The 56838-nt window shown below is 68.7% G+C and carries 49 protein-coding genes and 3 tRNA genes (1 of these 52 only partly in view); 16 read left to right on the plus strand and 36 right to left on the minus strand.

The genetic code is table 11. The annotated features are described in order from the left end of the window. Positions 1-2: 2 nt before the first annotated feature. Together PIQ37_RS00005 and PIQ37_RS00010 are read right to left on the minus strand one after the other, a co-directional pair. A tRNA-Glu gene (locus tag PIQ37_RS00005) sits at positions 3-75 on the minus strand. A 46-nt stretch (positions 76-121) separates the two neighbouring features. After that, positions 122-197 (minus strand) — tRNA-Ala (locus PIQ37_RS00010). Positions 198-630: 433 nt separating this feature from the next. On the opposite strand from PIQ37_RS00010, the gene PIQ37_RS00015 reads away from it, so the two are divergent. The 3 genes from PIQ37_RS00015 to PIQ37_RS00025 all read left to right on the plus strand — a co-directional run bounded on the left by PIQ37_RS00015 (position 631) and on the right by PIQ37_RS00025 (position 5225). Next, positions 631-717 (plus strand) — tRNA-Leu (locus PIQ37_RS00015). A gap of 164 nt (positions 718-881) precedes the next feature. After that, complete coding sequence (locus tag PIQ37_RS00020) at positions 882-1262, plus strand: response regulator (RefSeq protein ID WP_342071890.1); 381 nt, start codon at positions 882-884, stop codon at positions 1260-1262. A gap of 159 nt (positions 1263-1421) precedes the next feature. After that, on the plus strand, positions 1422-5225 hold the full coding sequence (locus PIQ37_RS00025; protein ID WP_342071891.1) for a PAS domain-containing protein: 3804 nt from the start codon (positions 1422-1424) through the stop codon (positions 5223-5225). Positions 5226-5306: 81 nt separating this feature from the next. Here PIQ37_RS00025 and PIQ37_RS00030 read toward each other — a convergent pair whose 3' ends face one another. The 3 genes from PIQ37_RS00030 to PIQ37_RS00040 all read right to left on the minus strand — a co-directional run bounded on the left by PIQ37_RS00030 (position 5307) and on the right by PIQ37_RS00040 (position 9691). Then, the gene (locus tag PIQ37_RS00030) at positions 5307-7670 is read right to left on the minus strand and encodes a Tex family protein (protein ID WP_342071892.1); all 2364 of its coding nucleotides are present in this window, start codon (positions 7668-7670) and stop codon (positions 5307-5309) included. A 95-nt stretch (positions 7671-7765) separates the two neighbouring features. Continuing rightward, entirely contained in the window at positions 7766-9400 is a 1635-nt protein-coding gene (locus PIQ37_RS00035) for a hybrid sensor histidine kinase/response regulator (protein WP_342071893.1), read from the minus strand. A gap of 75 nt (positions 9401-9475) precedes the next feature. Beyond that, positions 9476-9691 (minus strand): hypothetical protein, encoded by a 216-nt coding sequence (locus PIQ37_RS00040; RefSeq protein ID WP_017907884.1) that lies wholly within the window; start codon positions 9689-9691, stop codon positions 9476-9478. Between the two features lie 177 nt (positions 9692-9868). Between PIQ37_RS00040 and PIQ37_RS00045 the strand changes: the two genes are divergently transcribed. Beyond that, complete coding sequence (locus PIQ37_RS00045) at positions 9869-11080, plus strand: NAD(P)/FAD-dependent oxidoreductase (RefSeq protein ID WP_342071894.1); 1212 nt, start codon at positions 9869-9871, stop codon at positions 11078-11080. Between the two features lie 132 nt (positions 11081-11212). Here PIQ37_RS00045 and PIQ37_RS00050 read toward each other — a convergent pair whose 3' ends face one another. Genes PIQ37_RS00050 through PIQ37_RS00075 form a run of 6 tightly spaced genes read right to left on the minus strand, consistent with a single transcriptional unit; the run spans position 11213 to position 15175 of the window. Then, entirely contained in the window at positions 11213-11668 is a 456-nt protein-coding gene (locus PIQ37_RS00050) for a hypothetical protein (protein WP_342071895.1), read from the minus strand. Further along, positions 11665-11865, minus strand: coding sequence for a PspC domain-containing protein (locus PIQ37_RS00055; RefSeq protein ID WP_026144177.1), 201 nt, complete (start codon positions 11863-11865; stop codon positions 11665-11667). Before PIQ37_RS00055 ends, PIQ37_RS00050 begins: the two co-directional genes overlap by 4 nt. A gap of 28 nt (positions 11866-11893) precedes the next feature. Continuing rightward, positions 11894-12301: a DUF5329 family protein gene (locus PIQ37_RS00060; protein ID WP_407136281.1), complete on the minus strand. Its 408-nt coding sequence runs from the start codon at positions 12299-12301 to the stop codon at positions 11894-11896. A 19-nt stretch (positions 12302-12320) separates the two neighbouring features. Next, positions 12321-13397, minus strand: coding sequence for a class III poly(R)-hydroxyalkanoic acid synthase subunit PhaC (locus PIQ37_RS00065; RefSeq protein ID WP_342071896.1), 1077 nt, complete (start codon positions 13395-13397; stop codon positions 12321-12323). Then, positions 13394-14515 (minus strand): class III poly(R)-hydroxyalkanoic acid synthase subunit PhaE, encoded by a 1122-nt coding sequence (phaE, locus tag PIQ37_RS00070; protein ID WP_342071897.1) that lies wholly within the window; start codon positions 14513-14515, stop codon positions 13394-13396. Before phaE ends, PIQ37_RS00065 begins: the two co-directional genes overlap by 4 nt. A gap of 45 nt (positions 14516-14560) precedes the next feature. Further along, positions 14561-15175, minus strand: a complete 615-nt coding sequence (locus tag PIQ37_RS00075; protein ID WP_017909499.1) for a CDP-alcohol phosphatidyltransferase family protein — start codon at positions 15173-15175, stop codon at positions 14561-14563. Between the two features lie 141 nt (positions 15176-15316). Here PIQ37_RS00075 and PIQ37_RS00080 point away from each other — a divergent pair, with 141 nt between their 5' ends. After that, positions 15317-16075 carry a 3-hydroxybutyrate dehydrogenase gene (locus PIQ37_RS00080; protein WP_342071898.1) on the plus strand — a complete coding sequence of 253 codons (759 nt, stop codon included), beginning with the start codon at positions 15317-15319 and terminating at the stop codon, positions 16073-16075. Positions 16076-16606: 531 nt separating this feature from the next. On the opposite strand, the gene PIQ37_RS00085 is transcribed toward PIQ37_RS00080, so the two are convergent. From PIQ37_RS00085 to ppsR, 3 genes are all read right to left on the minus strand, one after another. Continuing rightward, positions 16607-17095 carry an NUDIX hydrolase gene (locus tag PIQ37_RS00085; RefSeq protein ID WP_148828211.1) on the minus strand — a complete coding sequence of 163 codons (489 nt, stop codon included), beginning with the start codon at positions 17093-17095 and terminating at the stop codon, positions 16607-16609. 69 nt (positions 17096-17164) lie between these two features. Beyond that, positions 17165-17671, minus strand: a complete 507-nt coding sequence (locus PIQ37_RS00090; RefSeq protein ID WP_342071899.1) for a DUF1249 domain-containing protein — start codon at positions 17669-17671, stop codon at positions 17165-17167. Positions 17672-17827: 156 nt separating this feature from the next. Then, positions 17828-18649 carry a posphoenolpyruvate synthetase regulatory kinase/phosphorylase PpsR gene (gene ppsR / locus PIQ37_RS00095; RefSeq protein WP_010342958.1) on the minus strand — a complete coding sequence of 274 codons (822 nt, stop codon included), beginning with the start codon at positions 18647-18649 and terminating at the stop codon, positions 17828-17830. Positions 18650-18794: 145 nt separating this feature from the next. Between ppsR and ppsA the strand changes: the two genes are divergently transcribed. Beyond that, a complete protein-coding gene (ppsA, locus tag PIQ37_RS00100) occupies positions 18795-21170 on the plus strand; it encodes a phosphoenolpyruvate synthase (protein ID WP_342071900.1) in 2376 nt (791 codons plus the stop codon). Between the two features lie 5 nt (positions 21171-21175). Continuing rightward, entirely contained in the window at positions 21176-22126 is a 951-nt protein-coding gene (locus tag PIQ37_RS00105) for a mechanosensitive ion channel family protein (protein ID WP_017909494.1), read from the plus strand. A gap of 101 nt (positions 22127-22227) precedes the next feature. Here the strand turns inward: PIQ37_RS00105 and orn are convergent, their stop codons facing one another. The 3 genes from orn to mntR form a co-directional block, all read right to left on the minus strand. Further along, a complete protein-coding gene (orn, locus tag PIQ37_RS00110; protein WP_017909493.1) occupies positions 22228-22800 on the minus strand; it encodes an oligoribonuclease in 573 nt (190 codons plus the stop codon). 100 nt (positions 22801-22900) lie between these two features. Then, positions 22901-23401 carry a tRNA adenosine(34) deaminase TadA gene (gene tadA, locus PIQ37_RS00115; protein WP_342071901.1) on the minus strand — a complete coding sequence of 167 codons (501 nt, stop codon included), beginning with the start codon at positions 23399-23401 and terminating at the stop codon, positions 22901-22903. Next, a complete protein-coding gene (mntR, locus tag PIQ37_RS00120) occupies positions 23398-23862 on the minus strand; it encodes a manganese-binding transcriptional regulator MntR (RefSeq protein ID WP_342071902.1) in 465 nt (154 codons plus the stop codon). Before mntR ends, tadA begins: the two co-directional genes overlap by 4 nt. A 147-nt stretch (positions 23863-24009) precedes the next feature. Between mntR and PIQ37_RS00125 the strand changes: the two genes are divergently transcribed. Beyond that, positions 24010-25359, plus strand: coding sequence for an Nramp family divalent metal transporter (locus PIQ37_RS00125; protein WP_267114051.1), 1350 nt, complete (start codon positions 24010-24012; stop codon positions 25357-25359). 77 nt (positions 25360-25436) lie between these two features. Here PIQ37_RS00125 and PIQ37_RS00130 read toward each other — a convergent pair whose 3' ends face one another. Next, positions 25437-25802: a nuclear transport factor 2 family protein gene (locus PIQ37_RS00130; RefSeq protein ID WP_342071903.1), complete on the minus strand. Its 366-nt coding sequence runs from the start codon at positions 25800-25802 to the stop codon at positions 25437-25439. 413 nt (positions 25803-26215) lie between these two features. Here PIQ37_RS00130 and PIQ37_RS00135 point away from each other — a divergent pair, with 413 nt between their 5' ends. Further along, positions 26216-27733, plus strand: coding sequence for an MASE1 domain-containing protein (locus PIQ37_RS00135; protein WP_342071904.1), 1518 nt, complete (start codon positions 26216-26218; stop codon positions 27731-27733). On the opposite strand, the gene PIQ37_RS00140 is transcribed toward PIQ37_RS00135, so the two are convergent. Next, positions 27717-28136, minus strand: coding sequence for a hypothetical protein (locus PIQ37_RS00140; protein ID WP_043092083.1), 420 nt, complete (start codon positions 28134-28136; stop codon positions 27717-27719). The genes PIQ37_RS00135 and PIQ37_RS00140 overlap by 17 nt on opposite strands. A 306-nt stretch (positions 28137-28442) precedes the next feature. Between PIQ37_RS00140 and PIQ37_RS00145 the strand changes: the two genes are divergently transcribed. Beyond that, positions 28443-28886, plus strand: a complete 444-nt coding sequence (locus PIQ37_RS00145) for an Rrf2 family transcriptional regulator (RefSeq protein ID WP_342071905.1) — start codon at positions 28443-28445, stop codon at positions 28884-28886. A 2-nt stretch (positions 28887-28888) separates the two neighbouring features. After that, positions 28889-29809 carry an NAD(P)/FAD-dependent oxidoreductase gene (locus tag PIQ37_RS00150; RefSeq protein ID WP_342071906.1) on the plus strand — a complete coding sequence of 307 codons (921 nt, stop codon included), beginning with the start codon at positions 28889-28891 and terminating at the stop codon, positions 29807-29809. 150 nt (positions 29810-29959) lie between these two features. Here the strand turns inward: PIQ37_RS00150 and PIQ37_RS00155 are convergent, their stop codons facing one another. Both PIQ37_RS00155 and PIQ37_RS00160 read right to left on the minus strand, forming a co-directional pair. Next, complete coding sequence (locus PIQ37_RS00155; protein ID WP_342071907.1) at positions 29960-32125, minus strand: hybrid sensor histidine kinase/response regulator; 2166 nt, start codon at positions 32123-32125, stop codon at positions 29960-29962. A 496-nt stretch (positions 32126-32621) separates the two neighbouring features. Further along, positions 32622-33512, minus strand: coding sequence for a LysR family transcriptional regulator (locus PIQ37_RS00160; RefSeq protein ID WP_342071908.1), 891 nt, complete (start codon positions 33510-33512; stop codon positions 32622-32624). Between the two features lie 107 nt (positions 33513-33619). Here PIQ37_RS00160 and PIQ37_RS00165 point away from each other — a divergent pair, with 107 nt between their 5' ends. Both PIQ37_RS00165 and PIQ37_RS00170 read left to right on the plus strand, forming a co-directional pair. Further along, the gene (locus tag PIQ37_RS00165; protein WP_342071909.1) at positions 33620-35191 is read left to right on the plus strand and encodes a proton-conducting transporter transmembrane domain-containing protein; all 1572 of its coding nucleotides are present in this window, start codon (positions 33620-33622) and stop codon (positions 35189-35191) included. Positions 35192-35215: 24 nt separating this feature from the next. After that, on the plus strand, positions 35216-37651 hold the full coding sequence (locus tag PIQ37_RS00170; protein WP_342071910.1) for a YbcC family protein: 2436 nt from the start codon (positions 35216-35218) through the stop codon (positions 37649-37651). Positions 37652-37783: 132 nt separating this feature from the next. Here PIQ37_RS00170 and PIQ37_RS00175 read toward each other — a convergent pair whose 3' ends face one another. Next, positions 37784-38566, minus strand: a complete 783-nt coding sequence (locus PIQ37_RS00175) for an SDR family oxidoreductase (RefSeq protein WP_342071911.1) — start codon at positions 38564-38566, stop codon at positions 37784-37786. Beyond that, positions 38563-38889: a nuclear transport factor 2 family protein gene (locus PIQ37_RS00180; RefSeq protein WP_342071912.1), complete on the minus strand. Its 327-nt coding sequence runs from the start codon at positions 38887-38889 to the stop codon at positions 38563-38565. Before PIQ37_RS00180 ends, PIQ37_RS00175 begins: the two co-directional genes overlap by 4 nt. Positions 38890-38987: 98 nt before the next feature. Here PIQ37_RS00180 and PIQ37_RS00185 point away from each other — a divergent pair, with 98 nt between their 5' ends. After that, complete coding sequence (locus tag PIQ37_RS00185) at positions 38988-39914, plus strand: LysR family transcriptional regulator (protein WP_342071913.1); 927 nt, start codon at positions 38988-38990, stop codon at positions 39912-39914. Positions 39915-39951: 37 nt separating this feature from the next. Here PIQ37_RS00185 and guaA read toward each other — a convergent pair whose 3' ends face one another. The 3 genes from guaA to folD all read right to left on the minus strand — a co-directional run bounded on the left by guaA (position 39952) and on the right by folD (position 44218). After that, entirely contained in the window at positions 39952-41517 is a 1566-nt protein-coding gene (gene guaA, locus PIQ37_RS00190; protein ID WP_342071914.1) for a glutamine-hydrolyzing GMP synthase, read from the minus strand. Positions 41518-41644: 127 nt separating this feature from the next. Continuing rightward, positions 41645-43102 (minus strand): IMP dehydrogenase, encoded by a 1458-nt coding sequence (gene guaB, locus PIQ37_RS00195; RefSeq protein ID WP_017917282.1) that lies wholly within the window; start codon positions 43100-43102, stop codon positions 41645-41647. A 204-nt stretch (positions 43103-43306) separates the two neighbouring features. Further along, positions 43307-44218, minus strand: coding sequence for a bifunctional methylenetetrahydrofolate dehydrogenase/methenyltetrahydrofolate cyclohydrolase FolD (folD, locus tag PIQ37_RS00200; protein ID WP_342071915.1), 912 nt, complete (start codon positions 44216-44218; stop codon positions 43307-43309). Between the two features lie 51 nt (positions 44219-44269). On the opposite strand from folD, the gene PIQ37_RS00205 reads away from it, so the two are divergent. Next, the gene (locus PIQ37_RS00205) at positions 44270-44566 is read left to right on the plus strand and encodes a DUF1244 domain-containing protein (protein ID WP_017913743.1); all 297 of its coding nucleotides are present in this window, start codon (positions 44270-44272) and stop codon (positions 44564-44566) included. A 2-nt stretch (positions 44567-44568) separates the two neighbouring features. Then, the gene (locus tag PIQ37_RS00210) at positions 44569-45342 is read left to right on the plus strand and encodes an alpha/beta hydrolase (RefSeq protein ID WP_342071916.1); all 774 of its coding nucleotides are present in this window, start codon (positions 44569-44571) and stop codon (positions 45340-45342) included. A gap of 288 nt (positions 45343-45630) precedes the next feature. Here the strand turns inward: PIQ37_RS00210 and PIQ37_RS00215 are convergent, their stop codons facing one another. From PIQ37_RS00215 to rlmN, 10 genes are all read right to left on the minus strand, one after another. Further along, complete coding sequence (locus PIQ37_RS00215) at positions 45631-47481, minus strand: monovalent cation:proton antiporter-2 (CPA2) family protein (RefSeq protein WP_342071917.1); 1851 nt, start codon at positions 47479-47481, stop codon at positions 45631-45633. A 663-nt stretch (positions 47482-48144) separates the two neighbouring features. Then, the gene (moeB, locus tag PIQ37_RS00220) at positions 48145-49281 is read right to left on the minus strand and encodes a molybdopterin-synthase adenylyltransferase MoeB (RefSeq protein ID WP_342071918.1); all 1137 of its coding nucleotides are present in this window, start codon (positions 49279-49281) and stop codon (positions 48145-48147) included. Between the two features lie 51 nt (positions 49282-49332). Then, positions 49333-50550: a molybdopterin molybdotransferase MoeA gene (locus PIQ37_RS00225; protein WP_342071919.1), complete on the minus strand. Its 1218-nt coding sequence runs from the start codon at positions 50548-50550 to the stop codon at positions 49333-49335. Beyond that, a complete protein-coding gene (gene mobA / locus PIQ37_RS00230; RefSeq protein ID WP_342071920.1) occupies positions 50547-51152 on the minus strand; it encodes a molybdenum cofactor guanylyltransferase in 606 nt (201 codons plus the stop codon). The genes PIQ37_RS00225 and mobA overlap by 4 nt, the downstream gene beginning before the upstream one ends. 7 nt (positions 51153-51159) lie before the next feature. Then, entirely contained in the window at positions 51160-52557 is a 1398-nt protein-coding gene (gene der / locus PIQ37_RS00235; protein WP_342071921.1) for a ribosome biogenesis GTPase Der, read from the minus strand. Between the two features lie 18 nt (positions 52558-52575). Beyond that, positions 52576-53931, minus strand: a complete 1356-nt coding sequence (bamB, locus tag PIQ37_RS00240; protein ID WP_342071922.1) for an outer membrane protein assembly factor BamB — start codon at positions 53929-53931, stop codon at positions 52576-52578. Next, on the minus strand, positions 53931-54569 hold the full coding sequence (locus PIQ37_RS00245) for a YfgM family protein (protein WP_010342903.1): 639 nt from the start codon (positions 54567-54569) through the stop codon (positions 53931-53933). The genes bamB and PIQ37_RS00245 overlap by 1 nt, the downstream gene beginning before the upstream one ends. A gap of 64 nt (positions 54570-54633) precedes the next feature. After that, positions 54634-55506, minus strand: a complete 873-nt coding sequence (locus PIQ37_RS00250) for a helix-turn-helix domain-containing protein (protein WP_342071923.1) — start codon at positions 55504-55506, stop codon at positions 54634-54636. Further along, positions 55503-56294: a type IV pilus biogenesis/stability protein PilW gene (gene pilW, locus PIQ37_RS00255; RefSeq protein ID WP_342072403.1), complete on the minus strand. Its 792-nt coding sequence runs from the start codon at positions 56292-56294 to the stop codon at positions 55503-55505. Before pilW ends, PIQ37_RS00250 begins: the two co-directional genes overlap by 4 nt. Before the next feature lie 13 nt (positions 56295-56307). Further along, a protein-coding gene (gene rlmN, locus PIQ37_RS00260; RefSeq protein WP_087963570.1) for a 23S rRNA (adenine(2503)-C(2))-methyltransferase RlmN crosses the window boundary here: on the minus strand, positions 56308-56838 show its final stretch. Its footprint extends 675 nt past the window's final position; 531 of the gene's 1206 nt are visible here — the last part of the coding sequence; the start codon falls outside the window, past its right edge — the gene reads right to left on this strand; its stop codon occupies positions 56308-56310.

Here is a 56838-nt window from a genome sequence, read left to right on the forward strand (position 1 = left end):
GGCGTCCCCACGGGGATTCGAACCCCGGTCGCCACCGTGAAAGGGTGATGTCCTAGGCCTCTAGACGATGGGGACGCTGTATAACGATGTCGCCTTTGCGGACGGCCTATGTCCGAAAAGTTGGTGGAGCCAGCCGGGATCGAACCGGCGACCTCTTGCATGCCATGCAAGCGCTCTCCCAGCTGAGCTATGGCCCCACGTGCTGCGAGGAGCGGAATATTAACGATCGTGATCGGCACACGCAAGCGTTTTTTTGCGGAATGTTCGCGACGCCGCACACGACCTCGCCACGACCGGAAGCGTCCGCGCGCACGCCTGCATTGCGCGACGTCTACGCCTCACGTCGAACGATGGACGCGAGGCACGAAGCTCATCGCACGCGACGCCAACCCGCCTCCACAGCCATCCTCCACTCATGTCGGCGATTGCCGATATCGGCACAACGGGTGGACTTGCGCGCCACTTGGGCGGTCAGCAGGAACCGAACCCTCCGCCCAACCTGCGGCGCACCTATATATAGACGTACTCGGGAAGCACCATGGCCACTGCCATTCCCACTGCCCCTCCAACGACGGCAAACGCTGATGCGCTGGCGGCGGGACCGAACTGTCGGCTATACTCCGCGGCCGCGCCGAAGTGGCGGAATCGGTAGACGCAGCGGACTCAAAATCCGCCGCCCTTAAAAGCGTGTGGGTTCGAGTCCCACCTTCGGCACCAGGACTGACGGCAGCTTCGGCTGCCGTTTGTTTTTTGCGCGACCGCCGCGGCGCGCGTCGACGTCGATCACAGGTAAACGCTTCATCTTCCTGCGCGCGTTTGTCTAGGCGGTGGCAGTGACGGTCCCGCTATACTTTCCGTTCCCAAACCTTAACGAGCAAGCGATGTCGGCATTGCGGGGCCTGCGTATCCTGGTGGTCGAGAACGACGAGATGAACGCCACGCTGCTGGAGTTGCAGCTCGCCCAGGCCGGTGCCGAGGTGGTCGGCATCGCCGACTCCGTGCAGCAGGCCCTTGCGCTGATCGACAGCGAGCGCCCGGACCGGGCGGTGCTCGACTTCCGCCTCTCCGCCGGCGAGACCAGCGAACCGGTCGCCCGGGCGCTGAGCGAGCGTGGCACCCCCTTCGTACTCGCCACCGGCGTGGCCGCCGACGCGCTCCCTACCGGTTTCGCCGCCGGCGTGGTGCTGACCAAGCCCTACCTGTCCGAGCAGCTGATCAAGGCGTTGCAGGACGCTCACGCCAAGACGACCGCACGCCCCTGAGAATCCTCGGTCGTAAGCCCGCCGCCTGGTCGGGACGATTCGAGGGACTCAGCCATCAACGCCAAGGACTGTTCGCCGCCTCCTGTCCGGTTTCCCGCCGGCAGCGCCACGGGGGCCTTGCTGCGCGCCATCGATTGGCGTGAGCACGAACTGGGCCCGATGGAGCACTGGCCGCGGAGCCTGCTCACCGCGCTGTCGATCTGCCTGAACTCGCGGTTCCCGATGGCGGTGCGCTGGGGCGAGCGCCAGTTCAACCTGTACAACGACGCCTACGTGCCGATCCTCGGGTTGCGGCACCCGCAAGGGTTCGCCCGGCCGATGGAAGAGGTATGGCCAGACGTCTGGCCCGAGGTGCGGGCGCAGGCCGACCAGGTGATGACGAGCGGCGAATCGACCTGGAACGAACATATTCCGTTGACGATGATGCGCAACGGCTACAGCGAGCAGGTGTATTTCACCTTCTCCTACAGCCCGCTGTTCGACGACGACGGCCGCATCGCCGGCGTGCTGTGTGTGTGCACCGAGGACACGGCGCGGATCACCCTGGCGCGCGAACGCGACACGCTGCTGAAGGCGCTGGACGCGCAACGTGCGCAGATGGCCGACGCCTTCGAGCAGTCGCCGGCGGCGCTGGCGATCCTGCGCGGCCCGGATTACGTGATCCAGACCGTCAACAGGCGCTACCAGCAGCTGGTCGGACCGCGCGAGGTGGTCGGCCGGCCGCTGACCGAGGCCATCCCAGAAATCCAGCAACAGGGCGTCATTGGCCTGCTCGACAACGTCCGCACCAGCGGCGTGCCGTTCATCGACGAGTCGATGACCTTCCAGCTGTGCCGCAGTCCGCACGAAGCGACCTCGGAGACCACGCTGGAATGCGTGTACCAGCCGATGCACGACGCCGAGGGCCGGGTCAGCGGAATCCTGGTGCACGGCATCGACCGCACCGAACAGGCGCGCGCGCAGGCGCACGACAGCTTCCTGCTGATGCTCGAAGACACCCTGCAGAACCTGCACAGCACCGAAGCCATCTGCGAGACCGGTGCCGCCCTGCTCGGCCAGCACCTCGGCGCCAACCGCTGCGCCTACGCGATCGTCGAGGCCGACGAGGACGTGTTCGACGTGCGCGCCGACTACGTCGACGGCGCTTCGCATCTGACCGGGCGCTCGCGCTTCAGCGATTTCGGCAGCGACCTGCTGGACTGCATGCGCGAAAACCGGCCGTGGGTGGTGCAGGACACCGAGACCCACCAGCCGCCGATGCGCCTGGACGATCCGAACTACCGTCGCCTGGGCATGCGCGCGGTGCTGACCGCACCGCTGCACAAGGCCGGCCGCCTGGTGGCCGCGATCGGCGTGCACCAGGCCCAGCCGCGCGTGTGGACCTCGGCCGAGATCGAGCTGGTGCGGCTGGTGGCGGCGCGCTGCTGGGAATCGATGCAACGCGCGGGCGCGCAAAGCGCACTGGCCAGCAGTGCCGCGCGCCTGAGCGAACTGGCCGATGCGATGCCGCAGATCGTGTTCACCGCCATGCCCGACGGCCACGTCGACTACTTCAACCGCCGCTGGTACGAGTACACCGGGCTGCCGGTCGGCGAGGCCGGCTACGACAGCTGGCGCCATGTGCACACCGAGGAAGGCCTGGCGCGGGTGATGGAGGTGTGGCCGGAAGCGCTGCGCAGCGGCAAGCCGTACGAGATCGAGTACCCGCTGCGCCGCCACGACGGCGAGTACCGCTGGCATCTCGGCCGCGCCCTGCCGATCCGTGACGACAGCGGCCGCATCGTGCGCTGGATCGGCACCAATACCGACATCCACGACCGCCGCCTGGTCGAGCAGCGCCTGCAGGAAAGCGAACTGCGCTTCCGTCAGCTGTGCGACAACGCGCCGGTGATGATCTGGATGTCCAATGCCGACGGCGACTGCGAATACATCAGCCGCCAGTGGTATCTGTTCACCGGGCAGAGCGAACAGGAGGCGCTGGGCAGCGGCTGGCAGGAAATGATCCATGCCGACGACCTGGCCACGGTCGGCCGTACCCTCGCGCGCGCCTGTGCCGACCGCCGCGCCTACACCGTGGAATACCGCCTGCGCCGCCACGACGGCGAGTACCGCTGGTGCGTGGACACCGCCACGCCGCGCTTCAGTTCGTCCGGCCAGTTCCTGGGCTTCATCGGCTCGCTGCTGGACATCTCCGAGCGCAAGCGCATCGAGAATGCCACCACCGCCGAGCGTGCGGCGCTGGAGATGATCACCACCGGCAAGCCGCTGAGCACGGTGCTGGAGGCGATCGCGCGCGGCATCGAGTCGCAGAGCGATGTCGGCCTGCGCTGCACCATCATGCTGGTCGACGAGCACCGCCAGTGCCTGCTGGAAGGCGCCGCGCCGAGCATGCCGCCCGCCTTCCGCAAGGCGGTGCAGCGCCTGCCGATCGACCCCAACACCGGCTGCTGCGGGCGCGCCGCCTACCTGCGCCGGCAGGTGCTGTGCAGCGACGTGCGGGTGAACCCGCATTGGCAGGCGTATCTGGCGACCGCCCTGGAGGCGGACATCGTCGCCTGCTGCTCGACGCCGATCCTGGCCAGCGATGGCGAAGTGCTGGGCGTGGTCGCGCTGTACTACCCGTTCGTGCACTACCCCAACCCGCACGAACAGGATCTTGCGCGCTCCGCCTCGCACCTGGCCGGCATCATCATCGAGCGCCGCGGCACCGACCTGCGCCTGCAGCAACTGCTCGCCGCCGAGCAGAGCGCGCGCAGCGAGGCCGAACGCGCCAGCCGCATGAAGGATGAGTTCCTGGCCACGCTCAGCCACGAGCTGCGCACGCCGCTGAACGCGATCCTGGGCTGGTCGCGGCTGATGCAGGACGATGCGGTGCGCGAGAAGGACCTGAGCAAGGGCCTGGAGGTGATCGAGCGCAGCGCGCATTCGCAAGCGCAGATCATCGACGACCTGTTGGACATGAGCGCCATCCTGTCCGGCAAGGTCCGCCTGGAGGCCGGCGAGCTGGACCTGCGCGCACTGTTGAGCGAGACCATCGATGCGGCGCGCCCCGGCGCGCAGAACAAGGGCATCGACATCGTGCTGGTCGCCGACGAAGCGACCGCCCTGCCCTATCTGGGCGATCGGGTGCGGCTGCAGCAGGTGCTGACCAATCTGATCGGCAACGCGATCAAGTTCACCCCCAGCGCCGGCACGGTCACGGTGACCCTGGACAGCACCAGCACCCACGTCCGCATCGCCGTCGGCGATACCGGCATCGGCATCGACCCGGCGTTCCTGCCGCACGTGTTCGACCGCTTCCGCCAGGCCGACGCCAGCAGCACGCGCAGCGCCGGCGGCCTCGGCCTGGGCCTGGCGATCGCCAAGCAGCTGGCCGAACTGCACCAGGGACAGTTGTCGGTCAGCAGCGACGGCGTCGGCCTCGGCGCGACCTTCACCCTGCTGCTGCCGCGCAACGACGTACAGAGCCTGGATCCGATCCGCCGTGGCAACGATGCCGCTCTGTCCGGCGGCATGCTGCGGCGTGACGGCATTCGCCTGGATGGCGTGCGCGTGCTGGTGGTGGACGACGACATGGATTCGCGGGGCGTCACCCAGCGCTTCCTGCAGGAAGCCGGTGCCGTGGTCGAGGCCGCGGTCTGCGCCGACGATGCCGAAGCGCTGTTGCGCGAACGGCCGTATGCGCTGCTGGTCAGCGACGTCGGCATGCCGCGCCGCGACGGCCACAGCCTGATCCGCAGCATCCGCGCCCGTGGCGCCGGCGCGGCCAGCCGCATCCCGGCCATCGCGCTGACCGCCTACGTGCGCAGCGAGGATCGCGCGCTGGCCCTGGAGGCCGGCTTCGATGCGCACCTGGGCAAGCCGGTGGATCCGGTCAAGCTGCTCGGACTGGCCGCCTCGCTGGTGGCGCCGGCACCGGCCGCGATCGCCACCGACCAGAGCCAACGCGCCGAATCGGCCTGAGTCGGCGCTGCCCGGCCGCATCGTGCGGCCGGCACTGGATGCACCGGCGCGAGCGCGCCGGATCTCGTTTCTGCTGGAACCTCAGCTGCGCTTGGCGCGCGCGAACGCGTCGGCCAGCGCACTGTTGACCGGCGCCGCGGCAGCCGGCCGCGGCTTGGCATTGCCGCCGCCCGGATTGCCGCGCCCGTCGCGCTCGCGGCGCGGCGGGCCGCCGGCATTGCGTGCGCCGTTGTCGCGGTCGGCCGGACGCGCCGGCGCCGGTGTGTCGTCCAGGCGCCGGGTCAGCGCGATGCGCTTGCGCGCCACGTCCACTTCCAGCACCTTGACCTTGACGATGTCGCCGGCCTTGACCACGTCGCGCGGATCCTTGACGTAGCTGTCCGAGAGCGCGGAGATGTGCACCAGGCCATCCTGGTGCACGCCGATGTCGACGAACGCGCCGAAGGCGGCGACGTTGCTGACCACGCCTTCCAGCACCATGCCCGGCTTGAGGTCCTTGATGTCCTCCACGCCGTCGGCGAAACGCGCCGCCTTGAACTCCGGGCGCGGATCGCGGCCCGGCTTTTCCAGTTCCTTGAGAATGTCGCGCACGGTCGGCACGCCGAACTTCTCGTCGGTGAACTGGTCCGGCTTGAGCCCGCGCAGGAAGCCGCCGTCGCCGATCAACGCCTTGATCGGCTTGCCGGTGGCGCCAACGATGCGCTCCACCACCGGATAGGCTTCCGGGTGCACCGCCGAAGCGTCCAGTGGCTCCTCGCCATCGGCGATGCGCAGGAACCCAGCGCATTGTTCGAACGTCTTGTCGCCCAGCCGCGGCACCTTGAGCAGGTCCTTGCGACGCTTGAACGGGCCGTTGTCGTCGCGGTGGCGCACGATGTTCTCGGCCACACTCGACGACAGCCCGGACACGCGCGACAGCAGCGCGGCCGAAGCCGTGTTGACGTACACGCCGACCGCGTTCACGCAGTCCTCCACCCGCGCGTCCAGCGCCCGCGCCAGGCGGTACTGGTCGACGTCGTGCTGGTACTGGCCCACGCCGATCGCCTTGGGCTCGATCTTGACCAGTTCCGCCAGCGGATCCTGCAGGCGCCGCGCGATCGACACCGCGCCGCGCAGGGACACATCGAGCTGCGGGAACTCCTTGGCGGCGAACTCGGACGCCGAATACACCGAGGCGCCGGCTTCGCTGACCACGATCTTTTCCAGCTTCAGCTGCGGGTTCTGCTTGATCAGGTCCGCGGCCAGCTTGTCGGTTTCGCGGCTGGCGGTGCCGTTGCCGATTGCGATCAGCTCCACGCCGTGCTGCGTGCACAGCTGCCGCAGCGTGTGCAGCGACTGGTCCCACTGCCGGCGCGGCTCGTGCGGATAGATGGTGTCGGTGGCCAGCAGCTTGCCGGTGGCGTCGACCACCGCGATCTTGCAGCCGGTGCGGATGCCCGGGTCCAGGCCCAGGGTCACGCGCGGCCCGGCCGGCGCGGCCAGCATCAGGTCCTGCAGGTTGTCGCCGAACACCGCGATCGCCTCGGCCTCGGCCTTTTCGCGCGCCTGGTTGAACAGGTCCAGCAGCAGGTGCATGTGCAGCTTGGCGCGCCAGGTCAGGCGACAGGCATCCAGCAACCAGCGGTCGCCCGGGCGGCCCTGGTTGGCGATGCCGGCGCGCAGCGCGACGCGGCCTTCGGCGTACTGGTGGCCGGCCTCGGCCTCGCTGCCGGGATCCAGTTCCAGATACACGATCTCCTCGCGGCGCGCGCGGAACAGCGCCAGCAACCGGTGCGAAGGAATCTTGGCCAGTGCTTCGGCGTGATCGAAGTAGTCGCGGTACTTGGCGCCTTCCTGCTCCTTGCCCTCGGCCACGCGGGCGCGGATGACCCCCACCTCGCCCAGCCAGGTGCGCAGTTCGCCGACCAGTGCCGCATCCTCGCCCCAGCGCTCCATCAGGATCGCGCGCGCACCTTCCAGCGCGGCCTTGACGTCGGCCACGCCCTTGTCGGCATCGACGAAGCCGGCAGCGAAGGTTTCCGGCACCTGGCTCGGATCGGCCAGCAGGCCGTCGGCGAGCGGTTCCAGCCCGGCCTCGCGGGCGATCTGCGCGCGCGTGCGCCGCTTCGGCTTGTACGGCAGGTACAGATCTTCCAGCCGCGACTTGGTGTCGGCGGCGACGATCTCCGCACGCAGTTCGTCGCTGAGCTTGCCCTGCTCGGCGATACTGGCCAGCACCGCGGCGCGGCGCTCTTCCAGTTCGCGCAGATAGGTCAGGCGCACTTCCAGGTTGCGCAACTGGGTGTCGTCGAGCCCGCCGGTGACTTCCTTGCGGTAGCGCGCGATGAACGGGACGCTGGCGCCCTCGTCGAGCAAGGCGATGGCGGCGCGCGCCTGCGCCGGCTGCGCGCCGATCTCGGCGGCGATGGTGTTGGCGATCTGCTGGGCGAGCTGAGTGTCGTGCATTGCGTCCGGCCGAAGCCGCCTTGCGGAAAACCCGCATTTTCGCAGTGCGCGCGCCGCCGGGGAACCCGTTGACAGGCGCGCGCCGACCTGTCGCGTCAGGTGACCCCGGTAGGCCCGTCCAGCACCATGCGCACCTTGCGGATCAGCTCCTGGCGGTTGTACGGCTTGGCCAGCACCTCGAACTCGTTGCCACCGGCATCGGTACGCTCGATCGAGGACTCGGCATACCCGGTGGTCAGCAGCACCTTGATCTTGGGCCGGCGCCGCCGCGCCTCGCGCGCCAGCATCACCCCGTTGAGGCCCCCCGGCATGATCAGGTCCGAATACAGCAGGTCCACGTGCACGCCGCTATCGAGCAGCTCCAACGCCTCGCGGGCGTTGTACACCACGTGCGTGGCATAGCCCTGGTCGCCCAGGAACAGCCGCGCCAGCTCGGCGATGTCCGGCCGGTCCTCGACGATCAGGATGGTCTCGTCGCCCTGGCGATCGAACGGGCGGCGCGTGCGCGAATCGCGCGGGGCCATGTTCTCGACGTTGTCGTCGATCGGGAAGTACAGGCGCACGGTGGTGCCGTGGCCCTCCTCCGAATACAGGCGCACCGCGCCGCCGGACTGCTTGGCGAATCCGTAGACCATGGACAGGCCCAGGCCGGTGCCCTTGCCCTCTTCCTTGGTGGTGAAGAACGGATCCAGCACGCGCGCCAGCACTTCAGGCGGCATGCCGCTGCCGTTGTCGGTGATCGACACGCACACGTAGTGGCCGGGCAGCAAGTTGTCGTAGGTGGTGGGTTCGTCCGCGCGCACCGAGACGTTGCGGGTCTGGATCACCAGACGCGGCGCCGCCTGGTCGGCCATGGCGTCGCGCGCATTGATCAGGATGTTCAGCAGCGCCACTTCGGCCTGGGTCGGGTCGATCCGGCAGTTGCGCAGGTCCGGCGCCAGTTCCAGCGAGAACGCGATGCCGTCGCCCAGCGTGCGCTCGGCCACATCGCTCATCCCGGCCACCAGGGCGTTGAGATTGAGCACGCGTCCTTCCAGCTTCTGCTTGCGCGCGAACGCCAGCAGCTGCTGGGTCAGGCGCGCGGCCTGGCCGGCAGCATCGCGTGCGCGGTCCACGCTCTTGCGCAGCAGCGACGGATTCAGCGGGTCGCTCTCGACCGCGTGCTCGATGAGTTCCAGATACCCGGACATGACCTGCAGCAGGTTGTTGAAGTCGTGCGCGATGCCGCCGGTGAGCTGGCCCAGCGCCTCCATCTTCTGCGCCTGGCGCAGCGCGTCCTCGGCATCGCGGCGGCGGCTGACGTCCAGCTGCGAACCGAAGAAATACACCAGCTCGCCGCGGTCGTCATACACCGGAGAGATATACAGCGCGTTCCAGAAGCTGGAACCGTCCTTGCGGTAGTTGAGGATCTCGACCGCCACTTCGTCATGCGACTTGATCGCATCGCGGACGCTGCGCACCGTCTCGCGATCGGTGTCCGGCCCCTGCAGGAAGCGGCAGTTATTGCCGATCAATTCCTCGCGACCGTAACCGGTCATTTCCAGGAACGCGCGGTTGACGAAGATGATCGGATTGTCCGGCTGCCGCGGATCGGTCACGATCATCGGCATGCGCGTGGTCTGCACCGCAGCGAAGAAAATATCGCTGCGCTGGTTGGACATGTCGGTGGGAGCGTTCGGGTCGACGGTCGTCGGCGGCGCCGAGGTGTTACTGGTTTCTGGTGCGGGCATGGTCGGTGGCAGGTCGATGCGAACCGTCGCTGGCCCGCCTAGGCGGGCGGCCACACCGGGGTTCGCACGCCGGCGTCAACGCGAATAATACCTGTGCAAGCGTTCTACCACGATATCGTCCTGCAGCGACTCCAGCGCCATGATCCGCACCTGCCGATCGCTCAATGCCAGCACGCGCTCGACATAGATCTCCGGGCCTGCCTCGGTTTCCTTCATGGACTTGCGGAACCCGTAGGGCACGACGCCCTTCTCTCCGTCCTTGCTGCCACCGATATACAGAACGACCGACATGACGCTTCCTCTGCAGGGAATTCGTGGAACTGGCGCGCACCATACACAGCGCCATGTGAGGGACTTCTGCACCGAGATTAATCGCGGCTGTTTGCCCGAACATGACGTCCGCGGCGGCTCACGCGGACTTAACCGGACCTGCGCCTAAGTCGCACATCCTTTCTGCACCGGGGCGTCATGGATCTCAAGAGCGGTTATCCCTTCTGGTCGGTCCGCAACGGCCTGATGCAAAGCTTTCCGCAGCTGCGCGACGACGTGCGCTGCGATGTCGCGGTCGTCGGCGGCGGTATCACCGGCGCCTTGATCGCCGAGGAACTGAGCGCGCACGGGCATGCCGTGACGGTCCTGGAGCAGCGCGACATCGGCTGGGGCAGCACCGCGGCCAGCACCGCCCTGCTGCAGTACGAGATCGACACCCATCTGATCGATCTGGCCAAGCGCTATGGCGAACCTGCCGCCGCCCTCGCCTACGGCGCCTGCGCGCAGGCGCTGGAGCAGTTGCGCGATCTGGTCCGGCCGCTGCGCGATGTCGACTTCGGCTGGAACGACAGCCTGTACTACGCCAGCAAACGCCGCCACGTGCGGGTGCTGCAGGAAGAGCTGGAAGTGCGCGCGCGACACGGCCTGGACGTGGAATGGCTGGACGCGCAGACGCTGGACGCGGACTACGGCCTCCAGGCGCACGGCGCGATCCTCAGCCACCAGGCGGCGCGGGTGGATCCGTACCGCCTCACCTACCGCCTGCTCGGCCGCGCCTTCCGGCGCGGCGTCGGTGTCTACGACCGCACCCGCATCGCGCGGATCGTGGTCACTGGACGCGGCGTGACCCTGCACACCGACCAGGGCGCGCAGGTGCGCGCCGGCCATGTGGTGATGGCCGCCGGCTACGCCAACCAGCACTGGCTGGATCAACGCGTTGCCCGCAACCGCAGCAGCTACGCCTTCGTCAGCGACCCGCTCGAGCCTTCCGTCCTCGGCCCATTGCGCGACACCATGATCTGGGAAAGCGCGCGGCCGTATCTGTACCTGCGCAGCACCGGCAACGGCCGCATCGTCGCCGGCGGCGAGGACGACAGCGTGGACGTGCCGGCGCGCCGCGACGCGCGCGTGGACAGCAAGGCGCGCACGCTGTCGCGCAAGATCGCCAAGGTGATGCCGGGACTGGAGCTGCAGCCGACCTTCGCCTGGGCCGGCACCTTCGCCGAGACCGAGGACGGCCTGCCGTTCTTCGGCCCGCACCCGCAGCACGGCCCGCGCGTGCAGTTCGCCATGGCCTACGGCGGCAACGGCATCACCTACAGCATGATCGGCGCCGGCCTGCTGCGCGCGCAGATCGAGCGGCATGCGCACCCGCTCAAGCGCCTGTTCGGTTTCTCCCGGCTCGACTGAGCCGAGCCATCAACAAGCGCCACTGGTACATCCGTAGGAGCGGCTTCAGCCGCGACCGGGGCGGTCCCGGGAAAGCCCGTCGCGGCTGAAGCCGCTCCTACGCGAAAACACGCGATGGTCGGTGCACTGAACTCAACCCGTCCCCGGCCACCAACCGCGGCCGTACAGCGCATAGCGATCGGCGGCGCGTTCCAATGGATTGCGCACGCTGACCCCGCCGCAGGCCAGGTACACCGGCAGGAACAGCGGCCCGAGCAGCATGTACTGCAGCACGTGCGCACGTTCGTGGTCGCCGAGCCGTACCGCAGGGTGCCGGCAGCGACCGGCAGCGTGCTCGTAGGTGGCGCAGGCCACGTCCAGGTCGTCTGCGCTGAGCAGGATCACGTTGCCCAGCGTCATCGCCCCGCGTGGCCGCATCGGCACGCGTTCGAACACCAGCGCCAGTTCGCGGCGGCTGAAGCGCAGGCGCGCCCCGAAGGCCAGCGCGATGGTCCCCGCGAGCATGCCCAGGATGGTGTTCGGCGAGGTCCAGAGGACGCCGACGGCGATGCCGGCACGGCGCCAGACCCGCGGCCGCGGCCGCGTCAATCGGCTTCGTTCGGAATCAGCAGCCACAGGATCAGATAGACCAAGATGCCGGGGAAGGCGGCCGAGACGATCGACCCGACCACGTACAGCACCCGCAGCAGGGTCGCATTCCAGCCGAAGCGGTGGGCGATCCCGCCCATCACGCCCGCGATCATGCGGTCGTTCAACGAGCGCGACAGCGAACGGGGTTGCGACATGGCAGCGGCTCCAGCGACGGCGGCTGGCTCACTCTACGCGCGCCGGTGCGGGCGCGGCGTGACGGCGCAACGCCGCCAATTGTTGCTCGAACCAGGCCGCCGCCTCCTGTTCCGGCCGGCCAGGACAGGCGACACGGTAGGCGCGTCCGCTGACGCTGCTGCGGCTGGCGCCGCGCGCGATGAACTGCTCGGCGCTGTCCACCAGGTCGCGCGAACGCAGTGCCGCATACTTGCGCTGCAGATGCGCCTCGGCCTCGCGACCGGAGTACCAGGTCCCGTTGCGTTGGAACCGGCACGGCGAGGACTGCAACGCCGCCAGCAGTCCGCGGATTTCACGGTCGGCCGCGGCCGCAGGCGCAGCCGTACCGCGCTGCACGCTCAGGCAGGCGAGCGCCACCGCCAGCACGACGCCAGCAAGGCGCGCCCCTGGCGGCACGACAGGCCGCCGCTGGCGCTCAGTGCCCGCCATCGCGCTCGGCCAGCCACTGGTGCAGCGCCGCCGGCACTTCGCGTTGGGCGCGGCCGGAGACGTAGATACCGATATGGCCGCCGCGGAAACTCAATTCGGCGTAGTCGCGGCTGCCGACCACGCCGCGCAGCGCCCGCGACGCGTCCGGCGGCACCAGGTGGTCCTGCTCGGCATAGACGTTGAGCACCGGCATGGTGACCCGCCCCAGGTCCACCGTGTGCGCACCGATGCGCGCGCGCCCGTGCATCAGCGCGTTGTCCTGGTAGAACTGCTTGACGAACTCGCGGAAGGTCTCGCCAGCCAGGTCCGGCGAATCGAAGATCCATTTCTCCATGCGCAGGAAGTCCTCCAGCGCCCGCGGATCGTCGAGGATGTCGAGCAGGCCGACGTACTTCTGCAGGTTCAGGCGGAACGGCTTGAGCATCAGGTAGCTGACGTTCATCAGGTCCGCCGGTACGTTGCCCAGCGTGTCCACGAACAGGTCGACATCGACCTGGCGCGCCCAGTTGGACAGCATGTTGTCCGGGGTGTGGAAATCCACCGGAGTGACCATGGTGATCAGGTTGCGCACCTTCTCCGGCTGCAGCGCCGCGTAGCACAGCGAGAACGTGCCGCCCTGGCAGATGCCGAGCATGTTGACCGGCGCGCCGCCGCCTGCGGAACGCAGATGGTCCACCGCGCCGTCGATGTAGCGCAGCAGGTAGTCCTCGAGCGTCAGGTAGCGCTCGGAGCGGTCCGGGTAGCCCCAGTCCAGCACGTAGACGTCCTCGCCCAGCGCCAGCAGGCCCTGCACCAGCGAGCGGTCGGCCTGCAGGTCGACCATGTACGGGCGGTTGACCAGGGCATAGACGATCAGCAGCGGCACCTTGGCGGTGGGCGGGCGTTCGCCGACGAAGCGGTACAGCACCACCTTGCCATCGCGCCACACTTCCTGGCGTGCGGTGGCGCCGTAGTCCACCGCGTCCAGGCCCGGCAGCACGCGCAGACCTTCGAGCAGCTTGCGCTGCAGCTCCAGGGTTTCCTGGACCAGATCGTCGCTGCTGAAACTCAGCGGTCCCTTCATGCGCGACTCCGGCGTGCCGCCGGCGTGGTCCCGGCCCGCCGCGGCTTGACGGCGGGCGTGGCCTTCGCTGGCGTGGCGGCGTTGGATTTGGATTTGGATTTGGGCGCGGCGGCTGCCGCCCGCGCAGGGGCCGGCCTGGTCGCGGTCTTCCTGGCGCTCTTCTGCGGCGAAGCCGGGGCCGTGACAACCGGTGCAGGTCCGGCTGCGGCAGTCGCGCCCTGCCCTTCGCCGCGCTCCAGTCGTCGCAGCCGCCGTTCCAGGTCGGCAATGCGCCGATGCGCGGCATCCAGTTCGGTACGCGTGGGCAGGCCCACCTGCTCGCACACCTGCTCGGTCTCTCGCTGCAGCAGGGCGCGCAGGCGCATCTGCGCGTTCGCGACGTCGGCGTAGACCTGGCGGAACTCCGGCGACAGCGCGGCCGCCGCATACGCTTCCTCGGCCGCGTCGATCCACAGATCGAACATCGCCCGCGCGTTGGTCAGTTGCCGGCCCGGATCCTCGTGCGCGCGCAGCTTCTCCTCGAACAGGCCGAAAGCGCGGTCGATGGCGCCCTGCAGCAGCCCCAGATAGGCCTGCAACTGCGCCTGGTAGTCCTGCTGGGCTTTGGCCAGCGCCCGCCAGCGCGCCTGGTGGTTGCGCGCCGGGCCGAACCCGGGCATCTGCAGCCATGGGCCGCTGTCGCGTTGCAGTCCCTGCAGCCACTGTGCCGCCTGCTGCAGCCACGGGTCGATCCCGCCCTGGCCGGCGCCGCGCACCGCACCCAGCAGCCACTGCAGCAGTTGCTCGCGTTGGCCCTGTACCTGGCGCTTCCAGGCGTCGGCGACGTCGGCACTGCTGGCGTCGCGGCCGGCGAACTGCGCCGCCACCTGCTGCATCGCTCCGAGCCAATCGCCGGCCTGCTGCTGGAACTGCGCCAGCGCGTCCTCGGCCTGCGGCGCGCTGCCGCGAGGCAGCCACTGGCTCCAGGCCGCGATCGCCTCGCGCCAGGAACCGGCGCCATCGCCAGCCGCGGGCGACGTGGGGGCCGCGGCGCCCTGGCGCAATGCGGCGCTCCAGGCGTCCCAGTACTGCCGCGTCATCGCCTCGAAATCGCCGGCGCCACCGCCGCTAGCCTTCATCGCCACTCTCCAGACCTGGCCCGCGATGATAGCAACCCGCTGCGATCAGGGCTTGGGAATGCGTAGCGTCTTGCTGATCATCAGCGAGCCGGACAGCGCGAACAGCAGCGCCAGCGGGTGCAGCAGCCACGGCCCCAACCGCCACTCGCCCCACCACAAGGCGTCGCCGATATGGCCCAAGTGCGCCGCGATCGCCAGCACGATGACCAGGCCCAGGCTACTCGGGATCGGCGTGCCCTCGAAGTACGGCACCTTGTCGCCATCGCCGGCGATCTGCTCGGCGGTGACGTTGTAGCGGGCCAGGCGGCTGACCCCGCAGCAGACGAAGAAGCTCAGCACCAGCCAGTCCCAACCGCCCTGCATGCCGCAGGCGTAGGCCAGCGCCGCCGGGGCCACGCCGAAGGAGATCACGTCGGCGAGCGAGTCCAGCTCGCGGCCCAGGGTCGAGGACGACTTGCGCCAGCGCGCCACCCGGCCGTCCAAAGCGTCGAACACGAATGCCAGCGGGATCAGCGCCATGCCGAACAGCAGGTCGCTGCGGCGGCCGTCCTGCAGGAAGCGCATCGCCGCGAACACCGCGCCGGTGCCGCAGAAGGCGTTGGCGAGGGTGAACCAGTCGGCCAGCTGGAACTCGCGCAGCATGGAGAAGTGGCGTTTCATCGGCATAACGTGGCGGATCCGGCGTGAGCGGCGAGCGACGGCACAGGGTAGCGTGGCGCCGCCGCACTGGCGAGCGGCCGCTGCCGGGCGTCGCGGCGCGCTGCTACGCTGACCGCTCCCCACTCCGCGCAGGTACTCCCCATGCAGACCGTCCTGATCACCGGCGCCGCCAGCGGCATCGGCGCCGGCATCGCCCACGCACTGGCCGCCGACGGCCGCCACATCGTCGTCAGCGACCTGGACCTCGAGGCCGCCGAAACGGTCGCCGCGCAGGTGCGCCAGGCCGGCGGCTCGGCCGAGGCGGTGGCGCTGGACGTGGCGAGCGCGGACAGCATCGCCGCGGCGCTGGCTGCCGTCAGCCGGCCGGTGGACGTGTTGGTCAACAACGCCGGGCTGCAGCATGTGGCGCCGCTGCAGGAGTTCCCGATGGACAAGTGGAGCCTGCTGGTGGAGGTGATGCTGACCAGCGTCGCCCGGCTGACCCAGGCGGTGCTGCCGGGCATGCGCGAACGCGGCTTCGGCCGCATCGTCAACATCGGCAGCATCCACTCGCTGGTCGCCAGCCCGTACAAGAGCGCCTATGTCGCCGCCAAGCACGGCCTGGTCGGCTTCTCCAAGGTGATCGCACTGGAGACCGCCGACACCGACATCACCATCAACACGCTCTGCCCCAGCTACGTGAAAACGCCGCTGGTGGACAGGCAGATCGCCGACCAGGCGCGCACCCGCGGCATTTCCGAAGCCGACGTGATCGCCCAGGTGATGCTCAAGCCGATGCCCAAGGGCGTGTTCATCGCCTACGACGAACTGGCCGGCTGCGTGGCGTTCCTGGCCTCGCCGGCGGCGCGCAACATCACCGCGCAGACGATCGCCATCGACGGCGGCTGGACCGCGCAGTAGCGCTGCGGCAAGCACGCAGGTGCGCCTGCTGGATCGCGCAATCGACGCTGGCGAATTTTTCGCCAACTCGGCAGCGGCCGTTGCGGCACAACGCCAGCGGCATCTTATCCACAGCGTTCGTGCGCTTTCATCCACACCGGCTGTGGAGAAGCGCGGCCGGGGCTGATGAAATTTTCGCCACCCGGCGAAATCGAGCAGTCATTTCAGCGACTTGCCACGCTTGCCCACAGGCTTGTGCAGGATCGATCCACAGCCGCTGTGGACAAGACGGACGCGGTGTCGCGCGGGCGTTCGACCGAGCGGCGCCGGCCGCTCGCCCATCTCCCGACGAGCAAGGAAGAGGCTGTCCTTCTCCCGCCGGGAGAAGGTGGCCCGAAGGGCCGGATGAGGGTACGGGTGGAGCCTGGTGCAACCGAACTCCGCGCGTCGCTTTCGCGCCGCACCCCCAAACTCCTTGAGTCGCTTTCGCGCCGTACCCTCACCCCAACCCCTCTCCCGGTGGGAGAGGGGCTTCATGGCAGCGCGAGCGCGTCAGACCCGCGAGTAGCGCCAGGACTGCATGCGTCCGTCGCGGTACGGCATGACCCCGTGGAACGGGCGCGGATCGCCATCGAATACCAGCGGCAGGAAATGGCGATCGCCCTCCCACAGCGGCAGCGTGTCCATCTGCGCGATCGGCACCCAGGCCAGCGTGCCCTCGGCATTCTCGGCGAACGGCTCGCCCGCGTAGGCCTCGATCAGGAACACGAAGCCCAGCCAGTCCTCGCCGTGCTTGCCGAACCCCGGCCAGCTGATGGTGCCGCGCAACTGCAGCGCCTCGCAGGTGATGCCGGCCTCTTCCAGGATCTCGCGACGCATGCCGGCCAGCACGTCCTCGTCCGCCTCGACCTTGCCGCCCAGGCCGTTGTACTTGCCCAGGTGATGGTCGCCGGGCCGGGCATTGCGATGGACCAGCAGCACCTGGCTGCGGTCGGGCGAGAGCACGTAGCCCAAGGTGGCGACGATGGGGGTGTAAGGCATGCGGAGAAGGCGGATGGCGACGGGCGCGCAGTATGCCGTAACCGCGCCGCCGCTTCGTCCAGCCTGTGGCTAGACGGCGGGCGTCGCCGCGTCCTGGGAGGCGCGCGGCAGCGGCGGCGCCGGGCGCAGCGTGGCCACGCCGTGGCCGCGCTCGGCCAGATATTCCAGCCATTTGCCGAGAAAGGTGTTCATGCGCATGCGGTGGCTGATCAGTTCAGCCGGCGGCGGGTACAGCCCCATCACGTCCTGCCAGCGGCGGCCGACATAGCAATGCGTGGTCTCAGCCTGGCGCGCGTCCAGGTACAGACGCACGTAGGCCGACGGGTCCGGCTCGCCGGTCAGCGGGTCGCACAGATCGTAGGTCAGGCGCAGCTCGACGGTGTAGCGGTGACGCTCGATCACGTCCAGGCGCAGGTCCAAGCCGTCGCCGATGCTGGACACGTAGCTGCCGGCGGCCAGGTCGGCCGGCACGAACAGGCGGTTCAGGTGCAGATAGTTCTCGGCGTACAGCCCCATCAGCCAGCCGAAACGGCTGAGCCGGGGGATGCGTTCGCTGCGGGTCATGGCGTGCTGCATGGACCGATCCTACACGCTGGATCGCGCCGGCGGCAGCATTGACGGATCGGCGCTAGCGGCCTACCGTGGAAATCCCTGCGAGGACGTGCGGAAATGCCGTCGCCGCCAGGAACGGCCCCGCCCGACCGGCGCGCGCTGGCCAGTCATCCCCCTCTCTCAGAACATCTCGCGCTGCAGTCCCAGCGTCGCCAGCACCTTGCTGGAAATCTCCTCGATCGAGGTATGCGTGGTACTCAGGGTCGGAATCCGCTCCATGCGGAACATGGTTTCGGCCGCCGCCACTTCGCGTCGGCAGGTTTCGGCGTTGGAATAGCGCGAATTCGGCCGCCGCTCCTGGCGGATCTGCTGCAGCCGCTCCGGATCGATGGTCAGCCCGAACAGCTTGTTGCGATAGGCGCGCAGCCGCGGCGGCAGCCGATCGCTCTCCAGGTCCTCGTCGGTCAACGGATAGTTGGCCGCGCGCACGCCGTAATGCAGCGCCAGGTAGATGCAGGTCGGGGTCTTGCCCGCGCGCGACACCGCCACCAGGATCACGTCGGCTTCGTCGTAGGTGAGCGCGATGCCGTCGTCGTGCGCGAGCGCGAAGTTCATCGCGTTGATGCGGCGGTGGTAGGTCTCGAAGTCGACCAGACCGTGCGCCTGCCCCACCCGCGAGTGCCGCGGCGCGTTCAATTCGCGCTCCAGCGGCTCGATGAAGGGCGCGAACACGTCGAGCATCAGCGCCCCGCTCTCGGCCAGCAGCATGCTCAATTGCGGATCGACGCAGGAGTTGACCACGATCGGCCGAACCTGATAGCGCTCCCCTGCGGCATGGATCCGCTGCGCGGCGTCGCGGGCTTTTTCCGGATCGTCGACGAACGACATGCGGTCGGTGACGAAGCTGAAACCGCTGAACTGGGTGAGCAGGCTATGCCCAATGGTTTCAGCGGTGATACCGGTTCCATCGGACACGTAGAACACCGGTCTGATCGTCGACATTGCCTGCATTCTCCTGGCTGAAACCCAACGGATGCGCCCGCTTCGCTTGTGCCGGCTCGGGTGCGCACTGCATCATATCGGCTTCTTCCCTCACGGACGCGGCCATTCAGCCCGCCTCGGGCGATGGCCTAACGGAGCATCGCGCTTGAACGAGAACATCCTGTGGTTGCATGAGCTGCGCCTGGCCGACCTGGCTCGCGTCGGTGGCAAGAATTCCTCCCTTGGCGAAATGATCGGCAACCTGGCGGGGCTCGGCGTATCGGTGCCTGGCGGCTTCGCCACCACCGCCGAGGCGTTCAAGGCCTTCGTCGCCCACAACGATCTGTACCAGCGCATCTTCGACAAGCTGGCCACGCTGGACGTGGAAGACGTGGGCGCGCTGACCGCCGCCGGCAAGGAAATCCGCGGCTGGGTGATCGATGCGCCGCTGCAGCCGGAGCTGGACCAGGCGATCCGCGAGGCCTACGCGCAGCTGTGCAGCGAGAACGGCGGTGGCGACATCGCGGTCGCGGTACGTTCCTCGGCGACCGCCGAAGACCTGCCCGACGCCAGCTTCGCCGGCCAGCAGGAGACCTTCCTCAACGTGACCGGCGCCGACGACGTGGTGCACAAGGTCAAGGAAGTCTTCGCCAGCCTCTACAACGATCGCGCCATCGCCTACCGCGTGCACCACGGCTTCAAGCACGAGAACGTGTTCCTCTCGGCCGGCGTGCAACTGATGGTGCGCTCCGGCGTTGGCGCCTCCGGCGTTCTGTTCACCCTGGACACCGAGTCCGGTTTCCGCGACGTGGTGTTCGTTACCTCAAGCTTCGGCCTCGGCGAAATGGTCGTGCAGGGCGCGGTCAATCCCGACGAGTTCTACGTCTACAAGCCCACCCTCAAGGCCGGCAAGCCGGCGATCCTGCGCCGCTCGCTGGGCAGCAAGCTGATCCGCATGGTGTATTCGGACGTGCCGGGCGAGCGCGTGCGCATCGAGGACACCCCGGTCGAACTGCGCAATACCTTCTCGATCAGCGACGAGGACGTGCAGGAACTGGCCAAGCAGGCGCTGGTGATCGAGCAGCACTACCAGCGGCCGATGGACATCGAGTGGGCGAAGGACGGCGTCAGCGGCAAGCTGTTCATCGTGCAGGCGCGCCCGGAGACGGTGAAGTCGCGCGGCCACGCTACCCAGATCGAACGCTTCGCGCTGCAGCAGCGCGGCGAGGTGATCGCCGAAGGCCGTGCGATCGGCCAGAAGATCGGCGCCGGCGTCGCCCGCGTGGTGCGCAGCCTGGAAGACATGAACCGGGTGCAGCCGGGCGACGTACTGGTCGCGGACATGACCGATCCCGATTGGGAGCCGGTGATGAAGCGCGCCTCGGCGATCGTCACCAACCGCGGCGGCCGCACCTGCCACGCGGCGATCATCGCCCGCGAGCTGGGCGTGCCGGCCGTGGTCGGCACCGGCAACGCGATGGAGCTGGTCGAGGACGGCAAGGAAGTGACGGTGAGCTGCGCCGAAGGCGACACCGGCTACATCTATGGCGAGCGCCTGCCGTTCGAGCGCACCACCACGGACCTGGGCAACATGCCGCCGGCGCCGCTGAAGATCATGATGAACGTGGCCAACCCGGAGCGCGCGTTCGACTTCGGCCAGTTGCCCAACGCCGGCATCGGCCTGGCGCGCCTGGAAATGATCATCGCCGCGCACATCGGCATCCATCCCAACGCGCTGCTGGAATACGCCAAGCAGGACGCGGCGACCAAGAAGAAGATCGACGCGAAGATCGCCGGCTACGCCGACCCGGTCAGCTTCTACGTCAATCGCTTGGCCGAAGGCATCGCCACGCTGACCGCGTCGGTGGCGCCGCACCCGGTGATCGTGCGCCTGTCGGACTTCAAGTCCAACGAGTACGCCAACCTGATCGGCGGCAGCAACTACGAACCGCACGAAGAGAACCCGATGATCGGCTTCCGCGGCGCCAGCCGCTACGTCGATCCGAGCTTCGCCGCCGCGTTCGCGCTGGAATGCAAGGCGGTGCTCAAGGTCCGCAACGAGATGGGCCTGGACAACATGTGGGTCATGATCCCGTTCGTGCGCACCCTCGAGGAAGGCCGCAAGGTCGTCGAGGTGCTGGCCAGCAACGGCCTGCGCCAGGGCGAGAACGGCCTGAAGATCATCATGATGTGCGAGGTGCCATCGAACGCGCTGCTGGCCGAGGAATTCCTGGAAATCTTCGACGGCTTCTCGATCGGTTCCAACGACCTGACCCAGCTCACCCTGGGCCTGGACCGCGACTCCTCGATCGTGGCGCACCTGTTCGACGAGCGCAATCCGGCGGTCAAGAAGATGCTGTCGATGGCGATCAAGGCCGCGCGCGCCAAGGGCAAGTACGTGGGCATCTGCGGCCAGGGTCCGTCGGATCACCCGGACCTGGCCGAGTGGCTGATGCAGGAAGGCATCGAGTCGGTGTCGCTGAATCCCGACACCGTGGTCGACACCTGGCTGCGCCTGGCCAAGCTCAAGAGCAAGGGGTGATGCCGATGCAGTCGTGGCTGACGGCACTGACGGCGGCCACGACCGCTGCGCCGGCGACGCGCGCGGCGCGCCCGTTCGACTGGCGGACGCTGGACTGGGCGCAGTACGCGCTCAACTGGGGCGTGGCGATCCTGATCCTGGTAGTCGGGATGTGGATCGCCAAGCGCCTGAGCGAATGGCTGCGCAGCGCCCTGCTGCGCGCACGGGTGGAAGCCACGCTCAGCAATTTCCTGCGCAACGTCGCCTATGCGTTGATGCTGGTGCTGGTGCTGGTCACAGCGCTGCAGAAGATCGGCGTGCCGCCGACCTCGCTGTTCGCCGTGCTCGGCGCCGCCGGCCTGGCGGTGGGCCTGGCGCTGAAGGACTCGCTGTCCAACATCGCCTCCGGGGTGATGCTGATCGTGCTGCGGCCGATGCGCGACGGCGACCACGTGGTGGTGGCCGGCCAGGAAGGCGTGGTCGACGAGATCCGGATCTTCCAGACCCGCATCCGCACCTTCGACGAGCGCATGGTGACCCTGCCCAACAGCACCATCACCACCGCGCCGATCGTCAACTACAGCACCCTGCCCAACCGGCGCCTGGAGATCACCGTCGGCGTCGGCTACGGCGACGACCTGAAGAAGGCGCAGGAACTGTTGCTGAAGATCGCGCAGGACAATCCGAACATCCTGAAGACGCCCGCCCCGTTCGTGCAGGTCACCAACCTCGGCGAGAGCACGGTGGACCTGATGCTGTTCGGCTACGCCAAGAACAGCGATTTCGGCGCGGCCAAGAGCAGCACGCTGGAGCAGATCCGCAACCAGTTGCTGGAGAACGGGCTAAGCATTCCGTATCCGCAGCGCGACCTGCACGTGTACCACCACGATGCCGACGGGCGCCCGATCGCGGAATTGTTGACCAAGGGCGTCACCGACGACGGCGAGACCAAGCCGGGACCGCCGCTGGCGCGCTGAGCGGCGGCGTCAGCACCTGCATTCCCCGCGCGACTGTATCCTCCGCCCGACGATCGTCGGGCGGTCTGCCGCGTGCTCTCTGACGGCGTCCGGATCGCGGATCAGCCCTCGCCCTGCCCGCCCAGCGTGCCCATGAACGGACGGTAGTAACGCAGTTCGTCGATGGAATCGTGCACGTCGCTGAGCGCGGTGTGCGAGGAGGTCTTGGTCAGGCCGGCCGACACCGTCGGCGCCCAGCGCCGCGCCAGTTCCTTCAGCGTCGACACGTCCAGGTTGCGGTAGTGGAAGAACCGCTCCAGCCGCGGCATCTGCCGGTGTAGGAACCGCCGGTCCTGGCAGATCGAGTTGCCGCACATCGGCGAGGTGCCGGGCTTGCACCACTGGGTCAGGAACGCCATGGTCTCGGCCTCGGCCTGGGCCAGCGTGACCTGGCTGTCGAGCACGCGCTGCCACAGGCCGGAGTGGCGATGCTGGTTGCGATTCCACTCGTCCATCGCCTCCAGCGTCTGCAGCGGATGGGCAATGGCGAACTCCGGGCCTTCGGCGAGCACATTGAGCTGCGCGTCGGTCACCACCGTGGCGATTTCGATGATCGAATCGCGATCGGTATCCAAGCCGGTCATTTCCAGATCGATCCAGATCAGCCGATCGTTCGCCACGTGCGCTTGCGCCATATCACCGTCCTGTCGTTCGCGGCGGCGAGGCCGGCGCGGAAGTGTCGTATCAGGCTTCAATGATACCGCGCGGCCTGCGCGACCGGCAGGGGCTGGCCGCTCACGCGCCCAGCGGCGGCTTGCCGCGCTTGGCGCGGAAATAGTTGGTCAGGCGCGTGCTGGCCTCTGTCGCCAGCACCCCGCCGCGGACCTGCACGCGGTGGTTGTGGCGCGGATCGGCGAGCAGATCGAACACGCTGCCGCAGGCGCCGGTCTTGGGATCGGTGGCGGCATAGACCAGCTCCGCCACCCGCGCATGCACCACCGCCATCGCACACATCGCGCACGGCTCCAGGGTCACGTACAGGCGGCTGCCGACCAGGCGGTGATTGCCGATCCGGCGGCCGGCCTGGCGCAGCGCGACGATCTCGGCGTGCGCGCTGGGGTCGTGTTCGGCGATGTTGAGGTTCCAGCCCTCGCCCAGCACCTCGTCCTCGGCCGAGACCAGCACCGCGCCGACCGGGATCTCGTCGAACTCGCGCTCTGCACGCTCGGCCAGGGCCAGGGCGTGGCGCATCCAGTGGGCATCGCGCGCCCGTTGCGCGTCGTCGCCGGCGTTCATTGCGACGCGTTGTGCTTGCGCACGAACTCGCCGAACACCGCCAGCGTGGCTTCGCTGACGTGGTGCTCGATGCCCTCGGCATCGCGGCGCGCGGTATCGGCGTCGATGCCCAGGGCCAGCAGGAACTGCTCCACGGTCTGGTGGCGCTGCCGGCTGGCCGCGGCCAGCGCCTCGCCCTCGGCGGTCAGGAACACCCCGCGGTAGGGGCGCTGCACCACCCAGCCGCCCTTGACCAGGCGCTTGAGCATCTTGGCCACGGTCGGTTGGGCCACGCCCAGGCGCGCGGCGATATCCACCTGCCGCGCTTCGCCACCGTCGGCGAGCAGGTCGGAAATCAACTCCACGTAGTCCTCGATCAGCTCCAGGCGGTGCGCCTCGCGCACCTGGCGGAAGCTTTCGACCTGCACTTCGGCGTCGAGCAGCACCGCCGGCGGCGCCATCGACTTCCCGCTTTTCTGCATCGCAACGCCCTTGTCCTGTGCCGGCGCCCGCCGGCCACCTGCCTATTCTGGCCGAATCCGGGCTATCGCAGCGATCTGAATTGCCAATGCTAATCCATATAGCACATGCTATATACTCGTTCGCACCCCGTCCCACCTGTCATTGCCATGGCCGCCCCCCTGCCCCTGCCGAGTTCCGCTGCCGCGCACGCCAGCCGTGGCGAGGCGCGTCCCAGCCTGGGTGCGATGCATGCGAGCGTGGCCGTGCCGCGCAGCGGCCTGGGCTGGCGCCGCTTCCTGGCCTTCCTCGGCCCCGGCTACATGGTCTCGGTCGGCTACATGGACCCGGGCAACTGGGCGACCGACATCGCCGGCGGCTCGCACTTCGGCTACCTGCTGCTGTCGGTGATCCTGCTGTCCAACCTGATGGCGATCGTGCTGCAGGGCCTGGCCGCGCGACTGGGCATCGCCACCGGTCTGGATCTGGCCCAGGCCTGCCGTGCGCACTACTCCAAGCCGGTGAACTTCCTGCTGTGGCTGGCCTGCGAGGCGGCGATCGTCGCCTGCGACCTGGCCGAGGTGATCGGTACCGCGATCGCGCTGAAGCTGCTGTTCGGCATCCCGCTCACCGCCGGCGCGATCATCACCTCGATCGACGCGCTGTTGGTGCTGTTCCTGATGCGCCGCGGCTTCCGCGCGCTGGAAGCGTTCGTGATCGCCCTGCTGACGGTGATCTTCGCCTGCTTCCTGGTGCAGATCGTGCTGGCCGCGCCGCCTCTGCGCGAGGTGCTGTCAGGCTTCATCCCGCGTGCGCAGGTGGTGACCGACCCGGCCGCGCTGTACCTGGCGATCGGCATCATCGGCGCCACGGTGATGCCACACAACCTGTACCTGCATTCCTCGATCGTGCAGACCCGCGCCTACGAGCGCACCGACCAGGGCCGCCGCTCGGCGCTGCGCTGGGCACTGGCCGACAGCACCATCGCGCTGAGCCTGGCGCTGTTCGTCAACGCCGCGATCCTGATCCTGGCCGCCGCGGTGTTCCATGCGCATGGCCGCACCGACGTGCAGGAGATCGAACAGGCCCACGAACTGCTGGCACCGATGCTCGGCGTCGGCCTGGCCTCGACCCTGTTCGCGGTGGCGCTGCTGGCCTCCGGCATCAACTCCACCGTCACCGCCACCCTGGCCGGGCAGATCGTGATGGAAGGCTTTCTGCACCTGCGCCTGCCGCCGTGGGCGCGGCGCCTGCTGACCCGCGGCCTGGCGATCGTGCCGGTGGTCGCGGTGACCTCGCTGTATGGCGAACAGGGCACCGCCAAGCTGCTGGTGCTGAGCCAGGTGGTGCTGTCGATGCAGTTGCCGTTCGCGGTGATCCCGCTGGTGCGCTTCGTCACCGACAAGCAGCGGATGGGCCCCCTGGTGGTGCGCCGCGGGCTGGCCTGGCTGGCCTGGGCGATCGCCGCGCTGATCGTGGTGCTCAATCTGAAGCTGCTGGCGGACACCTTGCTGCACTGAGCGATCCCGCCGCCGACGCCGTGCGGAGACGCGGGATGGCCGCGCTGCGAACGGACATCCGAGGCGCATGCGCGTCGCTAGCCGTCCTGGCCTGCAGACAGCGGAACCACGTACGCCTCCAGTTCCGCCATCCGCCCATCGCGAAACCGCCAGACGTCGCAGTAGGAGAACAGCGACGTCCCGGCGTCGCCGGTATCGAGCGTGATCTGGCCGAGGGCCACGACGTGGCCGTCGCCGATGATGTACTTGCGGACGTCGAATTGCGGCGGCTGCCGGTAGGCCTCGGCCATCCACTCCCTGACCGCCTGCTTGCCCCGCAATGTGCGCTCGCCGATGAAGTGCCAGGTCGTATCTTCGGTGCAATGGGCGAGAAAGCCTTCGTAATCGCCTGCGGCGATGGCGGCGTTCGCGGCCTCCAGGACGTGTCGGTTCGCCTCGGTCATCGGATGGCCTCCTCTGGCTGGGAACTGTCGAGATGGCGCCAACCTAGCGTCGCCTGTGTCGCGCCTGCGTACACGCGTCAGCGGCTCGCCGCGCGAGCGACCGGCGACGCACGCAAGCGTTGCAACGACCCGATACAGACGTCTCGTGCATCGGCAGTGACGGCGAAACCCGAGTTCCTGCCGGCACGCACCGGCATGCACGGGCGACGCGCAGAACCACGCAGACGAAACAGCGGCACGACTGCACGTGTTCCCTTGCCGGCTCGCGAATCCGGGCGAAAGAACACCCGGCATTCGCCTGCATCCGTCGCGCACTTGCGACGCATCTCACACTGTCGCCGACACCCCCAACTGTCTACCCTCGCCGCCGATCCGGCTTATACAGTAGCCGCGACACACCACGGATGGCGGGAATGGCCGCGGCAAGAGATATCGCCAAAGGCGTTCTACTGAGCGCCACCTACTGCGCCACGTTCCTGCTGGCCTGGCGGTGTTCCGTGGACCAGTGGTATCTGCCGGCCGGCGTGCGCGTCGCCAGCCTGCTGTTCCTGCCCGCACGGCGCTGGCCGTGGCTGCTGGCCGGCGATGCCGCCGCGCTGCTGACACTGCGCATTCCCATGAGCGAAGCCTGGGGCGCGAGTGCCATCTGGGCATACCTGAGTCCGTTCCTGCTGATGCCCGCCGTGTCGCTGCTGCCGGTCCTGGCGCGTCAGCGGGTGCCTGACCTGGCACGCAACGATCACTGGCTGCTGCCGCTGACGCTGGCGACCGCGCTGTGGAGCACGCTCTGCAACATCGCGATCAACACCGCGCTGGGCGGCCCGGCCGGGCCGGCGCCGCTCGATGTGCTGCTGCGCTACTGGCTTGGCGACTACCTGGGCACCCTGATGTTCGTGCTGCCGGCGTTGCTATGGCTGCGCCGGGACGAACCCACGCGACTGCAGGCCTCGCTGTTGCGCGAGGGGCTGGCGTCGATCGCCGTGGTCGTCGTGCTGTCGGCGTCCATCGCCGTGGCCGGCGACGCGCTGCTGCGGCAGTTGCTGATGGTCCTGCTGGTGGTCCCGGCGATCGTACTGACGCTTCGCCATGGCTGGCGGGGCGCGGCGCTCGGCGTGGTCATGGCGAACGTTGCGGTGGCCCTGTCCATGCCCAAGGTCGTCGCACCGGGCATGCACGACGCCGATGCGTTCGTGGTGCAGATCCTGCTCGCCGCCACCGCCACGGTGATGTTCGCGTTCGGATCACGGATCTCCGCCGCCTATCGGCACATGCGCGACGACGGCCGCCTGCGCGAACAGGCGCTGGCCTTTGCACAGGCCGGCTACCTCTCGGCCGAACGCACGCTGCGCCGACGGGTGGTCGACTACACCGACCTCAGCACCCAGATCAACAAGCTGCGCCGCGATGTGGTGGAAGATCTGCGCGCACGCGGCCATTACGCCGCCGCCATGCAGATGACCCGCACCGGCGTGATCCAGGCGCAGTTGCTGGACGAGTACGTCACCGCGCTCTATCCGCTCGGCATCGAGACGCATGGGCTGTACCACACGCTGCACTCGCCGACCTTCGCCAACCTGTGCGCCACGGAGTTCCGCTGCCGCCTGCATGGCGATCCGCGGCGCCTCTCGCTGGGTCTGCAACTGGTGGCCTATCGCTGCATCCTCGACGCCATCGAGACGCTGCCCGTGGCCCACACGCATCTGCTGCAGGCACGGGTATGGCGTGCGAAAGGACGACAGGGCATCGCCATCCGCATCACCGCCGATGCGGCGATGCTGAGCGCGTTGCGGCGCAGTCCGGAAGCGCCAGACCGGGAACTTGCGGTCCGCCTGCAGGCGCATGGCGGCACCTGCCGGCGCCGCCATGCGTTGAGCTTCAGCTTTCTGGTGTCCGAAAGCCCGTCCTCCTGCAGCCTCACTCCACCGCGGTGACCTCCCACGCGTCACCGCGTGCATCCGAGCGCAGGCGCACCACCACATCGGCCGTCCGGTAGATCACGCGCGACGGCACCGCAGGCGATGCCGTCAGCGAGACCCGCCCCACGTCGCTGCCCATCGGCAGCACCCACAAGGTCTTGCCGATGCGGCCTACCGCGGCGCGGACCACGCCGCTGGCGTCGTTGATCTGCAGGTAGTTCACGCCATCGCGCGAAAACTCATAGACGCGCCAGGCCGAATCCGTGGCGAGATTCAGCGCCTTGGGCACGCTTTCGCCCAGCCCCTTGCCCACGACCCCATGCCCGCCGGAGGGGCAGCACGACTGCGCCTGCGCCTGAAATGACAGCGCCAGCCCCGCTGCGACCATGATTGCCAAGCCCTTCGCCTTCGTTTCCATTGCATCGATCCTTTCCCACCCGGGGAATTCCGCCTGCATCTCAGGCGGGATCAAGGTACGTGGTCCGGGCCGGGAAGCGGTCGACAAACAGCATCGCCGCCATGGCGAGAGACCAGGTCGTTGCCTGTCCACGATGAACAAGCGCATGCCGCCACGCCCGCGATCGCCGCTGTTTCGATCGCACTCGCCGTGCGTCGCGGGCGCCAGACGCGCACATGTTCGCGGCACACGCCGTTGAACGCGATCGACAGCGCCGGGACGCAACCACGCTTGACCTGTCGCAACTTTCGAAACATCATTAGTTACATGAAACGCGACAGCCGCCTGTCCTCTGTCCTGCATGCCCTGCTGCACATGGCCGAGCACGATGGTCCCATGACCTCCGACGCCCTGGCCCAATGCCTGGGCACCAATCCCGTCGTGGTCCGGCGGACCATGGGGTATTTGCGCGAAGCCGGCATCGTGACCTCGGACCGCGGGCACGCGGGCGGATGGCGCGTCCATGCTGACCTGGCCACGGTCACCCTGCGCCAGCTGCATGAAGCGCTGGGCGAACCGGCCCTGTTCGCCATCGGCAATCGCCACGAATCCCCGCAATGCCTGGTGGAGCAAGCGGTGAATGCCGCACTCGAAGGCACGTTCGCGGAGGCCGAGGCGTTGCTGCTGAAGCGGCTTTCGGACATCACCCTTGCCGACCTGGCCGCCGACTTCGCGCGCCGGCATGCGGCGGCACGACGCACGAGGAGTTAGGCATGCATCACGACATCATCGTCATCGGCGGCAGCTATGCGGGCATGGCCGCCGCCCTGCAACTGCTGCGAGCGCGGCGTTCCGTGCTGGTGATCGATGCGGGCCAGCGCCGCAATCGCACGGCCCACCATGCACATGGCTTCCTCGGCCAGGACGGCGTGCCGCCCGGCACCATCGCGGCGACCGCGCGCCAGCAGCTCAGCGCCTATCCGACGCTGACGTGGCTGGACGCACACGCCCTGACCACCACCGGATCCTTGGACGCCTTCCGGGTGACCACCTCCGATGGCGGCACCCACCAGGGTCGCCGGATCCTGCTCGCCACCGGCGTGACCGACCAGCTTCCGGCCGTCGACGGCCTCGCCGAACGCTGGGGCACGGCCGTCTTCCACTGCCCATACTGCCACGGCTACGAACTGGACCAGGGACGCATCGGCATCGTCGGTGCCGGCCCGCTGTCCGTGCACCAGGCCGAACTGCTCACCGAGTGGGGCAATGTGACCTTGCTCGTCAACGGCGCACTGCAACTGGACGACGCGGCCAAGGCTCTTTTGAGCGGCCGTGGCGTGGCGATCGAGGAGGCGCCCATCGACAGGATCGAGGGACATGCCGACGTGGTCCTGGCCGACGGTCGACGGCTGGTCTTCGCCGGCCTGTTCACGGCGACACGCACCACCCCGTACGGTGCCCTGGCCGAGGCCATGGGCTGCGTGCTGGAGGAGACGCCAATGGGCACCCAGGTCCGCATCGATGCCGAGCATAGGACCTCGGTCGCCGGCGTCTTCGCCTGCGGCGACCTAGCGAAAGCGCCGCATTCGCTGTCATTGGCCGTGGGCAGCGGCGCCATGGCCGGCGCGCAGGTTCACCGCTCGCTGGTATGGCCGGAAACCTTCGCGCCGCCAGCATCAGCGCGCACAGGATGACGCGCGCTCGGATTCCACTGCGGTATCGGGCTACGCCTGGCGAATCGCGCGGGCGCGGTCATGCCAGGCGTGGCCGTTGGCCTGGCTGCGCATCCGCCAATGGCCACAACGCACCAGACGCGACGTGCGCATGCGCCTGACCTGACCAGGTCAGTCGAGCCCGGCAAACAATCCGTGCAGCTCGGCAAACCCCACCGGTTTGACCAGGTGCGCGTCGAACCCGGCATGCGCCGAATCGCGGCGATCGCTGTCCTGCCCCCAGCCGGTCAGCGCGACGATGGTGATGTCCTTGCCCCAGTGGCAATCGCGAATGCGGCGGCACGCCTCGTGCCCGTCCATGCCGGGCATGCCGATGTCCATCAGGATCACCTCGGGGCGCATGCGCGCACCGATCGCCAGCGCTTCCTCTCCGCCGCCGGCGGTGCGCACAGCGTGTCCGTCCAGTTCCAGCAGGGCGGCCAGCGCCAGCGCGATATCCGCATTGTCGTCGACCACCAGGATCCGGCGCATCGTTTGTGCCGGCCGGACATCCCCCGTGGCCGACACGGCAACCGGCGCGGCGTCGCAGGGAAGCCGCACGACGAACGCGCTGCCCTTGCCGGCCCCCTCGCTGCGCGCCTCGACGGTGCCGCCGTGCATCTCGACCAGCCGCCGAACCAGCATCAGGCCGATGCCGAGTCCGCCTTGCGCACGCTCCAGGGTCCGGTCCACCTGGGTGAACAGTTCGAAGATGGCATCGACCTTGTCCGGCGGAATGCCGGATCCGTTGTCCGCGACCACGACCTCGACGCTGCCCTCGCCCGCCTCGACCCGCACCTCGATGTCTCCCCCGGGTGGCGTGTACTTGCATGCGTTGGTGAGCAGATTCCCGAACACCTGGGTGAGACGGACCGGGTCTCCTTGCAAGGGCAGCGGCGTCTCCGGCAACACCACGCGCAAGCGATGCCGCTGCTGGTCCAATGCAGGACGGCAGACCTCGACGGCCTGCTGGATCACCTCGGCCAGCAGCAGCGACTCGCGCCGCAATTCCAGTTTTCCCTGCTTGATGCGATTGACGTCGAGCAGATCGTCCACCAAGCGCACCAGTTGCCGTACCTGCCGCTCCATGACCTCGTGCGCCTTCCGCGACAACGCCTCGTTGCCATGCGAGCGCTTGAGCACTTCCAGCATGTTGCGCAACGGCGCCAACGGGTTGCGCAGCTCGTGCGCGAGCATGGCCAGGAACTCGTCCTTGCGCCGCCGCTCTTGCGCCAGTTCCGCTTCGATCTGATGCCGCTCCACCAGTTCGGCGGCCTGGCGTGCGAGCAGGTCGATGTAGCGCAGCGCGTCCGGGTCTGGCCCGCCCGGCCAGCGGTAATGGTTGTTGAGCATGCCCAACAGCCGGCCATCGCGGCTGAGCAAGGGCGTGCACTGGATGGAGCGGATCTGATCCTCCAGCACGATCTCCAGCCCCACTGTCCCCTGCAGGCCTTCCAGTTTCTCCACGTCGGCGACGACCAGACGCTGCACCTGCTTCGCCGCTTCCCCGCAACTGGCATCCCACCCATCCTCGCGGAAATGCTCGACCAACCGCGGGCCCAGTCCCTGGTGCACGACGATCCGCAGGGTTTTCCTGACCGGATCGAAGATCTGGATGTTGCCCTTGTCGGTTCCCGAGATGTCGGCGGCCGCCGCGAGGATCTTCTGCAGCAGCGGCTCGAACTCTCCCGGCCCCACCAGCTCGGCACTCAGTTCCTGCAGGCGGGCGAGCGCCGCCATTTCCTTGCGCAGATGCGCGGCGGCCCGTTCCCGCTCCACCACGATGCTGGTCACCAGCGCGCCGAACTCGGCGACCTTGCGCTCCCACGCAGTAGCCTGCCGCGCTTCCGCAAGACACAGAAAGAACGATCCGACCGCCTTGCCGCCCTGCCCGATGGCCGGGTGCGAATAGCACGCCAGGATGCCGTTTTCCAGGCAAAGCGAGCGCCAGGGCGCGGCCCATTGCGGCGCGTGCTCCACGTCCTCGCACTCGACCGGATGCCCCTCATGGATGGCGGTCCCGCAGGTACCGATGAGCGCTTCCCCGATCGGCAAGCCGCGGATGGCCGCGGCGAATGTCGGCGGGAAGTGCGACGAGTAGCCGCCGCCCATCGTGCGGCGGTCCTCGCTCGCCAGGAGTACGCACGCGCGCGCGCCCGGAGCAAGCCGCGCCACGGCGTCGGTCAGTGCATCCAGGCATTCCTCCATCGGCGCGCCGGACGCGATCATGAGCAGCGCTTTTCTCTGCTCCGCATCCAGGCATGCATCACGTTGGGCCTGTGCAAGTTCTCGGTACACGCGCACCTGCTGGATGGCGGCGCCGGATGTTATCGAATAACACCAGCGCGATGGATTTCAGAACGAATGGATATCCGCAAAAATGGAAACGCTTTCCAAAGAGATGCGAAAACGATGGTGGCATAGGTCACGCGTGAAGCGCGTGCGACGTGCATCTAAGTCTATGGGTGAATGCCTCGTTAGACCTCAAGCCGTGTGAGCGCTGCATGCACGGGAGCCGTGCGCTCCACGATCGCCAAGCTGCGTGAGGGGGCAATGACGCTTGTTCGCAAGGACCGCAGCCCCCATCGCGTCGTCAACCGACCCTTCGAACCGCTGTGGTTGAAGGACATCGCACGATCGAGACAAGCGCATATCGCCGTGTTCGCGTCACGGGATGAACGTGTGGGATGGCATGCCACATGTCGTCACTCGCCTGCGCGACGAACGCGCACCGGTCGCTCATCGCTGACACACCTCGGGTTCGTCGCAGTTGGCGAGACGTTTCGGCGAGGCGCTACGCGCCACCCGCCGCAGCCGCGGGCTGCAGCAGCAGCCGCACCAGCGGATTCGGGAAGCGCCGCGACATGGTGACGGCGTGGAAGGTCTCCACGATGTCCGGCAATTGATCGCCTTCCACCAGCACGCCCGCGGCGATCTCGTCCTTGACCACGATCGGCGGGAGCACGGCCAGGCCGATGTCCTCGCGCGCCAGCAGGCGCATCATCGCCATGTCCTCTACTTCCGCCACGATCTGCGGCCGCACGCCCAGCCGGTCGGCCAGGGCGTCGAAGCCCGCGCGCACGCTGTTGTCCACCGTCGGCAGGATGATGGGGTGGTGGCGAAGGCGATCGGCGATGCTGGCGGCATGACCCAACCGGTCCGGTGTGCCCACCAGGCTGACCGGGCGCTCGGCGAGCCGATGGGTCACGAATGGAGTCAGCGCATCGGTGGCCGGCGCCTGGTTGAGCAGGACCACGTCGAGGTTGAGCGCCTCCAGCGCCCGCAACAGTTCGCCGGCGCTGCCCGAACGCAGGATCAGGTCGATGTCGGTTCGGCCCAGCAGCGGCTGCAGGAACTCCAGCTGGAAGTTGCGCGACAGCGTGGCCAGAGAGCCGACCCGCAGCGCCTGCCGGGCGGCGCCGGTCTGCCGCAGCGTGCCCAGCAGTTCGTCGCCGGTGGCGAAGATCGCGTCGGCATGGTCGAGCACGATCTGCCCGGCCTCGGTCAGGTGCAACTGCCGCCCGCGCCGCTCGAACAGCGCATGGCCCAGGCGCTCCTCCAGCTTGCGGATCTGCACCGACAAGGCCGACTGCGTGAGGTTGAGCCGCTCGGCGGTGCGGGTCAGGTTGCCGTCGTGGGCCACGGCCCAGAAGTAACGCAGGTGGTTGTAGTTCAGCGCGGCCATCGTTCGATAATAACGAACGATACTGTTAAAACAATGAATTTTTGTTCGACCCCGCCGATCGCTATCGTGGCGCCGCCCGCCACTGCGCTCGATCCAAGGGGATTGCCTTGTCGCTCTATCTGCTGCCGCTGTCCGCCCCGCTCCTGCTGCTTCTCGCCGCCGTATGCGGCTTCGTTCGCAGTGGCCGACGTCCACGCGGGGTCCCGATCCTTGCGGAAGGCGCCGCGCTCGGCGCACTGCTCGTCGCCTTCGCCTCGCTGGCGCTGCTGATCGCCCGCGGCGCCGGCGGCAGCGCATCGATCGGATGGAGCGGCATCGGCCTGTCGGTCCAGCTCGATGCGGTAAGCACCACGATGCTGCTCCTGGTCGCCTTCGTCGGCTGGATCGTGGTGCGCTACACCCGCACCTACCTTGATGGCGAGGCGCGGCAGGGCTATTTCACCGGCTGGCTGTGCGTTGCGCTCGCTGCGGTGCTGCTGCTGGTGCAGGCCGGCAACCTGGTCCAGGTCGTGGTGGCCTGGATCGCGACCAGCATCGCGCTCAATCGGCTGCTGCTGTTCTATCCCCAGCGTGTGGCGGCGCAGCGCGCCGCGCGCAAGAAGCGCCTGTTCTCCAGCATCGGCGCCATCGCCCTGATCTCCGCAACGCTGCTTGTCTGGAAGAGCCTGGGCACCACCGACATCGCCACCATCAACACGCTGGCGCGGAACGGCCAGCATGGCTGGGCTCTTACCGCGGCGGCCGCCCTCCTCGCGCTGGCCGCGGTGCTGAAATCGGCGCAGTTCCCGACCCATGGCTGGCTCACCGAGATGATGGAGGCGCCCACGCCGGTGTCGGCGCTGCTGCATGCCGGCGTGGTGAACGGCGGCGGCTTCCTGCTGATCCGCTTCGCCGACCTGATGCTGGCGGCCCCCGGCGTACTCGCCGTGCTGGCCATGCTGGGCGGGTTCACCGCGCTGTTCGGTGCGCTGGTGATGCTGACCCAACCCGCGGTCAAGACCTCGCTGGCCTGGTCCACGGTCGCGCAGATGGGCTTCATGATCCTGCAGTGCGGGCTTGCGCTGTTCCCGCTGGCGCTGCTGCACATCGTCGCGCACTCGCTCTACAAGGCGCATGCCTTCCTGGCCTCCGGCGGCGCCGTCGAGCAGGTGGCGTCCATTCGCCGGCCCGGGCCGGTCGCCGTGCCCAATGGGGCGGCGGTGTGCCGCGCCTTCCTGATCGCGCTGGCGATCTATGTCGGGATCGGCGCCGCCTTCGGGTTCGCCTTCGGCTTCGGGCACAAGTCGCCGCAGGCGCTGGCCCTGGGCGCCATCCTGATCTTCGGTGTCGCCTATCTGCTGGCCCAGGGCCTGGCCGACGCCGCGCCGCGCCCGCTCACCCGAAAGACCGCGCTCTACGCCAGCGCCGCCGCGGTCGGCTACTTCGCCCTGCAGACCGCCGCCGAATGGCTGACCACCGGGGTGCTGCCGGCGACGCCGGCGCCGGGTCGACTGGAGTGGACGCTGATGGCGCTGGCGGTGCTGAGCTTCGGCCTGGTGGCGGTGGCGCAGGCGCTGTTCCCGCTGTGGGCGACACACCCGGCCGCCGCCGGGCTGCGCGTCCATCTCGCCAATGGCCTGTATGCCAACGCCACGCTCGATCGCCTGCTCGGCGGCTGGTCCGTCCGCAAGACCGCGTGACTCCTTAACCGCCAGGACACCCCCATGCTGATGACCGCGACCGACGCACCGTCCCTTTCCCACACTGCAATCGCCGCCGCCGCCGAGCGTGCGGCGCGTGCCATTCCCCCGCTGTGGCCGCTCGCCTCGAGCGTGGCGGTCAACCCCTTCCTCGGCCAGACCGGCGAACCGCTGCCGATCGCGGCGGCACGGCTGCGGCGCGCGGCCGGCATCGCCCTGACCATGCCGCGCGCCTGGTATGCGGAGCGGCTGCAGTCCGGCGAGATCGCCGAGGCGGATCTGCAGGCGGCCTGGCACAACGCGCCGACGGCGCTGCGCCCGCCGACGGTGTCCGCGCTCAAACTCGCCGTCGATGCCATGTACCCTGCCCCGCAGGCAATTCCGACCGTCGCCGACTTGGCCCGCGACGTTTCGGCGGTCGACTGGCCGGGCATCGTCGACGAGCGCATCGGGCATTGGGCCGCCAGCTACTTCGATCAGGGCCAGGCGCTGTGGGTCGCCGGACAATCCGGTGGCGCCTACAGCGCATGGCGCCTCGTCGCGACCCACGATCTGACGCCGGAAATCGCCGGGCTCACCCGATTCGCACAACAGGTGGCGGACGCGCCAGCGACTGCCGAAGAGGCGATCGTCGAGGGAGTCGCCCGCCTCGGCCTCTCGCCCGAGGCGCTGGACGGCTATTTCCACCGACTGCTGACCACGCTGGACGGCTGGAGCCAGGCCGCCCGCTATCGGCTCTGGCAAGCAGAGCTGAGCGGCGGAACCGATGCCTGCGTCACCGATCTGCTCGCCATCCGCATCAGTTGGGAAGCCGCCCTGCTGGGCAAGTTCGGTGCGGCGATCGCGCCCGCGTGGCGAACCGCCATCGCCGCTTACGCCATGCCGGTGGCGGCGACTTCGGACGACGTCGTCGACAGCATCCTGCAGGACGCGGCCGAACGGGCCGCACAGCGGCGGCTCGACAGCGTGCTTGCAGCGCCCGCCTCGGCCCGGGTCGCCCCCGACCGGACGACATTGCAGATGGCCTTCTGCATCGACGTGCGTTCGGAAGTGTTCCGCCGCGCACTGGAAAGCCTCGATGCGGGCATCCAGACGCTCGGATTCGCCGGCTTCTTCGGGCTGGGCATCGGCCATCGGCGCTTCGCTTCGGACGTGGTCGAAGCGCGCCTTCCGGTGCTGCTGACGCCGGGGGTGCACACCTGCGCGGGAGCGACGACGCCGTCGGTGATCGAGGCGGACCTCGCCGCGCGGATCACGGCACGTGCGAAACGTGCCTGGGGGCGCTTCAAGCTGGCCGCCATTTCCTCGTTCGCCTTCGTCGAGGCCACCGGCCCGATCTATGTCGCCAAGCTGCTGCGCGATGGATTGGGACTGACGCGGCACCCAGCGCCGAACGATCCCGCGCCGCGCCCGGCGGACGCGCTCGACCTCGACACGCGGCTGACCATGGCCACGCGCATCCTCAAGGCGATGTCGCTCACCAGCGGCTTCGCCCGGCTGGTGGTGATCGCCGGCCATGGCGCAAACGTCGTCAACAACCCGCATGCCAGCGCCTTGCACTGCGGTGCCTGCGGCGGCTACTCGGGCGAAGTGAATGCGCGGCTGCTCGCTGCGCTGCTCAACGACCTGGACGTGCGCGCCGGGCTCGCCGAGCGCGGCATCGTCATCCCCGCAGACACGCTGTTCGTCGGCGCATTGCACGACACCACGACCGATGCGGTCACGCTCTACAGTGCCGACCATCCCGCGCCCACGCATGCCACCGATCTCGAGCAGGCGGCGCGTTGGCTGCACAACGCCGGCGCCCTGGCGCGCGGCGAGCGCGCTCTGCGCCTGCCGCGCGCGCAGCACAGCCAGGACATCGCGCATCGCGCTCGCGACTGGGCCGAGTTGCGCCCCGAGTGGGCACTGGCCGGCTGCCAGGCCTTCATCGCCGCGCCGCGCTCACGCACCGCCGGACGCGACCTGGCGGGACGCACCTTCCTCCACGACTACGACTGGCGCCGCGACGAGGGCTTTGGCGTGCTGGAGCTGATCCTGACTGCCCCGGTCGTGGTCGCCAGCTGGATCAGCCTGCAGTACTACGGCTCGACCGTCGCACCCGAGGTCTTCGGCGCGGGCAACAAGCTGCTGCACAACGTCACCGGCGGCATCGGCGTGGTCGAGGGCAACGGCGGCCTGCTGCGCGGCGGACTGCCGTGGCAGTCGGTGCACGACGGCGAACGGCTGATCCACGAACCGCTGCGGCTTTCGGTGCTGATCGAGGCGCCGACCGAGGCGATCGGCGACATCCTCGCACGTCACCCGCAGGTTCGCGCGCTGTTCGACAATCGGTGGCTGCATCTGTTCGCGCTGGACGACGAAGGGCGCATGGCGTCGCGCTACACCGGCGAGTTGCGCTGGGAGCACAACGCCAGCGAGGCGCGCGCCGCTAGCGCCCCCGCGCACTCGCTCGCGTAACGCTGGGTGTCCTCCATCCTGCACCCCCTAACGCGAGCGCATCCGTGTCAAGCGGCTAGGCCATCGCGGCGGCCATCGCGCGAAAGCTCGGGACCAACGATTCGCGAACACTCAGCCGGTGGCGGCCGTCGGCTACAGCGTGGGGACGGTGCCGCCGTCGATCCGGTACTCGGCCCCTGCGATCGAAGCAGACCGCGGGGACGCCAGGAAAGCGATCAAGTCGGCCACCTCGAGTGGCTTGGCAGGTCGGCCCACTGGAATGCCTCCGAGCCGATCCATCACGAGGCGCTTGCCGCCTTCGTCATCCGTTCCGGCCGCTTCGGCCATTCGCTGCACAAACGCCACGGACGCCTCGGTCTCGATCCAACCAGGCGCAACGCTCAGCACGCGAACTCCCTTCGGCGTGACCTCTCTCGCCAGCGACTTGCTGTAGGTGGTGAGAGCTGCCTTGGCAGCGGCGTATGCGGTCGTGGATTCGGGCAGAGGCAGCACGCGCTGGATGGAGCTGACGTGGATGATGACGCCAGCACCCTGAGCCAACATCGCCGGCAGCAGTGCGCGATCCAGGCGTACGGCCGGCATCAAGTTCAGGTTCAACTCGGCGAACCAGTGCGCATCGCTGATCGCAGCGAAACCGCCAGCGGGCGTGCTCGAGCCGCCGAGTACGTTGATCAAGATGTCGACGCCGCCCCAGTCCTGCAACACACGTTGTGCGAGGTGATTCGTCCCTTCCGCGGTCGCCAGATCGGCAGCAATGTAGTCGACGCCCGTTACCCGCTGCGCTGGCAAGGTGCGCGCAGATGTCGTCACCCTTGCGCCGGCCTCGGCAAGGGTGGTCACGACGGCGGCGCCAAGGCCCAGAGTGCCGCCGGTGACCAGGGCCCGCAGGCCGCTCAGCTGCAGGTCGAAGTTCATGCCGTCACCTCCAGCGCTGCGATCAGGCCGTGTTCCAGGCGGAAGCGATAGGACAGCACGACAGGGCTGCCAGGGAAGTTGCCGGCGACGTTGGCGCGGACGCAGTGGATGCCGTTTTCCTGCTCGACGGCGAACGGCTCGCTCGTCGCGCCGAACTTGGCCGACGCCTCGGCCATGAAGGTCTTGATGGCGTCGATTCCGACATAGGTGCGACCGTCGTCCTGGAAGACCGCATGCGCGGCAAAGCAATGCGTCAAGGCGTCGGGGGTGTGTTCGGCCGCGAAGTACGCAGCAATGGGCTCGGGAAGCGGCAAGGTATCCATGGTTCGGCTCAGGGGGCAGTGAGGCCTCAGGATGCGCGCCGCCTTGAGTTCAGTGAATGCCTTAGAATCCGGATGGGTTATGTAGTGAATGCAACATAATGCGTGGATCCGACTTCGCCGAACTGAAGGCCTTCGTGGCGGTGGTGGAGCGCCGGAGCTTTGCCCGTGCCGCAGAGCAGCTCGGCCTGTCGCCGTCGGCACTCAGCCAGACCATCCGGCAGCTCGAAGGGCGCATCGGCGCGCGCCTGTTGAATCGCACGACGCGCAGCGTCGCGCCATCGGCCAGTGGCGAACTGCTCTACGGGCGCATCGCTCCGTTGTTCCGCGAGATGGCCGCTGCGGTCGCTGAAGCCAGTGAGGCGACAGGCCAGATGAAAGGCACGCTTCGCATCAACACGCTGGGAATCGCCGCGAGAACCATCATTGCGCCCAGGCTCTCCCGCTTTCATCAAGCACACCCCGAGGTGGTGCTCGACATCGTGGTCGACGACGCGTTGGCGGACATCGTCGTCGGCCGCTTTGACGCTGGCATCCGCGTGGGCGGGCAGCTCGAAAAAGACATGGTCGCCGTCCGCCTCACGCCGGACTTGAAGATGGTTGCGGTGGCATCACCGGACTATCTTGCGCGTCGCGGAACACCCCAATCACCGGCCGAGTTGCATGAGCATGCGTGCATCAACTGGCGGCTTCAGATGGACGGCCGGCAATATCGGTGGGAGTTCAAGAAACGCGGGCAACGCCACGAAGTGGCGGTGGACGGCCCCATCGTCACCAATCATGCCGACATCGGCATTGCCGCGGCACTGAATGGACTAGGCATCGCCTACCATTTCGAGCGCGATGGCGTGGGCGAGCTTTTGGCCCAGGGACGGCTGGTCCAGGTCCTGCCGGACTGGACGATCTCGCGCCCTGGCCTGTTTCTCTACTACCCGAACCGGCAGCATCGACCGGCGCTGCTCGGTGCATTCATCGACTGCCTGCTGGATCGAGAACCGCTCGATCGGCCATCAGGTCGGGCCGGTTGACTGACGCATCAGTCGGTTCCGACTCCTGCGGTAACGCTCACTCCCACTCGATCGTCGCCGGCGGCTTCCCGGAAATGTCGTACACCACCCGCGAGACACCGCGCAGCTCATTGATGATGCGATTGCTCACCGTGCCGAGGAAATCGTACGGCAGGTGCGCCCAGTGCGCGGTCATGAAGTCGATGGTCTCCACCGCGCGCAGCGCGATCACCCATTCGTAGGCGCGGGCGTCGCCGACCACGCCGACCGACTTCACCGGCAGGAACACGGCGAAGGCCTGGCTGGTCTTGTCGTAGAGGTCGGCCTTGCGCAGCTCGTCGATGAAGATCGCATCGGCCTTGGCCAGCAGTTCGGCGTATTCGCGCTTCACTTCGCCGAGGATGCGCACGCCCAGGCCGGGGCCGGGGAACGGATGGCGGTAGACCATGCTCCGCGGCAGGCCGAGTTCGACGCCCAGGCGCCGCACTTCGTCCTTGAACAGTTCGCGCAGCGGTTCGACCAGGCCCAGCTTCATGTGCTCGGGCAGGCCGCCGACGTTATGGTGGCTCTTGATGACATGGGCCTTGCCGGTCTTGCTGCCGGCCGACTCGATCACGTCCGGGTAGATGGTGCCCTGCGCCAGCCACTTGGCGTTGCTGAGCTTGTTCGACTCTTCGTCGAAGATCTCCACGAACAGGTTGCCGATGATCTTGCGCTTGGCTTCCGGATCGCTGACGCCTTCCAGCGCCTGGAAGTAGCGGTCGGCGGCGTTGACCCGGATCACCTTGACGCCCATGTGCTCGGCGAACATCGCCATCACCTGGTCGCCTTCCTGCCAGCGCAGCAGGCCGGTGTCGACGAACACGCAGGTCAGCTTGTCGCCGATCGCCTTGTGCAGCAACGCGGCGACCACCGACGAATCGACACCGCCGGACAGACCGAGGATCACTTCGTCGTCGCCGACCTGGGCGCGCACGCGGGCGATCTGGTCGTCGATGATGTTGGCCGCGGTCCACAGCGTGGCGCAGCCGCACACGTCGACCACGAAGCGGCGCAGCAGGGTCTGGCCCTGCAGGGTGTGGGTGACTTCCGGATGGAACTGCACGCCATACCAGCGCTTGGCCTCGTTGGCCATGGCCGCGACTGGGATGCGGTCGGTGACGGCGGTGATGGTGAAGCCTGGCGGCACCTGCGACACGTGGTCGCCGTGGCTCATCCACACGTTCAAACGCGACGCGCCTGCGTGGTCGGTCAACCCGGAGAACAGTGCGTCGGCAGCGACCACCTCGACTTCGGCATGGCCGAACTCGCGCTGGTCCGCCGCTTCGGTGGCGCCGCCGAGTTGCGCGGCCAGGGTCTGCATGCCGTAGCAGATGCCGAAGATCGGCAGGCCGCTGTCGAACACTTCCTGCGGCGCGGCGGGCGCGCCGGGCAGCGTGGTCGATTCCGGGCCGCCGGAGAGGATGATGCCCTTGGCGCCGAAGCCGGCGATCTCGGCCGGATCGTGGTCCCACGCCCAGATCTCGCAATACACGCCCAGTTCGCGGATGCGCCGCGCGATCAACTGCGTGTACTGCGCACCGAAATCGAGGATGAGGATCTTGTCGCTGTGGATGTTGGTCATCTGGGGCCGGGATTGGGGATTCGGGAGTCGGGATTCGCAACAGCGTGTGGCCGCGCTGCGCACGGCCGATGGAGACGTGGCGGGCGACGAATCCCCAATCGCGACTCCCCACTCCCGCGCATGGGCATCAGCCCATGCGGTAGTTCGGCGGTTCCTTGGTGATCTGCACGTCGTGGACGTGGCTCTCGCGCTGGCCGGCACCGGTGATGGTGACGAACTTCGGCTTGGTGCGCATGTCCTCGATGGTCGCGCAGCCCACGTAGCCCATGGTCGCGCGCAGGCCGCCGATCAACTGGTGGATGATGCCGCTGAGCGGGCCGCGGTACGGCACGCGGCCTTCGATGCCTTCCGGCACCAGCTTGTCGGCGTCGGAGGCGTCCTGGAAGTAACGGTCCTTGCTGCCCTTCTCCATCGCGCCCAGGCTGCCCATGCCGCGGTAGCTCTTGTAGCTGCGGCCCTGGAACAGTTCGACTTCGCCCGGGGCTTCCTCGGTGCCGGCGAAGAGGCCGCCGACCATCACCGTGGAAGCGCCGGCGACCAGCGCCTTGCCGATGTCGCCGGAATAGCGGATGCCGCCGTCGGCGATCAGTGGGATGCGGTCCTGCAGCGCCTCGGCGACCATGTCGATCGCAGTGATCTGCGGCACGCCGACACCGGCGACCACGCGCGTGGTGCAGATCGAGCCCGGGCCCACGCCGACCTTGACCGCATCGGCACCGGCGTCCATCAGCGCCAGCGCGGCGTCGCCGGTGACGATGTTGCCGCCGATCACCTGCAGCTGCGGGTAGGTCTTCTTGACCCAGGCCACGCGGTCGATGACGCCTTGCGAGTGACCGTGCGCGGTATCGACGATGACCACGTCCACGCCGGCCGCGGCCAGCAGTTCGATGCGCTGTTCGGTATCGCCGCCGACACCCACCGCGGCGCCGACCAGCAGCCGGGTGGCGGCGTCCTTGGCGGCGTTGGGGTTGTCGGTCTTCTTCTGGATGTCCTTGACCGTGATCAGGCCGCGCAGCTCGAAGCCATCGTTGACCACCAGGATCTTCTCGATGCGATGGCGGTGCAGCAGCTGCAGCACTTCCTCGTCGCTGGCGCCTTCGCGTACGGTGACCAGGCGATCCTTCTTGGTCATGATGTGGCGAACCGGATCGTCGAGCTTCTTCTCGAAGCGCATGTCGCGGCTGGTGACGATGCCGACCAGCTCGCTGCCGTCCACCACCGGCACGCCGGAGATGTTGCGGGCGCGGGTGAGTTTGAGCACCTCGCCGATGGTGGTCTCCGGACCGACCGTGAACGGCTCGGTGATGACGCCGGCCTCGAACTTCTTGACCTTGGCCACTTCGGCGGCCTGCTGCGCCGGGGTCAGGTTCTTGTGGATGATGCCGATGCCGCCGAGCTGGGCCATGGCCACCGCCAGGCGGTGCTCGGTGACCGTGTCCATCGCGGCCGAGAGGATCGGCAGTTTCAGGCGCAGGTCGCGGGTCAGCCGGGTTTCCAGGCTGACGTCCTTGGGCAGGACGGTCGAATGGGCGGGGACGAGCGAGACGTCGTCGTAGGTGAGAGCTTCAGCCTGGATGCGGAGCATCGGCGGACCCGAGTGTGGGGAAGCGCGGCATTTTAACGCATTGGGGCGGGGATTGGGGAGTCGGGATTGGGGATTTGCTAAAGCGATGCCTCGCGCGGCGGGCCGGCCTACCGATCCCGAATGCCCCCCGGACAGGCCGTGCATGCGCTTTTGCTGTTGCCTTTAACGAATCTCGAATCCCGACTCCCCAATCACGCGCAGCCCTCAACGAATCCCCACTCCCGAATCCCGACTCCCCGCCGCCTCAGCGGCCTCGATGGTGTTCTGCATCAGCGTGGCCACGGTCATCGGCCCCACCCCGCCCGGCACCGGGGTGATCCAACTGGCGCGCTGCGCCGCCGCGTCGAAGCCGACGTCGCCGACCAGGCGGCCGTCGTCCAGGCGGTTGATGCCGACGTCGATCACCACCGCGCCGGGCTTGACCCACTCACCCGGGATCAGCCCCGGCCGGCCCACCGCCACCACCAGGATGTCGGCGTCGCGCACCCGCGCCTGCAGCACCTCCGGCGGGGTGAACTTGTGGCAACAGCTGACCGTGCAGCCGGCGATCAGCAGCTCCAGCGCCATCGGCCGGCCGACGTGGTTGCTGACGCCGACGATGGTGGCGTTGCGCCCGCGCACCGGCTGATCGGTGTGCGCCAGCAGGGTGACGATGCCGCGCGGCGTGCACGGGCGCAGACCGAATTCGCGCAGCGCCAGGTGGCCGACATTCTCCGGATGGAAACCGTCCACGTCCTTGCGCGGATCGATGCGGTGGATCAGCCGGCTGGCATCGGGGATGCCCGGCAGCGGCAACTGCACCAGGATGCCGTGGATCTTGGGATCGGCATTGAGCCGGTAGATCAGCGCCAGCAGGTCGGCCTCGCTGGTACCGGCCGGCAGGTCGTAGTCGAACGCCTCGATGCCGACCTTCTCGGCCGCGCGGCGCTTGTTGCGCACGTAGACCGCGGAGGCCGGGTCGCCGCCCACCAGCACCACCGCCAACCCTGGCCGCGGCTGCCCAGCCGCCAGCCGCGCGTCGACCCGCGCCTTGAGCTCGTCGAGCAGGTCTTCGGCGATGCGGCGCCCGTCGAGGATGCGGGCCGGGACGGAGGAGACAGGCGCGGAATCGGTCATCGGGGCGGGCGGGTGTAGAGTCGGGGGATGTCCATTGTCCCCGATTCCGCCATGACCGACACCACCCGCATCGAGGCCGCCGCCTTCCGCCGCCTGCTGCAGCACCTCAACCAGGACCGTCCCGACGTGCAGAACATCGACCTGATGATCCTCGCCGGGTTCTGTCGCAACTGCCTGGCCGACTGGTACCGCGAGGCAGCGGCCGCCGAAGGCGAAGACCTCAGCAAGGAACAGGCGCGCGAGCGCGTCTACGGCATGCCGTTCGCCGACTGGAAAGCGCAGCACCAGGCAGAGGCCACGCCTGAGCAACTGGCCGCCTTCGCCGAGGCGCAGCGCAAGCACGGTTAGCGATGCTGCGTTACACCGCGATCGCGGCGGCCATTCTCGCCGCGGCCTATGTGGTGGTCTGCGCCCTGCTCTACCTGGGCCAGCGCGACCTGCTGTACTTCCCGCAAGGCACGCGGGTGACAGCGGCGCAAACCGACTTCGCGCTGCGGCGCGGTGCAGACGTGCAACTGCGCGGCTGGCAGGTCACTCCCGGCCGCGACAAGGTGCTGCTGTACTTCGGCGGCAATGCCGAGGATCTGCGCTCCGCCCGCGCGCAGCTGCAGGCCGCCCTGCCCGACCACAGCCTCTACCTGCTTGCCTACCGTGGCTACGGCGCCAGCGACGGCACACCCAGCGAGAACGCACTGGTCGGCGATGCCGTGGCGCTGTACGACCATGTGCGCGATGCGCAGCCGCAGGCACAGATCGCGGTGCTGGGGCGCAGCCTGGGCAGCGGCGTGGCCAGCCAACTGGCGGCACGCCGTGAGGTATCGCGGCTGGTGCTGGTCACACCTTTCGACAGCCTGGTGTCGGCGGCGCAGGCGCACTACCCGTGGGCGCCGGTGCGCTGGCTGCTGCGCGATCGCTACGACTCGGCGCGGGCCTTGCGCGCCTATCGCGGCCCACTCCTGATCCTGCGCGCCGGCCGCGATCAGGTGGTGCCCCCGGCCAGCACCGACGCCCTGCTCGAGGCCCTGCCACAGCGCCCGGCCGTGGTCGCCTTCGCGCAGGCCGACCACAACGACATCAGCGACGATCCTGGCTACGTGGAGGCGCTGCAGGCGTTCTTGCGCTGAGGCTGTGCGCCTGCCGTAGGAGCGGCTTTAGCCGCGACAAGGCGCTCCCAGGAAGGCACGGTCGCGGCTGAAGCCGCTCCTACAACTGTGCGGCCATGTGCCGTCACTCTCCTGCGCTGGCTCCGACAAACGACATCAGCAACGACCCGGCTCCGTGCAGGCGCTGCAGGCGTTCTTGCGCTGAGGCTGGGCGCGTGCCGTAGGAGCGGTATTAGCCGCGACCAGGCGTTCCGGGAAGGCACGGTCGCGGCTGAAGCCGCTCCTACGCCTCCCCACCGACGGGTGCGGCTATGTGCCGTCAGCTTCCTGCGCCGGCTCGGTCACCGGCACGCCTTCCGGATTCAGCGTGCGGCTCTCGCGCCGCGGCGGGGTGAACGGGGTCGGCGTGGGCACCACTGGGGTGATGTTGCCGTACATCAGGCCCCTGCCAGCACGCACGTCGCCTGCGGCGACCTCCAGTTCCAGCCGCTCGGCATCGCGGCGGCGGATCTCGCGGGCGATGGAGCGCGCCTCGCTCTCGTCCATGCCCAGCTCGATCAGCGCGGCCTGGCCGAATTCCACTGCCGATTCGAAGGTCTCGCGGATGTGGTAGTCGACGCCGGCGGCGATCAGCTCCAGCGCGTGTTCGCGGTCGTAGGAGCGCACCAGCAGCTTAGCCTGCGGGAATTCGTGCCTGGCCAGCTCGACGATGCGGTTGGCCGCCTCGCGTTTGTCGACGCAGACGGCGATGGCGCGGGCGCTGTGCGCACCGGAAGCGTGCAGCACGTCCAGGCGGGTGCCGTCGCCGTAGTAGATCTTGAAGCCGAACTTGGCCGCGCTCTGGATCATCTCGATGTCGTTGTCGATGATGGTCACGTCCACGTCGCGCGCCAGCAGCGACTGGCTGGCGACCTGGCCGAAGCGGCCGAAACCGATGATCAGCACGCTGCCGGTGAGGCCGTCGGCTGCATCCACGCCTTCCATCGACGGTGCCTCCACCGGTGCCCAGCGCCGGTACAGCAGCACGAACAGCGGCGTCAGCGCCATCGACAGCACCACGATGGCGGTCAGGTTGGCGTTGATCTGCGCATCGATGACGCCGGCGCCGCTGGCGGCAGCGAACAGCACGAAGGCGAACTCGCCGCCCTGCGCCATCAGCACACCGCGATCCAGCGCCTGCGCATGGCCGCTGCCGGTGAGCCGCGCGACCAGATAGATGCAAGCCGCCTTGGCGGCCATGAAGGCGAGCACGCCACTGACGATCAGCGTCCAGTTGGCCGCCACCACCGCCAGGTTCAGCGCCATGCCGACACCGAGGAAGAACAGCCCCAGCAGGATGCCGCGGAACGGTTCGATGTCGGCTTCGATCTGGTGGCGGAAGGTCGATTCGGACAGCAGCACGCCGGCCAGGAACGCCCCCATCGCCATCGACAGCCCACCGAGTTGCATCAGCAGCGCCGCACCCAGCACCACCAGCAGGGCGGCCGCGGTCATCACCTCACGCGCCTTGGCGGCCGCCAGCAGCCGGAACAGCGGGTTGAGCAGCCAGCGCCCGGCCGCCAACAGGCCGACGATCGCCGCGGCACCGATACCGATGCCGATCCAGCGCGACGGCGCAGACGCGTCCGCCGGCACCGGCGCCATCCACGCCACCACCGCCAGCAGCGGCACGATCAACAGGTCTTCGAACAGCAGGATCGCGACGATCTTCTGCCCCGCCGGCAAGGCGATGTCGCCGCGCTCGCCGAGCAGTTGCATGACCACTGCGGTGGAGGTCAGCACGAAGCCGGAGGCGGCGATGAAGGCCACCGGCAATGGAAAGCCGAAGGCCAGTCCGACCCCGGTCAGCACGCTGGCGCAGACGATGATCTGCGCGGTACCCAGGCCGAAGATCTGCTTGCGCAGGCTCCACAGGTGCGAGGGCCGCATTTCCAGGCCGATCACGAACAGGAACATGACCACGCCCAATTCGGCGACGTGCAGGATCGCCTGCGGATCGGAGAACCAGCCCAGGCCGAACGGCCCGATCGCCAGGCCGGCGGCGAGATAGCCGAGCACCGATCCCAGGCCGAGCCGGCGAAACACCGGCACCGCCACCACGGCCGCGCCGAGCAGCGCCACCACCTTGATCAACTCGCTGCTGTCGGCTGCACTGGTCATGCGCCGATTCTACGCACAAGGCCGCAGCATCCCCATGGAGCGGGATGCGACATGAGACGCGGCGCACTGCGTGCTGCGCGCAAGGCGCTTCTCGTGAGACATGCATGCGGTCGCGCGCCGCGCGCCGTACCCTCACCCCAACCCCTCTCCCGCAGGGAGAGGGGCTTGAGCGTGCGCGACGCTGCTTCAGCCATCGAGCCCCCTCCTCCCTTCTCCCACCGGGAGAAGGTGCCCCGAAGGGGCGGATGAGCGTACGGTGCCGCTGCGTACAACGAAAGCCAGCGCAGCCTTGCATCGCGAGTCGCTTCGCGCCAAACCCTCACCCCAACCCCTCTCCCGATGGGAGAGGGGCTTGAGCGTGCGCGGCGCTGCTTCCGCCATCGAGACCGCATCTCCCTTCTCCCACCGGGAGAAGGTGCCACGCAGGGGCGGATGAGGGTACGGGTGCCGCTGCGTACAACGAAAGCCAGCGCAGCCTTGCATCACGAATCGCTTCGCGCCGTACCCTCACCCCTACCCCTCTCCCGATGGGAGAGGGGCTTGAGCAGCGCGACACTGCTTCAACCATCGAGCCACCGCCTCCCTTCTCCCACCGGGAGAAGGTGCCCTGCAGGGGCGGATGAGGGTACGGGTGCCGCGGCGAACAGCCACACCTAGTAGCAGCTAACCCTCAGCCCCACAGAACCGCGCATAGTCGATATAGCCAGGAAACGGCCGCTCCGGCGCACACAGCGGACACTGCGGATCGGCGGACAGGCGGGTTTCGCGGAAGCGCATCGCCAGCGCGTCGAAGTGCAGCAGGCGGCCGCGCAAGGGTTCACCGATGTCGAGCAGCAGCTTCAAGACCTCGTTGGCCTGCAGCAGGCCGACGATGCCGGGCAGCACGCCAAGAACGCCGGCGTCGGCGCAGTTAGGCGCGAACTCCGGCGGCGGCGGCTCCGGGAACAGGCAGCGGTAGCACGGCGCCTGCCCACGCCGACGGCCGGCATCGAACACGCTGACCTGGCCCTCGAAGCGCTGCACCGCGCCGTATACCAACGGCTTGCCCAGCTTCACGCAGGCATCGTTGAGCAGGTAGCGCGCGGGAAAGTTGTCCGAGCCGTCCAGCACCACGTCCACGTCCTGCAGCAGCCGCTCGACGTTGTCCGCGGTGACCCGCTCGCGCATCGCCTCCACCCGCACGCCCGGGTTCAGCGCGCCCAGGCTCGCCGCCGCCGAGTCCACCTTGGCCTGGCCGATCCGCGCGTCGCCGTGCAGGATCTGCCGCTGCAAATTGCTGCGTTCGACCACGTCGTCGTCGGCGATGCGCAACTGCCCGACCCCGGCCGCGGCCAGGTAGAAACCGGCCGGCGAGCCCAGGCCGCCGGCACCGACCAGCAGCACGCGCGCGGCCTGCAGCCGGCGCTGGCCCTCGACCCCGACTTCGGGCAGGCGCAGATGCCGCGAATAGCGATCGAAGAAGTCTTCCTGCTCCGGCGCCAGCGCCGGTCGCTGCAACGGCAAGCCGTCGCGCTGCCAGCGCGTGGTGCCGCCCAGCACGGAAGCGACCTGGGTATAGCCGGCCTGCGCCAGAAACAATGCGGTGTCGTGCGAACGCTTGCCGCTCTGGCAAATCAGCAGCACCTCGGCGTCGGCGCCAAGATAGGCGGCCGGGTCGGCTTGCAACTGCGCGCGGGCCACGCCCTGCGCGCCCTCGGCCATGCCGGTGACGCGCTCGTGCTCCTCGCGGATGTCGATCAGGCGCGCGCCCTGCGCCTGCCGCGCCTGCGCCTGTGCCGGGGTCAGTTCTCGAATGCCCATGCACGCATTATCGGCGCAAACCGGGCGCGCGTCCGCCGTCCGCGGTGCGGCTCAGTACGGCACCACCTCGACCACGTCGCCGGCCTGGAACTGGCGCGCGCCCTCCTCCAGCCGCAGCAGCACGTCGCTGTCGGCGGCGCCGCGCAGGCGGTGCGAGCCGTCCGCGGGATTCGGCTCCGCCCACAACTGGCCGTGGGCGTCGCAGCGCATGCGCCCGCGCAGAAACTCCAGCCGGTCGTGGCGCTTGTCCCAGCCGGCCGCCAGCCGGGCGCGCCAGGCCCGATGCGGCTCGCTGCGCCGCTGCAGCGCATCCAGTAACGGCCGCCCGATCGCCAGGAAGGTCGCCAGCACCGACACCGGATTGCCCGGCAGGCCCAGGAACAGGGCGCGGTCCCACTCGCCGAACAGCAGCGGCATGCCCGGGCGCATGCGCACCTTCCAGAACAGGATGCGGCCGTGTTCGGCCAGCAGCCGCGGCAGGTAGTCCTTCTCGCCGGCAGAGACGCCGCCGCAGGTCAGCACCACGTCGAACGCCGAAGCCGCGTCGGCGAGCATGGCCTGGATGCGCTGCGGATCGTCCGGCAGGGTCGGCCACGCGGTCGGCGCCAGGCCGAGCAGGCGCAACTGCGCCATCAGCATGTCGCGGTTGCTGTTGTAGATCTGCCCCGGCTGCAACGGCAGGCCCGGCTCGACCAGTTCGTCGCCGGTGGCGAACACCGCCACGGTCGGCCGTGCCGCCACCATCAGCTGGTCCACGCCCAAGGCCGCGGCCAGGCCGATGCGCGAAGGCGTCAGCAGCATGCCGGCCTCGAGCACGCGCTCGCCGGCGCGCACGTCTTCGCCGCGCGCCCGCACGTGTGCGCCGACGGCGATGTCGGCGGGGACCTGCACCATGCCCTCGTGCTCGTGCACGTTCTCCTTGATCACCACCGTATCGGCCCCGGCCGGCAGTGGCGCGCCGGTGGTGACCCGCAGGCATTCGCCGGGCGCGAGCGCCTGCTGCCGATCGGCGCCGGCGAACTGCTCGCCGGCCAGGCGCAAGTCGCTCGGCGCGCCCGGGATCAGGTCGGCATGGCGCAGTGCGAAGCCGTCCATCGCGCTGTTGGCGAACGGCGGCAGGTCGATCGGCGCATCCAGCGGTTCCAGCAGGATGCGGCCATCGGCGCGCGACGCCGCCAGGCGCTCGCTGTTGACGGGACGGGCACGCGCCGCGGCGGCGACGATCGCCAGCGCGTCGGTGTAGGCGATCCGGGAGGGATAGTCGGTCATGGTGGCGGCAGGATACCCGCTGCGGCCAGGTCCTGCGGCGTGTTCAGATTACCCAGCACGATTTCCGGCAGCGGTACCGGCCGCATCCGCAGGCGCTGCTGCAAGGCGCGCGGCGCGTAGCGGGCGGCTGTCAGCGCCTCCTCCAGCGCCGGGCGCAGCGCGGCCAATCGGTACAGCGCCACCAGCGGCTGAGAGCCGGCGGCATCCTCGAGCCAGGCGCCATCGCACTCGTCAGCGGCTGCGGCCAGCACCGCAGGCAGATCCGGCGGCAACACGCAGATGTCGACCGGCACGGTCAGCAGCCAGGGCGTGTCGCAGGCAGCGGCAAGCGCGTCCAGCCCGGCGATCGGTCCCAGCGAACGTTCCGCCCCGGCCGGTGCCGCGACCCGGTCCGGAACGACCTGCAGGCCGATGGTGGCATAGCGCGGCAAGCTGCGGTTGGCACTGACCAGCACGTGGGAGACCTGAGGCTCCAGCGCCTGCACCAGCCAGTGCACCTGCGCCTGCCCGCCGCGTTGCAACCAGGCCTTGTCGCATCCGCCCAGGCGCTGCGCGCGGCCACCGGCCAGAATGCCGAGGGTGATCGCGCGCCGTGGGTCCATCGTGCGGCTACTTGCCGCGGACGTGCTTCATCAGGCGCCGCTTCTTGGCGATCTGGCGCTCGGTCAGCACGTTCTTCTTGCCTTCGTACGGGTTGGCGCCTTCGCGGAACATGAAACGCACCGGCGTGCCGACCAGCTTGAAGCGCTTGCGGAAGAAGTTCTCCAGGTAGCGCTTGTACGACTCCGGCAACACCTTCAGGCGCGTGCCGTGGACGATGAAGGTCGGCGGATTGCTGCCGCCCGGATGCACGTAGCGCAGCTTGGAGACGTGGCCGCGGATGCTCGGCGGCGGATTGCTCTCGTAGGCGATTTCCAGCGCCTGGTTGACTTCGCTGGTGCTGAACTCGCGCACCGCCGAGGCGTGCGCGCGATGGATCGCCTGGAACAGTTCGCGCATGCCCGAGCCGTGCTTGGCGGAGATACGCACCGCCTCGGCCCAGGCCACGAAGCCGAGCTTGCGCGACAGCAGGTCTTCGGCCTGCGCACGCTGGTAGTCGCTCTGCCCGTCCCACTTGTTGATCGCCACCACCAGGGCACGGCCGGCATCGAGGATGGCGCCGAGCACGGTCGCATCCTGGTCGGTCACGCCTTCGCCGGCATCGAGCATCAGCACCGCCACCTGGCACTGTTCGATCGCCTGCAGCGTCTTGAACGCGCTGAACTTCTCCACCGCCTCCTCGACGCGGCCGCGGCGACGCAGGCCGGCGGTGTCGATCAGCCGGTACAGGCGGCCGTCGCGCTCCAGGTCCACCGCGATCGAGTCGCGGGTGGTGCCGGGGACTTCGGAGGCGATCATGCGCTCCTCGCCCAGCAGGCGATTGACCAGGGTCGACTTGCCCACGTTCGGGCGGCCGACGAAGGCAATGCGCATGCGCGCCGGATCGGTGTCCAGGGTCTCGCCGGCGCCCTCTTCCGGCAGCCGCTCCAGCACTTCTTCGAGCAGGTCGTCGATGCCGTGGCGATGCGCGGCGGAGACCGCGATGGCGTCGCCGAGACCGTAGCGCGCGAACTCGGCGCGCACCTGGTCCTCGTCGGTGCCGTCGATCTTGTTGATCAGCAGCAGGGTCGGCCGCGCCAGCTTGCGCAGCCAGGCCAGGATCTCGTCGTCGAGCGCGGACGATCCCTCGCGGCCGTCGACCACGAACAGGATCAGGTCGGCCTCGCCGGCGGCGGCGCGCGCCTGCTCGGCAGTGGCGCCGGCCAGGCCTTCCTCTTCGCCGGAGATGCCGCCGGTATCGACGATCACGAACGGGGTTTCCGGCTGCAGCCGGCATACCCCGTAGTGGCGGTCGCGGGTGACGCCGGGCTGGTCGTGGACCAGCGCGTCACGGCTGCGCGTCAGCGCATTGAACAGCGTGGACTTGCCGACATTCGGCCGTCCAACCAGGGCGACCAGCGGCAGCATCGCGACATCCTTCTCTTGTTATTGACCCAACCGGAACGCGGTCAGGTCGCCTTTCGTGTTCTGCATCAGCAGAATCCCGTCCGCGACCACCGGCTGCGCCACCAGCGGCTTGCGGCCGACCCGCTCGCGCGCGGCGAACTCGCCGTTGTCGAGCCGGAGCCAGTGCAGATAGCCCTTGTAGTCACCGACCACGGCGTAATCGCCCTGGATCGCCACGCCGGTCAGCGACCGGCGCGCCAGCCCCGGCTGCGACCACATCGCCGATCCGGAGGCCTTGTCCAGCGCCCACACGGTGCCGGCGTTGTCGGCCACCACCACGTTGCCGGAACTGACGCCGACACCGCCGGCGCCGCCATGATCGCGGTTCCACAGCGGGCGGCCGCTCGGGCCTTCCAGCGCCACGGTCTCGTTCTTGAAGCTGGTCGCATACAGCGTGGTGCCGTCGAGCACCGGCGCGCCGTCGACGTCGGCCATGCGCTCCAGCTCGGTGCGACCTTCCGGCACGCCGATGGTCTGCTCCCACAGCACGCGACCGTCCTGCATCGCCAGCGCGGCCAGCGTGCCGTCGTCGTTGCCGATGAACAGCACGCCCGGACCCGCCACCACCGGCGCGTTGCCGCGTACGGTCAGGCTCGGCAGTTCCTGCGCATTGAACCAGCGCTGCTGCCCGGTCGCCGCATCGAAGGCGGTGGTGCGGCCGTCGTTGCTGCGCACGAACACCATGTTCTGCGCGATCACCGGCGCGGCGATCACTTCGTTGGGCACCTTGGCGCGCCACTTCTCGGTGCCGTTGGCGGCATCGAGCGCGATCACGGCGCCGTCCAGCGCACCGACGACCACCAGGCCGTCGCCCACGCCCGGGCCACCGGCAAAGCGCGGCAGCGGACGCTTCTTCTCGAGCCGCTTGCGCTCCTTGGCTTGCTGCTTCTCGTTGCGCAAGCGCTGCTTGTAGGCGGCGCGCTCATCCTTGGACAGGTTCTTGCCGGACTCGCTCTCGACCTGGCTCTTCGGCTGGTCCTCGGCCTGCGACAGCTGCTGCTTGCGCGCCTGCTTGGCGTCGTATTCCCAAATGGTCTTGCCGGTCTGCAGATCCAGCGCGTACACCGTTCCGGAGGTCGCGGCCGCATACACCTTGCCGTCGGCCACCACCGGGCGCTGGCGCACGCCGATGAGGCGCTCACCCTTGCCGGCGTCGGTGGACCACAGCTTCACCACCTTCACCGACGGGGTGAACTTCACCAGTTCGGCCGGCTCGGCGGCCTTCTTGGCGGCCGCATCCTTGCCGGCGAACCAGCCCTTGACGGTGGTGCAGCCCGACAAGGCCAGACCCAGCAGGGCCACGGTGGCGACACGCTTGAACATGACTACCTTCATCAGATCGGCTCCGCGGCATTCGGCACGCTGCCGCCCGCATCCATCAATTTCGTTTCGACCACGCGCCGCTGCGGCGAGGCCACGTCCAGACTGGTCAGCGCCTTGGCATACGCATCGCGCGCTGCGTCGCGCTTGCCCTGCGCGATCAGCGCATCGCCGCGAATCTCCAGACCCTGCGAATCGGTGGCCGAGGCCACCAGCGCCAGCGCGTCCTGCGGCTTGCCGCCGGAAATCAGCAACCGCGCCACACGATGGTCGACCAGCACCTTCATTTCGCCGTCGGCCTTGAGCGCGCGCAGCGTGGTCAACGCGGCATCGGACTTGCCGGCATCGACCTGCGCCTTGGCCAGGCGCAGCGCCGCCAGTTCGGCGTAGATGTTGGTCGAGCCCTGCTGCAGTTCGGCCATGTCCTTGGCCGCCTTGTCCAGCTGATTGGCCTGGATGCTCTTGAGCACCGCTTCGTAGCGGGTGTTGGCCTGGGCCAGATCGTTGGACCGCTGCTTGGTCCACCACTGCCAGCCGATGATCGCGCCAAGGCCCAGGACGATGCCGCCGATCAGGCCGGCGCCGTTCTTCCTGAGCCAAGTGCGGACGCGTTCGCTTTGTTCGTGCTCGTCGAGCAGGTCGTCAATCGCCATGCGTACTCTCGCCCCGCCGCTGCGACGGGACATGAAATGTTGAAGATGAGGAACCGCGCCGCCGTCACTCGGAGGCGGGCACCACGGAACCGTCAGAGGATACCGCAAAGCGCGCCACGTTCGCGCGCCTGAACGGAGTCAGATCCACGGTACTCCCGGATTGCTGAACCTGGACCGCCGAGGCATTGCCCAGCACCACACGTCCGACCTGCCCCGGCGCATACGTGCGGGTCTCGCCGGCCTTCAGCAGCGCCTTCTCCACCGGCGTGCCGTCGGGCGCGAGGATCTGCACCCAGCTGTCGCCCTGGAACGACAGGCTCAGGCTGTTCTTCTCCGGCTCCGCCGCCGGACGCGGCATCGGCGTCAGCGACGCGATGTACGGCGCGGCGCTTGGCGCCGGACGCGTGGCCGCCGGCGCGGCCGGCGCCGGCGCAGCAGCACCGTTGGCCGGCGTCGCCGTCGCGGCAGCGGTCGTGCCCGGCGTGCCCGGCACCACGTCCAGCGAGGCGGTGCTGGGGCCGCCGTCGTCGGCGAAATGGCTGCGGGTGGCGTACCACACCGGCACCGCCAATCCGGCGGTGATCACCACGTAGACCATGCGCCGCGTGGCGCTCTCGAGCATGCGCCGCAGCGGCGGCGTATGCGTGTGGCTGATCAATTCGACCGGCTGCACCGGCGCGATCTGCGCGGTCTGCAGCAAGGGCTCCAGGTCGACGCCGAGCAGGCGCGCGTAGCTGCGCAGCTGCCCGCGGACAAAGACCGGCGCGCCAAGGCGCTGCCACTGCTCCGACTCGAGTGCCTGCACCACATGCACCGGCATGCGCAGTCGGCTGCCGACGTCGTCGATGCTCAGGCCGGCCGCTTCGCGCGCTTCGCGGAGCTGTTGCCCGCAGCCTTTGGCGCCATCGAAAGCGTTCGGATTGGAATCACTGATCACAATGCACTAGCCCCGGGTGTCGTGGTCGCGGCGTCGGGAAACTCCTTGCGCAACCGCTGTTGGTAACGGCCGGCGGCAGCCTTGTCGCCCAGCCTTTGCTCAATCTGAATAGCAAGTTGTAACACGGAAGCGGTGGCAGGCGCAGCCGCCAGACGCCGCTCGGAGAAGGCCCGCGCCTCGAAAAAGCGCCCCTGCGCGACCTCGTTGCGGGCCATCGCCTCGAGCGCGTACGCGTTGTCCGGATCCAGCTCCAGCGCCTTGCGCAGGTCGCGTTCGCCACGCTCGCGCTGGCCGACCTGCAGCGCACAGCCGCCGGCGTTGGCCAGCGCCGAGGCCGGCGTGGCGTAGTCCTGGAGCGCGAGCGCGCGGTCGAACCAGGCCAGCGACTCCGCCGGCGAGCCGTTCGCGCACAGCCAGGCGCCGTAGTTGTTCAAGGTCGCGCCGTTGCCCGGCGCCAGCTCGGCGGCCTTGCGGTAGTACCCACCGGCGGTCGCGGCATCGCCCTTGCGATCGGCGACCACCGCCAGCACGGTCAGTGCGTCGACCGAATCGGCGTCCACCGCCAGCGCCTTGCGCGCGTGCGTCTGCGCTGCGTCCAGGTCGTTGGAGGCGAGCCCGTTGGCGGCCAGGCCCAGTTGTTCCTGCAAGGCCACGCGCGACTTCACCGCGCGGCTGTCGCGGAAGGAATAATGCGGCTGCACCTGTTCGGCGGTACGCACGGTGCCGGTCTTGGCAGCGATCCAGTTGCAGCCCGGCAAGGCCAACACTGCGATCGCCACCACCGCGATGGAACGCCCTTGGCTACGCCGCCGCATCCCGATCCGCCCGCGTCTGCAATTCGCGCTTGAACTCGGCCTGCCGGCGGGTGCGGTCCATGACCTGCCCCTTGAGCTGCCCGCAGGCCGCATCGATGTCGTCGCCGCGCGTGCGCCGCACCATGGTCAGCACCTGCGCGTCCAGCAGGATCTTCTGGAACGCACGGATCTCGGTCTCGCCGGAGCGCTCGTAGCGCGTGCCCGGGAACGGATTGAACGGGATCAGGTTGACCTTGCCGGCGTTCGACGCCTGCACCGCGTTGTCGAACTGGCGCATCAGCCGCGCCAGTTGCCGCGCATGCTCCGGCTGGTCGTTGATCCCCTTCATCAGGGTGTATTCGAAGGTCACCGACTCGCGGCGCTTGTTGGCGCGCAGGTAGCGCGCACAGGCGTCCATCAGTTCGGCGATCGGGTACTTCTTGTTGAGCGGGACCAGGGTCTCGCGCAGCGCGTCGTTGGGCGCATGCAGCGACACCGCCAGCGACACGTCGCTCTCGCTGGACAGGCGGTCGATCTG

Source organism: Xanthomonas protegens, from assembly GCF_038442435.1.
GTDB classification, from domain to species: Bacteria; Pseudomonadota; Gammaproteobacteria; order Xanthomonadales; family Xanthomonadaceae; genus Xanthomonas_A; species Xanthomonas_A sontii.

Bases quoted from the DNA above. Each gene is read 5' to 3' on its own strand.
- PIQ37_RS00020 (WP_342071890.1), top strand. From the start codon at position 882: ATGTCGGCATTGCGGGGCCTGCGTATCCTGGTGGTCGAGAACGACGAG.
- PIQ37_RS00025 (WP_342071891.1), top strand. From the start codon at position 1,422: ATGGAGCACTGGCCGCGGAGCCTGCTCACCGCGCTGTCGATCTGCCTG.
- PIQ37_RS00030 (WP_342071892.1), bottom strand. From the start codon at position 7,670: ATGCACGACACTCAGCTCGCCCAGCAGATCGCCAACACCATCGCCGCC.
- PIQ37_RS00035 (WP_342071893.1), bottom strand. From the start codon at position 9,400: ATGCCCGCACCAGAAACCAGTAACACCTCGGCGCCGCCGACGACCGTC.
- PIQ37_RS00040 (WP_017907884.1), bottom strand. From the start codon at position 9,691: ATGTCGGTCGTTCTGTATATCGGTGGCAGCAAGGACGGAGAGAAGGGC.
- PIQ37_RS00045 (WP_342071894.1), top strand. From the start codon at position 9,869: ATGGATCTCAAGAGCGGTTATCCCTTCTGGTCGGTCCGCAACGGCCTG.
- PIQ37_RS00055 (WP_026144177.1), bottom strand. From the start codon at position 11,865: ATGTCGCAACCCCGTTCGCTGTCGCGCTCGTTGAACGACCGCATGATC.
- PIQ37_RS00065 (WP_342071896.1), bottom strand. From the start codon at position 13,397: ATGAAGGGACCGCTGAGTTTCAGCAGCGACGATCTGGTCCAGGAAACC.
- phaE (WP_342071897.1), bottom strand. From the start codon at position 14,515: ATGAAGGCTAGCGGCGGTGGCGCCGGCGATTTCGAGGCGATGACGCGG.
- PIQ37_RS00075 (WP_017909499.1), bottom strand. From the start codon at position 15,175: ATGAAACGCCACTTCTCCATGCTGCGCGAGTTCCAGCTGGCCGACTGG.
- PIQ37_RS00080 (WP_342071898.1), top strand. From the start codon at position 15,317: ATGCAGACCGTCCTGATCACCGGCGCCGCCAGCGGCATCGGCGCCGGC.
- PIQ37_RS00085 (WP_148828211.1), bottom strand. From the start codon at position 17,095: ATGCCTTACACCCCCATCGTCGCCACCTTGGGCTACGTGCTCTCGCCC.
- PIQ37_RS00090 (WP_342071899.1), bottom strand. From the start codon at position 17,671: ATGCAGCACGCCATGACCCGCAGCGAACGCATCCCCCGGCTCAGCCGT.
- ppsR (WP_010342958.1), bottom strand. From the start codon at position 18,649: ATGTCGACGATCAGACCGGTGTTCTACGTGTCCGATGGAACCGGTATC.
- PIQ37_RS00105 (WP_017909494.1), top strand. From the start codon at position 21,176: ATGCAGTCGTGGCTGACGGCACTGACGGCGGCCACGACCGCTGCGCCG.
- orn (WP_017909493.1), bottom strand. From the start codon at position 22,800: ATGGCGCAAGCGCACGTGGCGAACGATCGGCTGATCTGGATCGATCTG.
- tadA (WP_342071901.1), bottom strand. From the start codon at position 23,401: ATGAACGCCGGCGACGACGCGCAACGGGCGCGCGATGCCCACTGGATG.
- mntR (WP_342071902.1), bottom strand. From the start codon at position 23,862: ATGCAGAAAAGCGGGAAGTCGATGGCGCCGCCGGCGGTGCTGCTCGAC.
- PIQ37_RS00125 (WP_267114051.1), top strand. From the start codon at position 24,010: ATGGCCGCCCCCCTGCCCCTGCCGAGTTCCGCTGCCGCGCACGCCAGC.
- PIQ37_RS00130 (WP_342071903.1), bottom strand. From the start codon at position 25,802: ATGACCGAGGCGAACCGACACGTCCTGGAGGCCGCGAACGCCGCCATC.
- PIQ37_RS00135 (WP_342071904.1), top strand. From the start codon at position 26,216: ATGGCCGCGGCAAGAGATATCGCCAAAGGCGTTCTACTGAGCGCCACC.
- PIQ37_RS00140 (WP_043092083.1), bottom strand. From the start codon at position 28,136: ATGGAAACGAAGGCGAAGGGCTTGGCAATCATGGTCGCAGCGGGGCTG.
- PIQ37_RS00145 (WP_342071905.1), top strand. From the start codon at position 28,443: ATGAAACGCGACAGCCGCCTGTCCTCTGTCCTGCATGCCCTGCTGCAC.
- PIQ37_RS00150 (WP_342071906.1), top strand. From the start codon at position 28,889: ATGCATCACGACATCATCGTCATCGGCGGCAGCTATGCGGGCATGGCC.
- PIQ37_RS00160 (WP_342071908.1), bottom strand. From the start codon at position 33,512: ATGGCCGCGCTGAACTACAACCACCTGCGTTACTTCTGGGCCGTGGCC.
- PIQ37_RS00170 (WP_342071910.1), top strand. From the start codon at position 35,216: ATGCTGATGACCGCGACCGACGCACCGTCCCTTTCCCACACTGCAATC.
- PIQ37_RS00175 (WP_342071911.1), bottom strand. From the start codon at position 38,566: ATGAACTTCGACCTGCAGCTGAGCGGCCTGCGGGCCCTGGTCACCGGC.
- PIQ37_RS00180 (WP_342071912.1), bottom strand. From the start codon at position 38,889: ATGGATACCTTGCCGCTTCCCGAGCCCATTGCTGCGTACTTCGCGGCC.
- PIQ37_RS00185 (WP_342071913.1), top strand. From the start codon at position 38,988: ATGCGTGGATCCGACTTCGCCGAACTGAAGGCCTTCGTGGCGGTGGTG.
- guaA (WP_342071914.1), bottom strand. From the start codon at position 41,517: ATGACCAACATCCACAGCGACAAGATCCTCATCCTCGATTTCGGTGCG.
- guaB (WP_017917282.1), bottom strand. From the start codon at position 43,102: ATGCTCCGCATCCAGGCTGAAGCTCTCACCTACGACGACGTCTCGCTC.
- folD (WP_342071915.1), bottom strand. From the start codon at position 44,218: ATGACCGATTCCGCGCCTGTCTCCTCCGTCCCGGCCCGCATCCTCGAC.
- PIQ37_RS00205 (WP_017913743.1), top strand. From the start codon at position 44,270: ATGACCGACACCACCCGCATCGAGGCCGCCGCCTTCCGCCGCCTGCTG.
- PIQ37_RS00210 (WP_342071916.1), top strand. From the start codon at position 44,569: ATGCTGCGTTACACCGCGATCGCGGCGGCCATTCTCGCCGCGGCCTAT.
- PIQ37_RS00215 (WP_342071917.1), bottom strand. From the start codon at position 47,481: ATGACCAGTGCAGCCGACAGCAGCGAGTTGATCAAGGTGGTGGCGCTG.
- moeB (WP_342071918.1), bottom strand. From the start codon at position 49,281: ATGGGCATTCGAGAACTGACCCCGGCACAGGCGCAGGCGCGGCAGGCG.
- PIQ37_RS00225 (WP_342071919.1), bottom strand. From the start codon at position 50,550: ATGACCGACTATCCCTCCCGGATCGCCTACACCGACGCGCTGGCGATC.
- mobA (WP_342071920.1), bottom strand. From the start codon at position 51,152: ATGGACCCACGGCGCGCGATCACCCTCGGCATTCTGGCCGGTGGCCGC.
- der (WP_342071921.1), bottom strand. From the start codon at position 52,557: ATGCTGCCGCTGGTCGCCCTGGTTGGACGGCCGAATGTCGGCAAGTCC.
- bamB (WP_342071922.1), bottom strand. From the start codon at position 53,931: ATGAAGGTAGTCATGTTCAAGCGTGTCGCCACCGTGGCCCTGCTGGGT.
- PIQ37_RS00245 (WP_010342903.1), bottom strand. From the start codon at position 54,569: ATGGCGATTGACGACCTGCTCGACGAGCACGAACAAAGCGAACGCGTC.